The organism is Thermus sp., assembly GCF_037444525.1.
Lineage (GTDB): Bacteria > Deinococcota > Deinococci > Deinococcales > Thermaceae > Thermus.
Genome location: NZ_JBBIMD010000003.1, coordinates 1 through 54,207 on the forward strand (window position 1 = coordinate 1; position 54,207 = coordinate 54,207).

A 54,207-nucleotide genomic window follows, 5' to 3' on the forward strand; every position below is an offset into this window, starting at 1 on the left:
GCCAGCCGGGCTCCCTTCCACATCTCCTGGCCGATGGTGGTAAGCTGCATTCGTGGGGACCTCCTTCATGTTGGAGTGGTCCCCACATTTTAGTTGGGGCAGTCTCACATGTGTTTGTCCGAGCACAGTCCCCTTCCTTAAGCCGCACCTCCACCCGGCCCTTCTTGTCCTTGACGGAAAGCCGGGCCTTGGCCTTCCCCTTGCGGTACTCCGCCTTCCACTCCCCCTTCTTCACCTCGTACTTCACCCTTACCCAGCCCCGGCGCCTCAGGTCCTCGTCGTGGTAGCGGAAGACCGCCTCCGCCCCCCCGGGCCTGGTAAACCACCACCACCCCTTGGGGCTCGAGGACGCGCTCCACCACCACCGCCTGGGGGAAGAGGGTGAAGCCCAAGGAGGCGGAGAGCTGGACCTCGAGGGCCAAGGCCAGGGCCAGAAACGGCAAGAGGAAAAGGGTCTTGCCCATACCCATACCCAAACCCTACCCCAAACCCCCTACCCCCTTTGTGAGAGAGCGCTGAAGTACACTTAACCTATGGACGAAGTCTGGCAGAAGCTTTCCGAGCCCTTCCCTCCTGAGGAGGTCCAGTGGCGCATTGAGGCCCTCTCCAAAGACCGAAAACGGGCCCTGGTGGTCCCCTACGTGGACGCCCGCACCGTCTTGGACCGGCTGGACCGGGTGGTGGGCCCTGAGGGCTGGCACGACGAGTACCAGGTCCTGGCCGATGCGGAAAGGACCCTAAAGGACGAGCGCGGGGAAAGGCAGGAACGGCTTGTGGAGGTGAAGTGCCGCCTCACCGTCCTCGGGGTCACCAAGGAGGACGTGGGGGAAGGGGACTCCCTGAAGGCCGCCTTCTCCGATGCCCTGAAGCGCGCCGCAGTGAAGTTCGGCGTGGGGCGCTACCTCTACCGGCTGGAGAAGCAGTGGGTGGACTACGATGCGGAAAAGGGGCGCTTCACCCCCCCTAGGCTCCCCACGCAGGAAGCGCCGGAAGAGGAGGAAAAGCCGGAGGCCCACCGGCTCATAGACCAGCTTTTGGAAAGGCTTAAGGAAAAGGGCCTGGGCAAGGAGGCGGCCCGCATCCTCACAAGGTACGGGGGCTACGGCAAGACCCCCGAGGAGACCAAAAGGCTTTACGGGGAGCTGAGGAGCCTGCTCAAGGGATGAGGCTCGTCGCGGTCGGGGACCTCCACGCCAACTTCCCCACCCTCTGGCGCGTCCTTAGGGCCGAGGGGCTCCTGGACCCCAGCTTCCGGCCCACGGAGGCCCTAAGGACCGGGGAGACCCGCCTCATCCTCCTGGGCGATCTGGTCCACCCCAAAACCCCCAAGGACTACGAGCGCCTCACGGGGCTTTCCCCCTTCAACCCCGAAGACCCCCTGCACCTGCGCCTGGCCGCGGGCGCCCAGATCCGGGAGCTCTTCCGCCTCAAGGCCCTCCAGGAGGCGGCCCCGGCGGGGGTGACCATCCTCCTCGGCAACCACGACGAGGCCGCCTTAAAGGGGGAGCCCGTCCTGGGCAACCGCCACCTCCTCCACCTGGAGTTCCACCCCGAACGCGGGGGCAAGGCCCTCCCCGAGCCCCTCAGGGCCTGGATGATGGGGTTTCCCCGGGAAGTGGTCCTGGAGGGCATCCACTTCGCCCACGTAGGCCCCGTGCCCTGGCTCCAGACCTACGATGAGCTCTTCTACGCCCAAAGCGAGCCCAAGACCTGGTGGTTCATGACCCCGGACTACGTGGAGAGAATGGGGTTCCGCTATGGGGTTTACGGGCACACCCCCATGCGAGAGGGCATCCTCCTTAGGGAGCGCTTTGCCCTCATAGACGCCCTGGACCTAGGGGAATACCTGGAGATCTGGCCCGAAGACCCCCTGCGGGTGCGGGTCCGCAAGGTCTAGCATGCCGAACCTACGCCAGGAAGTGCGCGTCCTCCTCCACCGCCGCGGCCTTAAGGCCGACAAGCGCTTCGGCCAGAACTTTTTGGTGGAGGAGGCGTACCTAAAGCGCATTGTGGAGGCGGCCCAGCCCTTTACCGGGCCCGTCTACGAGGTGGGGCCGGGCCTCGGGTTCTTGACCCGTGCCCTAGCCCAAGCGGGGGCCCGGGTGACGGCCATAGAGAAGGACCTGCGCCTTAAGCCCCTCCTAGAGGAGACCCTTGCGGGCCTCGCGGTGGAGCTGGTCTTCGCCGATGCCCTCCTCTTCCCCTGGAGGGAGGTGCCGGAGGGGAGCCTCCTCGTGGCCAACCTCCCTTACCACATCGCCACCCCCCTGGTGACGGAGCTCTTGAAGACGGGGCGCTTCGCCAAGCTGGTCTTCCTGGTGCAGAAGGAGGTGGCCGAGCGCATGGTGGCGGGGCCCAATACCCCGGCCTACGGCCTCCTCTCCCTCCGGGTGGCCCACCATGCCCGGGGGGAGAAGCTCTTTGACCTCCCCCCCGGGGCCTTCTTCCCACCCCCCAAGGTCCGTAGCAGCCTGGTGCGCCTCACCCCCACGGGCCAGGGGGATGAGCCCGGGCTTTTCCGGCTCATAGAGGCCGCCTTTGCCCACCGGCGCAAAACCCTAAAAAACGCCCTGGAACAGGCAGGCTACCCCCGGGAAGCAATCCTTACGGCCCTAAAGGCCCTGGGCCTCCCCGAGGAGGTCCGGGCCGAGGCCCTGGACCTCTCCACCTTCCGCGCCCTATGGGAAACCCTACACCAAAGTGTAGGAGTTGGAAACCGATAACCAGAAGGCTTACACCGATAGTCCGCCCCCTGGTGTACCCCGCCCGGCTTGCGCAAAAGGGAAGGTGATAAGATAGGCGGGAATCGGGCGGGGCCTCCGGGGGGCTTTAGGGGCTCCAGCTCGTGAAGGTAGGCACGAAAGGAGGGGACCTTGGCGCCCATAGCGGAGTACATCAACGTCCTGATCTACGTGGGGGTGGCCCTGTTCATCGGGGCGGCGGCCCTTTTGGTGGGGGCCCTTCTCGGCCCCAAGAAGCCCGGCCGGGCCAAGCTCATGCCCTATGAATCGGGCAACGACCCCGCAGGGGAGGTAAAGCGTTTTCCCGTCCACTTCTACGTGGTGGCCATGCTCTTCATCCTCTTTGACGTGGAGGTGGCCTTCCTCTGGCCCTACGCGGTGAGCGCGGGGGGGCTTGGGCTTTATGGGTTCCTGGGGGTTTTAACCTTCACCCTCCTCCTCCTGGTGGGCTTCCTCTACGAGTGGTGGAAGGGGGTGATGCGGTGGCACTGAAGGACCTCTTTGAGCGGGACGTTCAGGAGCTGGAGCGGGAGGGCATCCTCTTCACCACCCTGGAGAAGCTGGTGGCCTGGGGGCGGAGCAACTCCCTGTGGCCCGCCACCTTTGGCCTCGCCTGCTGCGCCATTGAGATGATGGCCTCCACCGACGCCCGCAACGACCTGGCCCGCTTTGGCAGCGAGGTCTTTAGGGCAAGCCCCAGGCAAGCGGATGTGATGATCGTGGCCGGGCGGCTTTCCAAGAAGATGGCCCCGGTGATGCGGCGGGTTTGGGAGCAGATGCCCGACCCCAAGTGGGTCATCTCCATGGGGGCCTGCGCCAGCTCCGGGGGGATGTTCAACAACTACGCCATCGTGCAGAACGTGGACTCCGTGGTGCCGGTGGACGTCTACGTGCCCGGCTGCCCACCGCGCCCCGAGGCCCTCATCTACGCGGTGATGCAGCTCCAAAAGAAGGTGCGCGGCCAGGCCTATAACGAAAGGGGGGAAAAGCTCCCCCCGGTGGCCGCCTGGAAGAGGGGGTGAGGCGTGCGGCTTAGGAAGGTTCTGGAAGAGGCGACAGCCCAGGGCTACCCCGTGGAGGAAAACGGCCTCGGCAACCTCTGGGTGGTCCTGCCCCGGGAAGCCTTCAAGGAGACCATGGCCCGCTACCAGGCCCTGGGCTTCAACTACCTGGCGGACATCGTGGGGATAGATTACCTCACCTACCCCGACCCCAGGCCGGAGCGCTTCGCCGTGGTCTACGAGCTGGTCTCCCTGCCGGGCTGGAAGGACGGGGACGGGAGCCGCTTCTTTGTGCGGGTCTACGTGCCGGAGAAGGACCCTCGGTTGCCCACGGTGACGGACCTTTGGGGGAGCGCCAACTTCCTGGAGCGGGAGGTTTACGATATGTTTGGCATCGTCTTTGAGGGGCACCCGGATCTGCGCAAGATCCTCACCCCGGAGGACCTCGAGGGCCACCCCTTGCGCAAGGACTTCCCCTTGGGGGAAACCCCCACCCTCTTCCGGGAGGGGCGCTACATCATCCCAGCGGAGTTCCGGGCGGCCCTCACGGGCAAGGACCCGGGCCTTACCGGCTACCGGGGCGGGAGCCGCAAGGGGTACCGGGCCCTTTGGGCTGACCTGGTGAAGGCGAAGGAGGCCAAATGAAGGACTACCTGGACCCGGTGGAAACCCTAGAGGAGCCCAAAGAGCTCCGCACCGAGGTCATGACCCTGAACGTGGGGCCCCAGCACCCCTCCACCCACGGGGTCTTGCGGGTGGTGGTGACCCTATCGGGCGAGGAGGTCCTGGACCTCGTCCCCCACATCGGCTACCTCCACACCGGTTTTGAGAAGAACATGGAAAACCGGACGTATACGCAGGTCATCACGTATACGCCCCGGATGGACTACCTCCACTCCTTCGCCCACGACCTGGCCTACGCCCTGGCGGTGGAGAAGCTGGTGGGGGCGGTCGTACCCCCTAGGGCGGAGACCATCCGCATCATCCTGAACGAGCTTTCCCGCCTAGCAAGCCACCTGGTCTTCCTGGGGACGGGGCTTTTGGACCTCGGGGCCCTCACCCCCTTCTTCTACGCCTTCCGGGAACGGGAAACCATCCTGGACCTCTTTGAGTGGGTCACGGGCCAGCGCTTCCACCACAACTACATCCGCATCGGGGGGGTCAAGGAGGACCTCCCCGAGGAGTTTGTCCCCGAGCTCAAGAAGCTTCTGGAGGTCCTTCCCCACCGCATAGACGAGTACGAGGCCCTCTTTGCGGAAAGCCCCATTTTCTACGAGCGGGCCCGGGGCGTGGGGGTGATCCCCCCCGAGGTGGCCATCCACCTGGGCCTCACCGGAGGGTCCCTTAGGGCCAGCGGGGTGAACTACGACGTGCGCAAGGCCTACCCCTACGCGGGCTACGAGACCTACACCTTTGACGTGCCCTTGGGGGAGCACGGGGACGTCTTTGACCGGATGATCGTCCGCATCCGGGAGATGCGGGAGTCGGTGAAGATCATCCGGCAGGCCCTGGAAAGACTGGAGCCGGGACCGGTGCGGGACCCCAACCCCCAGATCACCCCGCCCCCGAGGCCCCTTCTGGAGACCTCCATGGAAGCGGTCATCTACCACTTCAAGCACTACACCGAGGGCTTCCACCCTCCAAAGGGCGAGGTCTACGTGCCCACGGAGTCCGCCCGGGGGGAGCTCGGCTACTACATCGTCTCCGACGGGGGGAGCATGCCCTACCGCGTGAAGGTGCGGGCCCCAAGCTTCGTCAACCTGCAAAGCCTCCCCTACGCCTCTAAGGGGGAACAGGTGCCGGACATGGTGGCCATCATCGCCAGCCTGGACCCCGTGATGGGGGACGTGGACCGCTAGGAGGAAAGATGGGCTTCTTTGACGACAAGGAAGACTTCCTGAAGGAGACCTTCGCCAAGTACCCCGAGGAGGGGCGGCGGGCAGCCATCATGCCACTCCTAAGGCGGGTGCAGCAGGAGGAAGGCTGGATCCGCCCCGAGCGGGTGGAGGAGATCGCCCGCCTGGTGGGCACCACCCCCACGGAGGTCATGGGGGTGGCGAGCTTTTACTCCTACTACCAGTTCGTGCCCACGGGGAAGTACCACCTCCAGGTGTGCGCCACCTTAAGCTGCAAGCTGGCCGGGGCGGACGAGCTTTGGGACCACCTCGTGGAGGAGCTCGGCATCGGCCCCGGAGAGGTGACCCCGGATGGGCTTTTCAGCCTGCAGAAGGTGGAGTGCCTGGGAAGCTGCCACACCGCCCCCGTAATCCAAGTGAACGACGAACCCTACGTGGAGTGCGTGACGCGCGCCCGGCTTAAGGCCCTCCTGGAAGGCCTAAGGGCGGGCAAAAGGCTAGAGGAGATTGAGCTTCCCGGCCGCTGCGGCCACCACGTGCACGAGGTGGAGGTATGACGGGGCCCATCGTTTCCGGAAAAGACCCCCGGTTTGAAAGGACCCTCTACACCCACGTGGGCCAGGAGGGGAGCTGGACCCTGGACTACTACCTCCGCCACGGGGGGTACGAGACCGCCCGCAGAGTCTTAAAGGAAAAGACCCCCGAGGAGGTGATTGAGGAGGCCAAGCGCGCGGGGCTCAGGGGCCGGGGCGGGGCGGGCTTCCCCACCGGGGTCAAGTGGAGCTTCATGCCCAAGGACGGGCGGCAACACTACCTCATCTGCAACGCCGACGAGTCCGAGCCGGGGAGCTTCAAGGACCGCTACATCCTGGAGGACGTCCCCCACCTCCTCATTGAGGGGATGATCCTGGCGGGCTACGCCATCCGGGCCACCGTGGGCTACATCTACGTGCGGGGGGAGTACAGGAGGGCGGCGGACCGCCTCGAGGCGGCCATAGGGGAGGCCCTGGCGCGGGGGTATCTCGGGGACAACCTCTTTGGCACCGACTTCAGCTTCCGCCTCTACGTGCACCGGGGGGCCGGGGCTTATATCTGCGGGGAGGAGACCGCCCTCATGAACTCCCTGGAGGGCCTAAGGGCCAACCCCCGCCTCAAGCCCCCCTTCCCCGCCCAGTCCGGGCTTTGGGGCAAGCCCACCACCATCAACAACGTGGAGACCCTGGCCTCGGTGGTGCCCATCCTGGAGCGGGGCGCGGACTGGTTCGCCAGCATGGGCACGGAGGGCTCCAAGGGGATGAAGCTCTACCAGGTCTCGGGGCCCGTGCGGCGCCCCGGGGTCTACGAGCTCCCCATGGGGACCACCTTCCGCGAGCTCATCTACGAGTGGGCGGGAGGGCCTTTGGAGCCCATCCAGGCCCTCATCCCCGGGGGGTCCTCCACCCCACCCCTCCCCTTTACCGACGAGGTCCTGGACACCCCCATGAGCTACGAGCACCTGCAGGCCAAGGGCTCCCTCCTCGGCACCGGGGGGGTCATCCTCATCCCCGAGCGGGTGAGCATGGTGGACGCCATGTGGAACGTCACCCGCTTCTACGCCCACGAGTCCTGCGGCAAGTGCACCCCCTGCCGGGAAGGGGTAGCGGGGTTCATGGTGAACCTCTTCGCCAAGATCGGCTCCGGGGAGGGCGAGGAGAAGGACGTGGCCAACCTGGAGAACCTCCTGGACCTCATTGAGGGCCGCTCCTTCTGCCCCCTGGCGGACGCGGCCGTCTGGCCCGTTCGGGGGTCCTTGCGCCACTTCAAGGACCAGTACCTGGCCTTGGTGCGGGAAAAGCGCCCCGTGCCCAAAGTAAGCCTCTGGAGGTAGCATGGTAAGGGTCAAGGTCAACGACCGCTACGTGGAGGTGCCCCCGGGGACCAGCGTCATGGACGCGGTCTTCCACGCGGGGTACGACGTTCCCCTCTTCTGCTCCGAGCGCCACCTCTCCCCCATCGGGGCCTGCCGCATGTGCCTGGTGCGGATTGGCCTCCCCAAGCGGGGGCCGGATGGGAAGCCTCTCCTCAACGAAAGGGGGGAGCCCGAGATCCAGTGGCAACCGAAGCTGGCCGCAAGCTGCGTCACCGCGGTGGCCGAGGGGATGGTGGTGGACACCCAGTCCGACCTGGTGCGCCAGGCCCAGGCGGGGATGGTGGAGTTCACCCTCCTGAACCACCCCCTGGACTGCCCCACCTGCGACAAGGGCGGGGCCTGCGAGCTCCAGGACCGCACGGTGGAATACGGGCTCTATGAGAAGTACTACCAGGGAGACCCCCTGGCCCTTCCCGTCTACACCCGCTTTGAGTTCACCCGCCGCCATGTGGACAAGCACCACCCCCTCTCCCCCTACATCGTCCTGGACCGGGAGCGGTGCATCCACTGCAAGCGGTGCGTGCGCTACTTTGAGGAGATCCCGGGGGATGAGGTCCTGGACTTCATCGAGCGGGGGGTGCACACCTTCATCGGCACCATGGACTTCGGCCTCCCCTCGGGCTTCTCGGGGAACATTACGGACATCTGCCCTGTGGGGGCCCTTTTGGACCTCACCGCCCGCTTCCGGGCCAGGAACTGGGAGATGGAGGAGACCCCCACCCACTGCACCCTTTGCGCGGTGGGGTGCGGGATCACCGCGGACACCCGAAGCGGCGAGCTCCTTAGGGTCCGGGCCCGGGAGGTCCCCGAGGTCAACGAGATCTGGCTCTGCGACGCGGGCCGCTTCGGCCACGAGTGGGCGGACCAAAACCGGCTCAAGACCCCCCTGGTGCGCCGGGGAGGGCAACTGGTGGAGGCCACCTGGGAGGAGGCCTTCCAGGCCATCCGCGAGGGGCTTAGGGACATCCCCAAGGAAAAGGTGGGGCTCTACCTCTCGGGGGACGCCACGCTGGAGGAGGGCCTCATGGCCGCGGAGCTTGCCAAGGCCCTCGGCACCCCCCATCTGGACTTCCAAGGCCGCACCCCCGCTCCCCTGGGCCTTTTCACCACGGCTACCCTGGAGGAGCTCTTGGAGGCCGACCTCGCCCTGGTCCTCGGAGACCCCACGAAGGAGGCCCCCATCCTCCACCTGAGGCTTTCCGAATTCGTCCGAGGCCTCAAGCCCCCCTTCCGCTTCAACCACGGCACCCCCTTCGCCGACCTCGCCATCAAGGAGAGGATGCCGAGGCGGAAGGACAAGCTCGCGGTCTTCGCCCCCCATCCGGTGGAGGTCATGAAATGGGCGGAGGTGAAGGAGGTCCACGCCCCGGGGGCGGAGCGGGAGATCCTCCTCGCTCTCCTTGGGGAGAAGGGGGGAAGCGAGGCGGTGGAGAAGGCTAAGGCCATGTGGGAAAAGGCGGCGCGCCCCATCCTCATCCTGGGAGCCGGGGTGCTCCAGGACACGGTGGCTGCGGAGCGGGCCAGGATCCTGGCCGAGCAGAAGGGGGCCAAGGTCCTCCCCATGCCCCCCGCTCCCAACGCCCAGGGCCTCGAGGCCATAGGGGTCCTTCCCCAGGAGGGGGGTGCGGGCTGGGACGAGGCCGGGGCTCTTGCGGCCTACTACGGCTACCTGCCCCCCGAGGAGGCCCTTAAGGGCAAGCGCTTCCTCCTCTTCCACCTCTCCCACCTCCACCCCCTGGCGAAGCGCTACGCCCACGTGGTCCTCCCCGCCCCCACGCCTTACGAGAAGCGGGGGCACCTCCTGAACCTCGAGGGCCGCCTCCTCCTCCTAAGCCCCGCCCCCATAGAGAACGGTGAGGCGGAGGAGGCCCTACAGGTCCTGGCCCTCCTGGCGGAGGCCCTAGGGGTGCGGCCTCCCTTCAGGCTCCGGCTAGAGGCGGAAAAGGCCCTCAAGCGGAGGTTCCCCGAGCCCCTTCAGGTCTTCCCCCACCGCATCCACACCCTAAGGCCCAAGGAGCGGGCGGGCCGGCTCTACTTCCGGCCCACCATGTGGAAGGCCCACCAGCTCACGGGGCGGGTGGCCTTCCGGCCTAGGCTGGAGGCCCACCCCGAAACCGCCCGCCAGGAGGGGCTAAAGGATGGGATGCAGGTGGCGGTGGAAACCCCCTTCGGCCGGCTCGAGGCCCAGGTGGCCCTGGACGAGGCCCTGCCCCAGGGCTTCCTCTACCTGAGCGCCCTCGGCCCCTACGCGGGCCGCTTAAGCCCGGCCCAGGTCCTGGTGCCCACAGGAGGTGAGGCGTGAACCCCTACCCCCTGGACCCCTACTGGATGGTAGCCCTGAAGGCCCTTTTGGTGGTGGTGGGACTCCTCACCGCCTTCGCCTTCATGACCCTCATTGAGAGGCGGCTCCTCGCCCGCTTCCAGGTGCGCATGGGGCCCAACCGGGTGGGGCCTTCAGGCCTCTTCCAGCCCATCGCCGACGCCATCAAGAGCATCTTCAAGGAAGACCTGGTGGTGGAGCGGGCGGACAAGGTCCTGTTCGTCCTGGCCCCCCTCATCGGGGTGGTCTTCGCCCTTTTGGCCTTCGGGGCCATCCCCTTTGGCCCTCTGGGGAGCTTCTTCGGCTTCCAGCCCTGGGTGGTGAACCTGGACCTGGGCCTCCTCTACCTCTTCGCGGTGAGCGAGCTGGCCATCTACGGCATCTTCCTCTCGGGGTGGGCCTCGGGAAGCAAGTACAGCCTCCTAGGCTCCCTGCGCTCCTCCGCAAGCCTCATCTCCTACGAGCTCGGCCTGGGCATCGCCCTTCTTGCCCCGGTGCTCCTGGTGGGCAGCCTCAACCTGAACGACATCGTGAACTGGCAGAAGGAGCACGGCTGGCTGGCCCTCTACGCCTTCCCCGCCTTCCTGGTCTACCTCATCGCTGCCCTGGCCGAGGCCGCCCGCACGCCCTTTGACCTCCCTGAGGCGGAGCAGGAGCTGGTGGGCGGCTACCACACGGAGTACAGCTCCATCAAGTGGGCCCTCTTCCAGATGACGGAGTACATCCACTTCATCACCGCCAGCGCCCTCATCCCCACCCTCTTCCTCGGGGGCTGGACCATGCCCTTCCTGAACATCCCCTACCTCTGGATGTTCCTCAAGATCGTCTTCTTCCTCTTCGTCTTCATCTGGATCCGGGCCACCTGGTTCCGCCTGCGCTACGACCAGCTCCTCCGCTTCGGCTGGGGCTTCCTCTTCCCGGTGGCCCTCCTTTGGTTCCTGGCCACCGCCTTCGTGGTGGCCCTGGACCTGCCCCGGGTCTACCTCCAGTACCTCTCCCTCCTAAGCTTCCTGCTCCTTCTCGGCGGCGTGTTCTACACCCCAAGGAAAGCCCCTAAGGGAGGTGCCCTATGACCCTAAAGGCCTTGGCCCAAAGCCTTGGGATTACCCTGAAGTACTTCTTCTCCAAGCCGGTCACCATCCCCTACCCCGACGCCCCCGTGCCCCTGAAGCCCCGCTTCCACGGCCGCCACGTCCTCACCCGCCACCCCAACGGCCTGGAGAAGTGCATCGGCTGCTCCTTGTGCGCGGCCGCCTGCCCCGCCTACGCCATCTACGTGGAGCCCGCGGAGAACGACCCGGAAAACCCGGTGTCCGCCGGGGAGCGCTACGCCAAGGTCTACGAGATCAACATGCTCCGGTGCATCTTCTGCGGGCTCTGCGAGGAGGCCTGCCCCACGGGGGCCATCGTCTTGGGGTACGACTTTGAGATGGCGGACTACCAGTACTCCGATCTCATCTACGGCAAGGAGGACATGCTGGTGGACGTGATGGGCACCAGGCCCCAGCGCCGGGAGGCCAAGATGACGGGCAAGCCGGTGAAGCCGGGTTACACCGTGCCCTACGTGCGCCCGGAGCTGGAGGGCTTCAAAGCCCCCACAAAAGGAGGTGGGCGGTGAGCCCCTGGGAAGCCTTGGCCCTCCTCCTCCTGGCCGTCACGGGGGTCCTGGTGGTAACCCTCAGGAACGCCATCCACGCCGCCTTGGCCCTCATCCTGAACTTCCTGGTCCTGGCCGGGGTCTACGTGGCCCTGGACGCCCGCTTCCTGGCCTTCACCCAGGTGATCGTCTACGCGGGGGCCATCGTGGTCCTCTTCCTCTTCGTCATCATGCTCCTCTTCGCCGCCCAAGGGGAGATGGGCTTTGACCCCTTGGTGCGAAGCCGCCCCCTGGCGGCCCTCATCGCCCTTGGGGTCTTCCTCCTCCTCTCCAGCGGCTTAACGGGCCTTGGCCTCACCCTGGACAAGGACCTAAGCGGGGGCCTACCCCAGGCCCTGGGGCCCCTCCTCTTTGGGGACTGGCTCCTTGTGCTCCTCGCGGTGGGCTTCCTCCTCATGGCCGCCACGGTGGTGGCCGTGGTCCTGGTCCAGCCTGCCAAACCCCTGGATGCCCTTAAAGCGGAGGAGCGCAAGGAAAAGGAGGTGGTGCGGTGAGCTACCTCCTCGCCTCGGCCCTGCTCTTCTCCCTGGGGGTCTATGGGGTCCTGACCCGGAGGACGGCCATCCTCCTCTTCCTCTCCATTGAGCTCATGCTGAACGCAGCCAACCTGGCCTTTGTCACCCTGGCCAAGGCCCATGGGCTTGCGGGCCAGGTGGCCGCGCTCTTCGTCATCGCGGTGGCTGCCGCGGAGGTGGCGGTGGGCCTCGGCCTCATCGTGGCCGTGTTCCGCCACCGGGAAAGCACCGCGGTGGATGACCTGTCCCAGCTTAGGGGGTGAACATGGCGCTTCTAGGAACCATCCTCCTGCCCCTTGTGGGCTTTGCCCTCCTGGGGCTTTTCGGCCGCAGGATGAAAGAGCCCCTGCCCGGGGTGCTGGCCTCCCTCCTGGTCCTCGCCTCCTTCCTCCTGGGGGTGGGGCTCCTCCTCGGAGGGGGCGCCCGTTTCCACGCGGAATGGCTTCCCGGGATCTCCTTTAGCCTTCTTCTGGACAACCTCTCGGGCTTCATGCTCATCATCGTCACCGGGGTAGGCTTCCTCATCCACGTGTACGCCATCGGTTACATGGCGGGTGACCCCGGTTATAGCCGCTTCTTCGCCTACTTCAACTTCTTCATCGCCATGATGCTCACCCTGGTCCTGGCCGACAGCTACCCCGTGATGTTCATCGGCTGGGAAGGGGTGGGGCTAGCGAGCTTCCTCCTCATCGGCTTCTGGTACCAAAACGCCCAGTACGCGGACAGCGCCCGCAAGGCCTTCATCGTGAACCGCATCGGGGACCTGGGCTTCATGCTGGGCATGGCCATCCTCTGGGCCCTTTACGGCACCCTTTCCATCAGCGAGCTAAAGGAAGCCCTGGAAGGCCCCCTAAAGAACCCCGAGCTCCTGGCCCTGGCCGGGCTCCTCCTCTTCCTGGGGGCGGTGGGGAAGAGCGCCCAGGTGCCCCTCATGGTCTGGCTCCCGGATGCCATGGCGGGGCCTACCCCGGTTTCCGCCCTCATCCACGCGGCCACCATGGTGACCGCGGGGGTCTACCTCATCGCCCGGAGCTCCTTCCTCTATAGTGCCCTGCCGGATGTCTCCTACGCCATCGCGGTGGTGGGCCTCCTCACCGCGCTTTATGGGGCTCTTTCCGCCTTCGGCCAGACGGACATCAAGCGGATCGTCGCCTACTCCACCATCAGCCAGCTCGGGTACATGTTCCTGGCCGCAGGGGTAGGGGCCTACTGGGTGGCCCTCTTCCACGTCTTCACCCATGCCTTCTTTAAGGCTCTCCTCTTCCTGGCCTCCGGGAGCGTGATCCACGCTCTCGGAGGGGAGCAGGACGTGCGGAGGATGGGAGGGCTCTGGAGGCACCTCCCCAATACCCGCTGGCACGCCCTCATCGGGGCCTTGGCCCTAGGGGGGCTTCCCCTGCTTTCTGGCTTCTGGTCCAAGGACGCCATCCTCACCGCCACCCTCACCTATCCCTTCGGGGGCGTGGGTTTCTACGTGGGGGCCCTCCTGGTGGCCGTCCTCACCGCCATGTACGCCATGCGCTGGTTCGTCCTGGTCTTCCTGGGAGAGGAGCGGGGGCACCACCACCCCCACGAGGCCCCGCCGGTGATGCTCTGGCCCAACCACCTCTTGGCCTTAGGCTCGGTGCTGGTGGGGTATTTGGCCCTGCCCCATCCCCTGCCCAATGGCCTCGAGCCCTTCCTGAAGCCCGCCCTGGCGGAAGTGGAGACCCACCACCTCTCTTTGGGCGCGGAGTGGGGCCTCATCGGCCTCTCGGCCCTGGTGGCCCTCTTAGGCCTTTGGGCCGGGTACACCTTCTTTCAAAAGAAGGCCCTCCCCGGCTGGTACCTGGCCTTTGAGGCCTGGTCTCGGGAGGCCTTCTACGCAGACCGGATCTATAACGCCCTCATCGTGAACCCCTTAAAGGCCCTGGCGGAAGCCCTCTTCCTGGGAGATGGGGCCCTCCTTCGGGGCTTCTTCGGGCTTGGGGGCGCGGTTCGGGACCTGGGGCAGGGCCTGGCCCGGCTCCAGGCGGGCTACCTTAGGGTCTACGCTCTTGTCTTCGTACTGGGCGTGCTGGTCCTTCTGGGGGTGATGCGGTGGTAGTCTTGGCCATTCTCCTACCCCTCCTCTTCGGAGCCCTCCTTCTCCTGGGCCTCCCCCAGCGTCTTGGGGTCTTCGGGGCGGGGCTTGCCTTCCTCCTCAACCTGTACCTCTTCCTAGCCCACCCGGGTGGGGTGGCCTACGGCGTCCAGGCCCCCCTCCTCCCAGGGCTTGGAGTCTACTGGGCCTTCGGGCTGGACGGGCTTTCCGCCTTCTTCTTCCTCACCGTAGGCCTTACGGTCTTCCTAGGGGCGCTTTTGGCACGGGTGGAAGGGCGCTTCCTGGGGCTTGTCCTCCTCATGGAGGGGCTCCTTTTGGGGCTCTTTGCTGCCCGGGACCTGGTGGTCTTTTACCTCTTCTTTGAGGCGGCCCTCATCCCCGCCCTCCTCATGCTCCTCTTCTACGGCGGGACGGAAAGGGTGCGGGCTCTCTACACCTTCCTCCTCTTCACCCTGGCGGGGTCCTTGCCCATGCTGGCCGCCATCTTGGCGGTAAGGGTCCTCGGGGGAAGCCCGAGCTTCCTCCTGGAAGACCTCCTGGCCCACCCCGTGAGGGGCGGCGCCGCCTTCTGGGTCTTCCTGGGCTTCGCCCTGGCCTTCGCCATCAAGACCCCCCTCTTCCCCGTGCACGCCTGGCTTCCCCTCTTCCACCAGGAGAACCACCCCTCAGGGCTGGCGGACGCCTTGGGCACCCTCTACAAGGTGGGGGTCTATGCCTTCTTCCGCTTCGCCCTACCCTTGGCCCCCGAGGGGTTCATGGAGATGCAGGGCCTTCTCCTCTTCCTCGCAGCCCTCTCCGCCCTCTACGGGGCCTGGGTGGCCTTTAGCGCCACCGACTTCAAGACCCTCCTGGCCTACGCCGGGGTGTCCCACATGGGGGTGGCCGCCCTCGGAGTCTTCTCGGGCACGGAAGAAGGGGCCTTAGGAGGGCTTTTCCTCCTTGCAGCAAGCGGGGTATACACCGGGGCCCTTTTCGTCCTGGTGGGGCGGCTTTACGAGCGGACCGGCACCCTGGAGATCGGCCGCTTCCGCGGCCTCGCGAGGAGCGCTCCTGGGCTTGCCGCCCTCCTCCTCTTCCTCCTCCTTGCCATGATCGGTCTTCCCGGGCTTGCGGGCTTCCCGGGGGAGCTCCTCACCCTCCTCGGGGCCTACAAGGCGAGCCCCTGGCTTGCCGCCCTGGCCTTCCTCTCGGTGATCGCCGCCGCGGCCTACGCCCTCACCGCCTTCCAGAAAACCTTCTGGGAGGAGGAGGGCAAGGGGGTAGCGGACCTAAAGGGGGAGGAGTGGACCTTTGCGACCCTATCCGCCCTGGCCCTTCTCGCCCTGGGGCTTTTCCCGGGGTTCTTCCTGGAGGGGCTTAGGCCCCTGGCCGAGGCCCTGGCCCGCGCCTTAGGAGGTGGCGCATGACCCTTCTCATCCTGGGACTTTTCGCCGTGGCCCTGACCCTTTTGGGCTTCTTCGTGTCGGCGGCCGCCCTGAAGCGGCTGGTCATCCTGGGGCTTTCCCTGGGGGTGCTGAGCGTCCTCCTCACCTGGAACGCTCCCCTAGAGATGGGGCCCTACCGGGTGGACGGGGTAAGCCGGACCTTCACCCTCCTGGCCCTTCTGGGGGCGCTTTGGACGGTGGGGCTGGTGCGCTCTAGGCGGTTTGAGTTCCACCTCCTGGTCCTCTACGCCGCCCTGGGGATGCACCTCCTAGCCTCCACGAAAAACCTCATCCTCATGCTGGTGGCCCTGGAGGCCCTCTCCCTTCCCCTCTACGCCCTGGCTGCCTGGCGGCGGGGAGAGGGGCTGGAAGCTGCCCTCAAGTACTTCCTCCTGGGGGCCCTGGCCGCGGCCTTCTTCCTCTTCGGATCGGCCCTCCACTTTGGGGCCACGGGGAGCCTCGAGGCGGGCGCCCCCGGGGCGGGCCCCCTCTACACCCTGGCCCTGGGCCTCCTCCTGGTGGGCCTGGGCTTCAAGGTGGCCTTGGCCCCCTTCCACTTCTGGACCCCAGATGTCTACCAGGGAAGCCCCACCCCCGTGGTCCTCTTCATGGCCACCGGGGTCAAGGCCGCGGCCTTCGCCGCCCTTCTCCGGATCGCCGCCCCTGGGCCTGGGGACGCCCTGACCCTCCTCATCGCCCTCTCCGTCCTCCTAGGGAACCTAGCCGCATTGTCGCAAAAGGAGACCAAGCGCCTCCTCGCCTACAGCTCCATCGCCCATGCGGGCTACATGGCCCTGGCCCTCTACACCGGGAGCGCCGAGGCCTTAGGATTCTACCTCCTCACCTACGTCCTGGCCACGGGCCTGGCCTTCGCGGTGCTCTCCGAAATCTCCCCGGACCGGGTGCCCTTGGAGGGGCTCAAGGGGCTTTTCCAAAAGGACCCCTTCCTAGGCCTGGCCCTCTTCCTCGCCGCCCTCTCCCTCCTGGGCCTTCCCCCTTTGGCGGGGTTCTGGGGGAAGTACCTGGTCTTCAGCGAGGCGGCCAAGGCGGGGCAGTGGGGGCTTCTGGTCCTCGCCCTCCTCACCAGCGCGGTGAGCGCCTACTACTACCTGGCCCTGGCCCTGGCCCCCTTCCAGAAGGGGGAGGCGGAGGCCGCCCCCAGGCCTTTGGCCCGAAACGTGGCCCTCCTGGTGGGGCTTCTTCTCCTCCTCCTCGGGCTCTTCCCGGGGACCGTCCTCCCTGCCCTGGCGGCGGGGCACCCGTAAACCTCCTTTCTTCCCCGGGGCCTAAAGGCCCCGGGGGGCTTTATTCCTTGGCCAGGTCGTTGAAGCGCACGTGCTGGGCGTGGAACTGGAGCTCCACCGTGCCCGTGGGGCCATTTCTCTGCTTGCCCACGATGATCTCCGCGGTGCCCGCCTTTTCCGAGTGGGGGTTATAGTACTCGTCCCGATAGATGAACATCACCAGGTCCGCGTCCTGCTCAATGGAGCCCGATTCCCTTAGGTCGGAGAGCATGGGGCGCTTGTTGGGGCGGTTCTCCACCGCCCGGGAAAGCTGGCTTAGGGCCAAAACGGGTAGGTTCAGCTCCCGGGCCAAGGCCTTGAGCCCCCGGGAGATGGCGGCGATCTCCTGCTGGCGGTTCTCCCCGTTCTTACCCCCTCCGGGGCCGGACATGAGCTGGAGGTAGTCTATGACGATCAGGCCCACCCCGTACTGGTGCTTCAGGCGCCGCGCCCGGGCGCGGAGCTCCATGAGGGTGAGGTCGGAGGTGTCGTCAATGTAGATGGGGGCCTCGGAAAGGCGGCCCGCCACGTCCACCAGCCGGGAGAAATCCCGATCCGCAAGCTGGCCTAAGCGCACCCGGTTCATGTCTATGCGGGCCTCGGAGCACATCATGCGTAAGGCAAGCTGGGCCGCGGGCATCTCCAGGGAGTAGATCCCCACCCCCACCCCCTCCTTCAGGGCCACGTGTTGGGCGATGGTAAGGGCGAAGGCCGTCTTGCCCATGGCCGGGCGGGCGGCGATGATGTTCAGGGAACCGGGGGCCAGGGCCCCGATGAGCTCGTCCAGCTCCTTAAACCCCGTGCGCACCCCCGCCACCTGGCCCTTGCTCTGGTAGAGGGCTTCTATGTGCGCGAAGGTGTCGTGGACCAGCTCTCGCATGGGGCGGGCTTCCGCCTCCTGCTTGGCCAGGGCCACCTCCAGGATCTTCTTCCCCGCCTGGTCCAGGATCTCGTCCAGGCCCCCGGCCTCCTCGTAGGCCAGGCGCATGGCCTCCCCCGCCGCGTGGATGAGGCGCCTTAAGGCCCACTTCTCCGCCACGATGCGGGCGTAGTGCTCCGCGTAGGCTGCGGTGGGGGTGGCCTCGGAAAGCTCCAGGAGGTAGGAAAGCCCCCCCACCCCCTCCAGCTCCCCCCTCCGGCGAAGCTCCTCCTGCAGGGTCACCAAGTCCACGGGCTGGCCCTGGGCCCTTAGGGCCTGGATGGCGGCATAGATCCTGCGGTGGGCCTCGGCGTAGAAGGCCTCGGGGGAAGGGAGAAGGCCTTCTATATCGTCCAGAACGCTATGGTCCAGCATAATGGCCCCGAGAACGCTCTGCTCGGCCTCGAGGTTATGGGGGGGAACCCGGCCTTCCATAAGCCCTATCAGGCTAAGCCGCCCCCCCCACCCTCCGCCAGGGGGCCTTTCCCCGTGGTAAGGATTGGGCCCTTACCGTCCTCTTAGGAAAGGGGGCTAGGCTTGGGGCATGGGGCGCCTTGTCCTCTTCCTCCTTCTCCTTTCTGCCTGCCGGGGCCAGGAGCTCCCCCCGCCCTTCCACCTCCTGGAAGGAGGGGACCCCAGGGCCCTAAGGGACCTGGCCCTAAGGGGGGAAGGGTACCCCAGCCTCCTGGCGGGGGCGGCCCTCTTGGAAAGGGAAGGCCTCCCCCTCCCCGAGCGGGCAGAGTACGCCTGGCGCTACGCCCTTTTCCTGGAGGAGGTAGGGGCCCATGAACCAGGCTGGGAGGCGAGGCCCTTCTGGCGGAAGGCGGCCCTCCTCCTGGAGGAGGCCCAAGACCCCCGGGCCTTCTCCGCCTGGACCCGGCTTCTGCCCGAAGGGGAAGCGGTTTCTGCCCTCCTGCGCCTTGGGAGCGGGGAAAGCCTCTACGAGGCCCTCTTCCGAGGCCGGGCCTATCAGGCCCTCCTGGAGGTCCTGCCCCAAGGGGCGAGGCCCGACCTCAGGGCCCAGGCCCTCTACCGCCTGGGCCGCTACCGGGAGGCCCTCCCCCACTACCAGGCCTGGGCGTCGGAAGACCCCAGGGGGTTTTTGGGCCTAGGGTGGGCCCTTTTCCAGCTCGGGCGGCTGGAGGAGGCCGAAGCCGCCTTCCTCCGCTACCCCACTCCGGAAAGCCGCTACGCCCTGGGGCGCATCCGGGAGCGGCAAGGGCGCCCGGAGGAGGCGGTGGCCCTCTACGGGGAGAGCACCCCGGAGGGTCTCTGGCGGGCCACGGCCCTTTTGGAGCGGGGCGGGAAGGTGGAGGAAGCCCTTGCCCTCTACCTCAAGCTCGCCCAGCGGCAAAGCCCCTACCAGGACGACGCCGCCCTCAGGGCCCATGTCCTGGCGGGAAGGCTGGGCCTAGCGGAGGCAAAGGCCCAGGCCCTCGCCCTCCTCAAGGGGGGGCTTGGCCTCCTCGTGGGCAAGGCCAAGCCCCCTCCGCCCCCGCCCCCAGAGGCCCCGCCCTCACCGGAAGCCTCCCTCTTCCAGGCCCTCCTCGAGGCGGGCCGGGGGGAGTGGGCCCGGGGGGTGGTGCGCCACGCCCTCTGGGTCCGGCCCTGGGACTGGCCCGCCCTGGTCCCCCTCCTCTACCAGGGGGGAGCCTACCGGGAGGGCATCCGCGCCAGCTGGCCCAGCGCCCTGGCCTACCCCCGGGCCTACCGGGCCTGGGTGGAGGGGTACGCAGCGCGGGAGGGCCTGGAGCCAGACCTCCTCTTCGCCCTCCTCCACGTGGAAAGCCGCTTTGATCCCCTGGCGGTGAGCCCCACGGGGGCTAAGGGTCTTGGGCAGTTCATCGGGAGCACCTGGCGGGACGTGGCCCGGATGCTGGGGGAAGCCCCGGGGGACCCCTTTGACCCCGAGACCAGCATCCGCTACACCGCCCGCTACCTGCGCTGGCTTGTGGACCGGTGCCGCACCGCCCTGCCCGAGGAGGGGGCGGTGGCCTGCGCCGTCACAGCCTACAACGGCGGGATCGGCTACACCCTAAGGGGCCTCCAGAAGGAGGGGGACCTTTGGGCCTTCCTCCGCTTCCAGGAGCGGGACGAACCCCGGGAGTACCTGGCCCAGGTCCTCGAGGCCTACGCGGCCTACCGCCAGCTCCCCTAGGCCCTGCCCCGCTCCGCCCAGGCGATGATGGGCTTCAAGGCCAAGGGGGCAAAGAGGGTGGTGGCCACCACCATGAAGAGGACGATGGCGTACTCCTCCTCGTTCACCGCTCCCGCGGCCAGGCCCAAGGCGGCCACGATGAGGCCCACCTCCCCCCGGGGGGCCATGCCCACCCCCACCACCGTGGCCGCCCGGGGGCCCTGGGTAAGGGCCCCCAGGAAGCCGCCCAAGACCTTCCCCAGAATGGCGATGACGCTCACGATGGCCCCTGCGGCCAAGGTGGCAGGGTGGATGAGGGCCGAAAGCTCCAACCTCACCCCCACCATGGCGAAGAAGATGGGGGCCAGGAAGCCCTCTATGGCGAAGATGGGCTCTTCCAGCCTGTACTTTTCCCGAAGCTCCGCAAGGAGCATCCCCCCGAGGAAGGCCCCCACGATGGGGGCCAGGCCAATGGTGGCTGCCAGGGCGGCCATCCCCACCCCAAAGGCCAGGGCAAACCCCACGGGGCTCCCCACGGGAAGGCGGTCTAGGGGCAGGCGGGTGAAGAGGGGGGCCAGGGCCACGGCCACCCCCACGAAAGCCAGGGAGAGGAGGACGAGCTGGAGGATGGCCCCAAGCTCCACCGCCCCAGTCTTGGCCACGCCGTTCACCACCGCCAGGACGATGAGGCCCAGGACATCGTCAATCACCGCCGCCCCCAAGATGATGCGGGCGTAGGGGCGGGAAAGCACCCCCAGTTCCTGCAAGACCCGGGCGGTGATGCCCACGCTGGTGGCCACCAGGGCGGTGCCCAGGAAGAGGGCGGGAAGGGTTTGAAACCCGATCTGGACCCCGAAGAGGTACCCCCCCACGAGGGGGAAGGCCACCCCCAACACGGCCACCAAAAAGGCCTCCTTGCCCACCGCCAGGATGTCCCTTAGGCGGGTCTCGAGGCCCACCATGAAGAGGAGGAAGATGGCCCCAAGCTCCGCCAGAAACTCCAGGATCTCCCCTTCGTGCACCCATCCAAGAAGGGCCGGGCCCACCAGAATCCCAGCCAAGACCTCCCCGATGACCACCGGCTGGCTCAGCCTACGGAAAAGGTAGGCCATGACCTGGGCCGCCAAGAGGAGATAGAAGACCTCGAGGATGTGCCCCGCCCCGTGCATCACGCCCTCCGCAGAAAGAACTTGAGGAAGTCGCTCCGGGTGATGAGGCCCACCACCCTCCCCTCCCGGTCCACCACCGGCAGGTGGCGCACCCCCGTGGTCACCAGCACCCTAAGGGCCTCCCCCAAGGGGGCCTCCGGAAGGACGCGGGGGATCTCCCGCTCCATCACCGCCTCCACCGGGGTCTTCTGGTAGCGGCGGTAGATCTCCTCCAACACCCCCTCGTCCACCCACTCCCCAAAGAGCTGCCAAGCCTCCACATCGGAAAAGGGGATGTTCTCGGGGCGGGGTAGGAGGTCCTCCACCTGGAGAAGGCCGAGAAGCCGCCCCCCTTCGTCCACCACGGGAAGCCCCCCGTAGCGCTTTTCTAAGAGGATCTCCGCCGCTTTTTCCAAAGTTTCCTTGGGCCCTACGCAAACGGGATCCCGGGTCATCAGGTCGTAGACCTTCATGGCTAGGAGTCTACCAACGCCGCCACCTGGGGGCAAAGGCTCGCACGGAGAAGGCCCCGAAGAGGAACCCCCCCAGGTGGGCCCAAAAGGCGATGCCCGGAACCCCCGCAAGGCCCTGGAGAAGCTGCAAGAGGGCCCAGTAGCCCAGGTAAAACCCCGCAGGGAGAGCAAGGGTGAAGGGCAGGATGAACCAGACCAAGGCCACCACGTAGGCGTGGGGGAAGAGGACGTAGTAGCCGCCGAGCACGGCCGAGACGGCCCCGCTGGCGCCGATCATGGGCACCGTGGAGGCAGGGTCCATGGCCCCTTGGGCCAGGGCCGCCGTCACCCCCCCGAGGAGGTAGAAGAGGAAGAAGCGCCCGTGCCCCAGGCGGTCTTCCACGTTGTCCCCAAAGATCCAGAGGAACCACATGTTGGACAGGATGTGGAAGAGCCCCCCGTGGAGGAACATGCTGGTGAGGATGCGGTAGCCCTGCCCCAGGGGGTCCTGGAAGAAGAGGGCCGGGGCGAAGCCAAAGGCCTGGACCACCGCCTCGGGGCCTAGGGCGTACTCCACGAGAAAGGCAAGGGCATTGAGGAAGACCAGGGCCTTCACCACCAAGGCGGGGCGGCGGGCCCGGTTGACATCGTATAGGGGCAGCACCCCCTACCTCCCGCCAGGCCCTCCCCGGTAGGGTACGGGCACGTACTGGACGCTGGGCTTGCCCCCCTGGGGCTGGGGGTAGAGCTCCATGAGCTCGTAAACCTCCAGGGGCATCTCCGTGGACACCTTGAGCCCCATGGCCCGGGCCTGGGCCACGTCAATGGGGTAGTCGTGGGTCCAGGTGCCCTGGGAAAGGAGGTGGGCCACCTCCTCCGCCTTCTCCTCGGGCATGTGCTTGAGGAGGAGGTTCTTCACCGTGGCCTTCACCTGCTTGAGGGCCTTCTCCGCCACGTCGGCCAGGATCAGGGTCTGGTCGTCTATCTCGGCAATGGGCTTCTTCTCCAGCACCTTGAGGATGCTGGCCGCGGGGTATTGGCCAAGCTGGGGGTCCACGGGGCCTAAGACGGCGTTCTCGTCCATGACGATCTCGTCCGCGGCCAAGGCGATGAGGGTTCCCCCGGACATGGCGTAGTGGGGCACGAAGACCGTGACCTTGGCGGGGTGGCGGAGGAGGGCCTCGGCGATCTGCTCCGCTGCCAGGACCAGCCCCCCGGGGGTGTGGAGGATGAGGTCTATGGGCACGTTCTTGTCCGTGAGGCGGATGGCCCTAAGGACCTGTTCGGAATCGTCTATGTTGATGAAGCGGCTGATGGGGATGCCGAGAAAGCTCACCGCCTCCTGCCGGTGGATGAGGGTGATCACCCGGCTACCGCGTTTCCTCTCCAGTTCGGCCATCTTCCGCGCCCTGGCCCCCAGGAGCCACTGTTGCTGGAAGTAGGGGGAAAGGGCGGACAGGATGAAAAAGAACCAGAAAAGCTGGAAAAACACCTCCATAGGGCCTCCTTCGGGGTTTAGTTTAGAGCAAACCGCTGGCCCTCCGCCCCTTCTCGGGGTAAAGGCGTTTCCCCATCTCGGGGGCGAAGCGGATTAGAAGGGCCCCCAGGGGGATGGAGAGGAGGACCAAGAGCACGGCAAGCTGGGCCACCAGGGGGTACCCCTGGCCCAGGGCCAAGGCCCCCAGGACCAGGTTGAACTCCCCCCGGGGGACCAGGTAGAGCGCGGCGTAAAGCCTCCGACGGGGCCCCAGGCCCGCCAGGGCCGCCCCCTTTTGGTTTAGGGGGAGCTTCAGGAGGAGGGCCAGGAAAGCGAGAAGAAGGAGCCCCGGGGTAAAGCCCTCCAGGAGGCGCAGGGCCTGGGCCCCCACCACCAGGAAGAAGAGGGCCACCCCTAGGTCCCGCACCGGGCCGAAGAGGTGTTCCAGGCGTTCCCTAAGGCCTAGGCTTGCCGCCACCACCCCCACCAGGAAGGCCCCCACACCCTCCGAGGCCCCGGCGGCGTGGAAGAGGAGGGCGGTGCCGGTGGTGAAAGCTGCCCCGAGGAGGAGGACAAGCTCATCGGAAAAGGCCTCCACCACCCGCACCAGAAGGGGACCCAGATAACGGGCGAAGGCCAGGTAGGCCAAGGCCAGGAAGAGGCTTAGGAGAAACCCCAAAGGCCCCTCCCCGCCCAGAAGGGCCAGGAGAAGGGCCACCACGTCCTCCAGGACCAAGACCCCCAGGACCACCTCGCTTTCGGGGTTGGCCGCCCGGCGGAGGTCCACAATGAGCTTGACGATGACCGCGCTGGAGCTCACGTAGATGACCCCGGCCAGGAGGGCTGCCCCCCTCAGGTCCAGCCCCAAGAGGAGCCCCAGAAAAAACCCCAAAGGAAGAGCCAAGGCGTCCCATAACCCCGCCCTCAAGGCCTTTCCGGAAAGGGACCTTAGCCGGTCTGGGCCGAACCCCAGCCCCACGCTGAAAAGGAGGAGCAAAAGCCCCAAGGAGGGTAGGGGCTCGAGCTCCTCCACCTTAAGCCTTTCCCCCGCCAAAAGGCCGATGAGGAGATAAACGGGGAGGGGAGGAAAGCCCAAGCGGTGGACCAAAGCCGCCCCCAGGGCCAAAAGCCCCACGGCCAGGGCGAAGGCCTCGAGGGAAGGGTGCATCAGAACTGCCTCCTTAGGGCCTCCACCGCCTGCCGGCTCCCGGCCACCACCAGGGTGTCCCCCGGCTCCAAGACCACCTCGGGGCCAGGGTTGGGGATGAGGGGAGCCCCGGGCCGGTCCACCGCCAGGATGTGGGTCCCTGGGGGAAGGGCGATCTCCCCCAGGCGCCGCCCCGCCAGGGAGGAGCCGGGCAGGACCTTCACCCACTCAATGACCTTGCTCCCCAGCTTGCTCTCCCTGTCCCCCACCGCTTCCGGGTGGAAGAGCACCCCCGCCAGGATGGCCCCAAGCTCCCGGGCCTCCTCGTCGGTGAGGTCTAGGGCGGCGGTGGGCTCGTCCTCCTCTTCCGCCTCAAAGTACTGAAGCTCCCGCTTGCCCGAGTTGTGGACCACGATGACGATGCGGTCCCCGCTCCCCACGGTCACGGTGAACTTCCGGCCCACGCCGGGCAGGACCACCTCCTCTACCCTCATGCCTTCCTCCTTTCCGGGGAATAGTACACCGCAAGGGTGCGCCCCACCACCAGGGCGAGGATGCCCAAGGACCAGAGGAAGACGTCCAGGCCTCCAACCCGCTCGGCGAAGAGGAGGAGGAGCTCCCTCAAGGCCAGGGCCACCCCCACCTCCAGGAGGACCTCGAGGCGCACCCGCTCAAACTCAAAGTACTCCACGAAGGCCCGGACGAGCTCCAGGACCACCACCAGGCTGAGGACGTTGGTGATGAGCTCCTTGAGGCCGAGGCGCACCGTGGGCTCGGAGAGGGTGAGGCCGAGCTCCAAAAAGGTCCGCGCCACCCCCACGAAAAGCCCAAGGAGGAGGGCCAGGATGGCCAGATTAAAAACCGCCTGGACCCCCAGGCGGAAGAAGCGCACCAGCCTTTCCTGGCTCATAAGAGGAGGTCAAAGACCCGGCGGGCCCGCTCGTGGTGCTCCGAGGTGGGGTTCTTGACCCCAGGGTCCAGCTCCCGGATCACCCGGGCGTAGGCCACCACGAAGGCCCCCGCAAGCTCAGGGAGGAGCTTTTCCACGTCCTCCGAAACGGCAAGGTCCAAAGGGGGCAGGGCCGCCAAGGCCTCCAGGACGGGCTTGAGCTCCAGGGCCACCCCAAGCTGGCGAAACTCCTTTAGGGTCTCGGAAAGGCCCTTGGTGACGGGCAGGTCGGGTTCAAAGATGATGTCCCGGGCGTTGTACTTGGCGTTCCGCTCCGCCACCACAAGGAGGTCGTGGAGCTTGTCGCGGAGGGAGTCGGAAAGGACCTTGAGGTCGTTCTTGTCCACATCCAGCCCCGCGGCCTCCCGAAAAAGGCGCTCAAACTCGGCAATCTTCATCAACATGGTTCCACCTCCAGGAGGAGGCTACTTTTGCGCACAGTTTTGTCAAGTTTTTTGATTCTACTTACCCCTCCTGGACCGGGATCCTCACGGGGGGCTCCTCGGGGCGCTTCTCCCGGGGGATCCGGATCTCCAGCACCCCCTTGGAAAGCCGGGCCTCGAGGCCCTCCTTTCTCGCGTCCTTGGGCAGGAGGTAGGCCCGGTAAATCCGGCCGTAGACGATCTCGGCCAGGTGTTTGGTGCGCTTTTCCTCCCGCTTCTCCCCTTCAATCACCAGCTGGTCCCCCTCCAGGCGGACCTCGAGGTTCTCCGGGCCCAGCCCCGGCACCTCCACCCTAAGGAGGTAATGGTCCTCCGCCTCGGAGAGCTCGGAAAGGGGCTCCAGTGCCCCCCCTTCCTCCCTAAAGGCCTTTTCCAAGGCCTCCTCCACCACCTTACGGAACCGGGAACGACCAAAGGGCCAGATCTTCTCCAGCATGCTCCACCTCCTAGAGATAGGGCCTAAGCCTCTCCAAAAGCGCCCGCTTGGGCTGGGCCCCCACCCAGGTGGCCACCGGGTGCCCCTTTTGGAAAAGAACCATGGTAGGGATGCTCCGCACCCCGTAGCGGGCGGACAGGTCGGGGTTCTCGTCGGTGTTCACCTTCACCACCTTGAGCCTGCCCGCGTACTCCCGGGCCAGTTCTTCCAAAACCGGGGCCACCACGCGGCAGGGACCGCACCAAGGGGCCCAGAAGTCCACCAGCACCAAGGGCGCACCCCCACCTCCTCGGCGAAGGATTTCCCGTCCGCCTCCACCACCCAGGGGAGGGGGGCCTTGCAGGCCCCGCAGACGGGCACCTGGCCCGCCGGGGGCCGGCCGATGCGGTTCTTGGCGCCGCAATTGGGACAGACCACCACGCTCATGGGGAAAAAGGGCCCCCTACGGGGGCCCCAGCCTTTAGCGCACGTTCCCCGTCTCCAGCTTCCTGGAACGGAGGTCCAGGAGGCTATACTCCCCTTCGGAGAGATCCCCCGGCACCACCACCCAGGTGGCGCCCAGGGTCTCGTGCTTCTGCCCCCGGCCCGCCACGATGGCCAGGAGGGGGTTATGGGTTTTGATGAGGTGGGCCACCTCGTGGCTTCCCCCCTCCCCGAGGCCCTTGTGGTGGGGCATGGTGTGGAAGAGGAAGATCTTGGGGTAGTCCTTAAGGTCCCAGAGGGCCTTCAGGTGGTACTCGGCCACCCAGGCGGGGTAGCGGAGGGCCTCCTTCTCCTCGGGCTCCCCCTCGTCCAGGATCTCGCCCCCAAAGCCCGCCACCAGGTAGGGGCCTTTCCAGAAGGTGAAGGTCTCGTGGACGTTGCGCATCTCCGGGCGGACCAGCTCAATGTTGGCCGCCTCCCGCAGGTACTCCCAGATGGGGGCATCCAGGGGGCCTGGGATGTAGGCGGTGGGGAGGTGGGCCTCGGAGAGGATGCGGAAGAAGGCCGCGTAGTCCCGGCTTTTCGCCGTCTTGGGCATGAGGTTCCCCACCAGGGCCATGGCGTCCGCCCCCGTGTCCGGGGCCAGGCGGACCAGCCGCTCCAAGGCCTCCAGGTCCCCCATGGGGTTGGAAGTGGCCAGGATGTACCGCGTGGTGCGCCGCATACCTCACCTCCTCATTCCACCTGCACCTGGATCCTCTTGGGCCGGGTGGCCTCCGCCCGCGGGATCAAGAGGTGGAGCACCCCGTGGCGGAAGCGGGCCTGCACCTTGGAGAGGTCAAAGGTGGTGGGCACGTTGAAACCCCGGGCGAAGGTGCCGTAGGGGCCCTCGAGGCGGTGGTAGGTGGCATCTTCCCGCTTCTCAAAGGGCCGCTCCGCCTTCACGGAGAGCACGCCCTCCTCGGCCACCACCTCCACCTTCTCCGGGTCCACCCCCGGGAGGTAAACGAGGAGGTGAAGCCCCTCCCCGTCCTCCACGATGTCCACCGGGGGGGCGTAGGTCCTAGGCCCCTGCCCCTGGACCCCCAGGGCCCGGGCCAGCCGCTCCTGAAGCTCCTCCAGCTCCTTGAAGGGATCAAACCGGACCATCTTCCCTCACCTCCTTTACCACCGCAAGCGGGCGGCCATGCCGCCGCGCTCCAGGAGCTCCTTCTCCGCCTCGCCCCGCACGAACTCCACCTTGCTACCGTAGCCCGCAGAAAGCTCCAGCACCGAGGGGGCAAGGGGCTGCCTGGCCGGGGCCTCGCAGAAGGCCAAGGCCCTGGCCTCCTCCGCGAAGACCAGGCCGTCGCAAAGGTACACCTCCTGCTCCAGGCTAAAGGGGAGGACCCAAAGCTCCACCCGCCCCTCCTGGAGCCTCTCCAAGACCTCAGGACCGAAGATGGCCTTGGGGTAAGCCTCCTCCAACTCCTTAAGGAGCCTAAGCTCCGCCTCCCGCTCAATCCGCAGGAGCTCAGGCTCTAAGCGCTTCAAGACCTGGCCCGGGGTGGCCCCGGGGTGGGGCAGGGAGGGGAGCTCCGCCACCACCCGCTCCTGGATCCTTTTGGAGAGGTGGGCCTTGAAGAGGGCGGTGTGCTCCACGGGGCCCATGAGGACCAGTCGGGTGAAGCCCCGCTCCTCCAAAAGGCGCTCCAGCTCGTGGGCCAGGGCCTTGTAGAAACGGCCCTCCCAGGCCTCGAGGCGCTTAGCGAAAAGGTCCTGCCCCGCCCCACCCCGGGCGATGCCCCCGAGGTTGAAGCGCCGCCCAGGAGCGTCCAGGGAGAGGCGCCGCCAGGCCTCGGTGTCCAGGGCCAAGAAGGCATCCTGCACCTCCTCTATCTCGCCCAGGAAGACCTCAAAGACCCGCCACCTCTCCCCGTTCACGTAGACCACGCCGTAGCGCTCGTACTCGTCCAGGGCGTAGACCAGGGGGAGGGCGAAGGGCTCGCCCCAATAGGCCAGGACCCCGTCCACCAGGTAGCGGCCGGCCTTCTCGTCCAGGAAGGCGGTCTTGAGGCTATTCACCAGGGGGAGTTCCACCTGGAGGAGAAGGGTTTCAAAGAGGTCTTCCCCCGCAAAAATCACCGCGGTCTTGGCCTCCAGTACCTGGTTCTTCAAAACCTCCAAGACCCTTTCCATGATCCCCTCGGGCACCCCCAGGGCCTTCATGGCGTCCTTGCCCCGAAGGGCGTAGGCCCGGCCCGCGTTGTCGGGGCGGGCGGGGTTCACGTCCAGGTAGAGGGAAAGAACGGGAGCCTCTTTGGGCAGAAGGGTCTCCTTGATACGCCGGATTTCCTCTTTACGGATCATGCACCACCTCCCATGAGCGCCACCGCCTTGCGCACCGCCTCCTGGTTTAGGGCCTCCTCCTGGCCCAGCCGGGTGAAAAGGGCCTCCAAATCGGGGTCGGGAAGGCTGCTCTCCAGATAGTGGGCCCGGTCAAAGCCTTCCTCCGAGAGGAGGCGGAGGAGGGCCTCCGGGGCGAGCTCCTCCGCCTTAGGGCTTGGGGGAAGGGGGAGGGAACGGGCCCTTAGGGCCTCGGCGATGGCCTCGGCGTGGGCCCGCTCCCTCTTTGCCACCTCCAGGAGGAGGGCGCGGATGTGGGGGTAGGGCACCCCTTCCGCGGCCCGCTCCGCCCGGAGCGCGTCTAGGAGCTCGTCTTGGTAAGCCTTGGCGAGGAACTCCTCTAGCCGCATACCCACCCCCCTAGGCCTCCACCCGGGCGGCCACCTGGAAGCGGAGGCCTTCGGGCCCGGCATCCACCACCACCTTGTCCCCGTCCCTGATCTCGCCGGAGAGGATCTTTTCCGCCAGGGGCGTCTCCAGGGCCCGCTGGACGACCCGCTTCAGGGGCCTTGCCCCAAACACCGGGTCGTAGCCCCTTTCTGCCAGGAAGTCCTTGGCGGCCTCCGTGAGCACGAGGCTGATGCGGCGCTCTTGTAGGCGCACCCGGAGGTTGGAAAGCTGGATCTCCACGATCTGGCGGATCTGCGCCTTGCTGAGGGGCCGGAAGAGGACGATCTCGTCCAGCCGGTTTAGGAACTCGGGGCGGAAGTGGCGCTGGAGCTCCTGGAAGACCCGCTCGCGGATGGCCTCGTAGGAAAGACCTTTCTGCAGGCCCTCCAGGATGAGGGGGCTTCCCAGGTTGGAGGTGAGGATGATGACGGTGTTGCGGAAGTCCACCGTGCGCCCGTGGCTGTCGGTGAGGCGGCCATCGTCCAGGATCTGGAGGAGGAGGTTGAAGACGTCGGGGTGGGCCTTCTCAATCTCGTCAAAGAGGATGACGGTGTAGGGCCTGCGGCGCACGGCCTCCGTGAGCTGGCCGCCCTCTTCGTACCCCACGTACCCCGGCGGGGCCCCGATGAGCCGGGAGACCGCGTGCTTTTCCATGTACTCCGTCATGTCAATGCGCACCATGGCCTCCTCGGTGTCAAAGAGGGTGGCGGCCAGGGTCTTGGCGAGCTCCGTCTTCCCCACCCCCGTGGGCCCCAGGAAGAGGAAGCTCCCGATGGGGCGGTTCGGGTCCTTGAGGCCGGCCCGGGCCCGGCGGATGGCGTCGGCCACCGCCTTTATGGCCTCGTCCTGGCCCACCACCCGCTTGTGGAGCTCCTCCTCAAGCCTCAAAAGCTTCTCCCTCTCCCCTTCCAGGAGGCGGGACACGGGGATCCCCGTCCAGCGGGAGACGATCTCGGCGATGTCCTCCTCCGTGACCTCGAGGCGCACGAAACGGGCCCCCTTGAGCTTCTGGCTGAGGGCCTCCACCTCGGCCTCCAGCTTGGGCAGCTCCCCGTAGCGGAGCTCGGCGGCGCGGTTCAGGTCGTACTGCCTCTCCGCAAGCTCAATCTGCCGCCTCACCTCGTCCAAGCGTTGCTGGGCCTCCCGGAGGCGCCTTAGGACCTCCCGCTCCTTCTCCCACTCGGCCCTTAGGGCGGCGATCTCCTGGGCAAGCTTCCCGATCTCCTCCTCAATGGCCTTAAGCCGCTCCTGGGCCTCGGGGTCCCGCTCCTTTTTCAGGGCCTCCCGCTCAATCTCCAGCTGGAGCTTCCGGCGCTCCAGGGCATCAATCTCCTCGGGGGCGCTCTCCAAGGCCATGCGCAGGCGGGCCGCGGCCTCGTCAACGAGGTCAATGGCCTTGTCGGGCAGGCGCCTTTCGGTGATGTAGCGGTGGGAAAGGGTGGCCGCGGCGATGATGGCGCTATCCGAGATGCGCACCCCGTGGTGGACCTCGTACTTCTCCTTAAGGCCCCGGAGGATGGAGATGGTCTCCTCCACGCTGGGCTCGTCCACGAAGACGGGCTGGAAGCGCCTTTCCAGGGCAGGGTCCTTTTCAATCTCCCGGTACTCGTCCAGGGTGGTGGCCCCGATGAGCCTAAGCTCCCCCCGGGCCAGGGCGGGCTTCAGCATGTTGCCCGCGTCCACGGCCCCTTCCGCCTTGCCCGCCCCTACCACGGTGTGGAGCTCGTCTATGAAGAGGATGACCTCCCCTTGGCTGGCCACCACCTCCTGGATCACCGCCTTAAGCCTTTCCTCAAACTCGCCCCGGTACTTGGCCCCAGCGAGGAGGGAGCCCATCTGCAGGGAGGTGATGCGCTTCCCCTTTAGCCCCTCGGGAACGTCCCCCTTGACGATGCGCTGGGCCAAGCCCTCCACGATGGCCGTCTTCCCCACCCCGGGCTCGCCGATGAGCACGGGGTTGTTCTTGGTGCGGCGGAGGAGGATCTGGATCACCCGGCGGATCTCCTCGTCCCGGCCGATCACCGGGTCCAGCTTCCCCTCCGCGGCCATCTTGGTCAGGTCAATGCCGTACTGTTCCAGGGCGTTATAGGTGCCCTCTGCGTGTTCCGTTTGCACGGTTTTACCTCCCCTTAGTGCCTTAAGCGCAGCTTTAAAGGCCTCCACGGGTGGAAAGCCAGGGGTGGCCTCCGCTAAGGCCAAGACCAGGGTGTCCAGGGCCACGAAGCGGTCACCGAGTTCCCCCATGAGGGCCTCGACCCGGTCCAGGGTGGCGGCGAGCTCGCGGCTCAGGTACTGCCCCCCCTCGGCCCCCTCCACCTGGGGCAGGCGGGCCAGGGCGGCCTCCGCCTCCTTGCGCACCGAAGCCGGGTCAGCCCCGGCCTTGGCGAGGAGCCGTGCGGGTAGGCCCGTGGGGTCTTTCAGAAGCACGGCCCAGAGATGGGCCCGGTCCATGGCCTGGTGCTTCATCTCCCGAGCCAGGACCTGGGCCTGGGCCAGGGCCTCCCGCGCGGCTTGGGTCCAGCGTTCCAGGTTCATCCCTTACCTCCTACTAATGTTAGCATATCGCTTAACAAACTTGTTGTCAAGTTTTATGAGGAGGACGTATGGGAAAAGCCGGGGGCAACCGGGGAGGGCAACGCGCGAAGGAAAGGGGAGGTCTAAGAGAAATTGTAAAGGGAGAAGGCGGGAAAAATGTCCCTAGGAACGCTCCAGGATCTCCACCACCAAGGCCGCCCCAATGAGGTTGGCCCCGAGGTCGCGGCGGATGCGCTCCGCCCTCGCCATGCGGAGGAGGTCGGCCTCCCGGAAGTACCACCGGCCCTCCACCTCCACGGGCTCCACGAAGCCGATCTCCACGTAGGCCCGAACCGCCCCTAAGGAGAGGCCGTAGGCCTCCAGGGCCTCGAGGGAAAGAAAAGCGCTACGCGCGAGCATGGTGCACCTCCGCAAGCTTTCGCCAAAGGGCCTCCTCCTCGGGGGTGAGGCGCTCGGGGATGGTGATGCGCACCTCCAGGTAGAGGTCCCCCCGGCCCCCAGGCCCCGGCCAGCCCTTCCCCCTCAGCCGGAGCTTCCGCCCGGCCTGGGTCCTGGGGGGGATGGTCACCTCCACCGGCCCCTCCAGGGTTTCGGCCCGCACCTTCCCCCCCACCACGGCGATGGGGGCGGGAACGTCCAGGGTGGCGTAGAGGTCTTGGCCCTCGAGGCGGAAGCGGGGGTGGGGCAGGAGGCGCACCGTGAGGAGGAGGTCCCCTGGGGGCTCCCCGGGCCCCCCCATCCCCGGCACCCGGAGCAAGGCCCCGTCCTGGACCCCAGGGGGGATGGAGACGGAAACCCGCCTCCCCCCCACCTCCAAAACCCGTTCCCCGCCCCGGAAGGCCTCCTCCAGGGCGAGGGGGAGTTCGGCGCGGAGGTCCCGGCCCCGCCTAGGACCCCGCCGACGGCCAAAGCCGCCAAAAAGCCCGCCCCCGAAGAGCTCCTGGAAGAAGTCGGAGAAGTCTTCCACGTCAAAGCCCGAGAAGTCGTACCCCCCGGGGGGCGGAGGGGGTGGGGCCTGGGTGGTGCCGTAGGTATCGTAGATCTTCCGCTTCTCGGGGTCGGAAAGGACCGCGTAGGCCTCGTTGATCTCCTTGAACTTCTCCTCCGCCTCGGGGCTTTTGTTCACGTCGGGGTGGTACTGGCGGGCCAGGCGCTTGTAGGCCCGTTTGATCTCCTCTTGGGTGGCGTTTCTGGGCACGCCCAGGATGGCGTAGTAGTCCTTCATGGCCTACTCCACGCCCTCTTCCTCGGGGCTCTTCTCCTGGCCCACGGCCACCCGGGCTGGGCGGACCAGCTGGGCCCCTAGGCGGAAGCCCCGCTGGAAGACCTTGGCCACCTTGCCCGCCTCGCCCGGCAGGAGGCCGATGGCCTCGTGGTGCCGGGGGTCAAAGGCCTCCCCTTCCCCGGGCACCTCCTCCACCCCCAAGGAGGCGAGGATGCGGTAAAAGCCCTCCCGCACCGCCTTCACCCCCTGGAGGATGCTCTCGGGCTGAGCCTCGGCGAACTCCAATGCCCTTTCCAGATCGTCCAGTACGGGGAGAAGGGCCCGGAGGGCCTTCAGCACCCCCTCCTCCTCCCGCGCCTTAAGCTCCTCCGCCATGCGCTTGCGGTAGTTGTCAAAGTCGGCGAGGAGGCGGAGGTACTGGTCCTTCAGGGTCTTGAGCTCGGCCTCCGTCTGGGCCAGGCGCTCTTCCAAAAGGCGCGTCTCCTCTACCACCTTCTTCAGGTCTTCCTGCAGGGTTTCCTCCAGGTGGTTTTCCCGCTCCATGCTGGCCTCCTTGGGCCTAACCCCCGCCGCGAGAAGCCCCGCGGCGGGGGAAAAGGCGCCCTTAGTCTGCAGGCTTGTAGTCCGCGTCGATCACGTCGTCCGGCCCCTTGCCCCCAGCCTGCCCCTGGGCCCCGGCCTCGTAGGCTTGGACCGCCTGGAGGAGCTCCTCCGTGGCCCTCTTGAGCTCGGGGTCGGGGGCATCCCGCTCCACCAGCTCCTTGGCCTTGCGGATGGCCTCCTCCAGCTGGGCCCTCGCCTCGGGGGAGCCCTGCTTCTCCTGGAGGACCCGCTCGGCCTGGATGCGGGCGGTGTCCAAGGCGTTCTTGAGCTCCACGTGCTCCTTGCGGCGCCGGTCCTCCTCCGCGTGGCGCTGGGCCTCCTCAATGATGCGCTGGATCTCCTCCTCGGAAAGGGTGGTGGTGTTCTGGATGGTGATGGAGGCCTCCTTGCCCGTGGACTTCTCCTTGGCGGTCACGTGGAGGATGCCGTTGGCGTCGATGTCAAAGCAGACCTCAATCTGGGGCACCCCGGCGGGCATGGGGGGAATGCCCTCGAGGCGGAAGCGCCCAAGGCTCTTGTTGTCCTGGGCCAAGGGGCGCTCCCCCTGGAGGACATGGACCTCCACCGCGGTCTGGTTGTGCTCGGCGGTGGTGAAGATCTCGCACTTGCGGGTGGGGATGGTGGTGTTCCGGGGGATGAGGACGGTCATGACCCCGCCCTTGGTCTCCACGCCCAGGGAGAGGGGGGTGACGTCCAGGAGGACCACGTCCCGCACCTCGCCCATGAGCACCCCCGCCTGGATGGCGGCCCCCATGGCCACCACCTCGTCGGGGTTCACGGAGCGGTTGGGCTCCTTGCCGAGAAGCTCCTTCACCACCCGCTGCACCGCGGGCACCCGGGTGGCCCCGCCCACCAGGATGACCTCGTCAATCTGGGCGGGGGTGAGGCCCGCGTCCTTCAGAGCCTGTTCCACAGGGGCCCTAAGCCGCTTCAGGAGGGGTTCAATGAGCTCCTCAAACTTGGCCCGGGTAAGCTTCTTCTCCAGGTGGAGGGGGGTCTTGGTGGCGGGGTCCAGGGCGATGAAGGGGAGGCTGATGGTGGTCTCCACCGTGCTGGAGAGCTCTATCTTGGCCTTCTCCGCCGCCTCAATGAGACGCTGGAGGGCCTGGCGGTCGGCCTTGAGGTCCACCCCGTACTCCCGCTTGAACTCCTCGGCCAGCCAGTTCACGATGGCGTGGTCCATGTCGCTGCCGCCCAGGTGGGTGTCCCCGGAGGTGGACTTCACCTCAAAGACGCCCTCGCCGATCTCCAGCACGGTCACGTCAAAGGTTCCGCCCCCCAGGTCAAAGACCAGGACGGTCTCGTTCCCCTTCTTGTCCAGGCCGTAGGCCAGGGCGGCGGCGGTGGGCTCATTGATGATACGCAGGACCTCGAGGCCCGCAATCCGCCCCGCGTTGGCCGTGGCCTCCCGCTGGGCGTTGTTGAAGTAGGCGGGCACGGTGATCACCGCCTTGGTGATCCTTTCCCCCAGCTTCTTGGAAGCGTCCTCCACCAACTTGCGGAGGACCATGGCGCTGATCTCCTCGGGGGTGTAGAGCTTGCCCTTCACCTCAATGCGCACCCCCCCATCGGGCCCAGGGACCACCTTGTAGGGCACGCGCTTGGCCTCCTCCTGCACCTCCTCGTAGCGGCGGCCGATGAAGCGCTTCACCTCAAAGATGGTCCCCTCGGGGTTCAAGACCGCTTGGCGCTTGGCCATGCGGCCCACTAAGGTTTCCCCGTCCCGGAAAGCCACCACGCTGGGGGTGGTCCTCTCCCCCTCCGCGTTCTCCAAGACCACGGGCTTCCCGCCCTCCATGATGGCGATCACGCTGTTGGTGGTACCCAGGTCAATGCCCACTGCCTTGGCCATAGTTCACCTCAAAGCCCAGTGTAGGCTTCCGCTCGCTTATTTGTCAAGAGAGTTGAGTGCATTTATGTCATTTGTGCGGGCGGCTACCCCCGGACGGGGGCCAGGGTGTACCCTGAGGTGGGATGTCCCGCGTACCCTTAAACTTCCTGGTGCTCATCCTGGGGCTTCTCCTCCTGGCCTGGGCCATCAGCCTGGCGGGCACGGTGGGGGGGGGCACGGGCACGGTAAACTACACGACCTTCCTGGAGGACCTCAAGGCGGGCCGGGTGAGGGAGGTGGTGGTGCGCTCGGGGGAGACCCGCCTCCAGGGCACCCTCACCGACGGCTCCACCTTCACCACCTACGCCCCCACCCCGCCGGACACCCGCCTCTTGGAGGAATGGGGGCGGCTGGGGGTGGCGGTGCGGGTGGAGCCCCCCACCGGGCAGAACCCCTTGGGCCTCCTCTGGCCCCTTCTCCTGGTGGGGCTCCTTCTCGGAGCGCTCTTCTACTTCTCCCGCACGGGCCGAACCGGTCCCTCCGACGGGGCCTTCAGCTTCACCAAAAGCCGGGCCAAGGTCCTCACCGAGGCCCCCAAGGTGACCTTCAAGGACGTGGCCGGAGCGGAGGAGGCTAAGGAGGAGCTCAAGGAGATCGTGGAGTTCCTGAAAAACCCTGGTCGTTTCCACGAGATGGGCGCCCGCATCCCCAAGGGGGTCCTCCTGGTGGGCCCCCCAGGGGTGGGCAAGACCCACATCGCCCGCGCGGTAGCGGGGGAGGCCAAGGTCCCCTTCATCACCGCCTCGGGCTCAGACTTCGTGGAGATGTTCGTGGGGGTGGGGGCGGCCCGGGTGCGGGACCTCTTTGAGACCGCCAAACGCCACGCCCCCTGCATCGTGTTCATAGACGAGATCGACGCGGTGGGCCGGAGGAGGGGAAGCGGCGTGGGGGGTGGGAACGACGAGCGGGAGCAGACCCTAAACCAGCTCCTGGTGGAGATGGACGGCTTTGAAAAGGACTCCACCATCATCGTCATGGCCGCCACCAACCGCCCCGACGTCCTGGACCCGGCCCTCCTCCGCCCCGGCCGCTTTGACCGGCAGGTGGTCATAGATGCCCCCGACGTGAAGGGCAGGGAGCAGATCCTGAGGATCCACGCCCGGGGCAAGCCCTTGGCGGAGGACGTGGACCTGGCCCTCCTGGCCAAGCGCACCCCCGGCTTTGTGGGGGCTGACCTGGAAAACCTCCTCAACGAGGCCGCCCTCCTCGCCGCCCGGGAGGGGCGGAAGAAGATCACCATGAAGGACCTGGAGGAGGCCGCGGACCGGGTGATGATGGGCCCCGCCAAGAAGAGCATGGTCCTCACCCCAAGGGACCGCCGCATCACCGCCTACCACGAGGCGGGGCACGCCCTGGCGGCCCACTTCCTGGAGTACGCGGACGGGGTGCACAAGGTGACCATCGTGCCTCGAGGCCGCGCCCTAGGCTTCATGATGCCAAGGCGGGAGGATATGCTCCACTGGACCAAAAAGCGCCTCCTGGACCAGATCGCCGTGGCCCTGGCGGGAAGGGCAGCGGAGGAACTGGTCTTTGAGGACATCACCACGGGGGCGGAGAACGATTTCCGCCAGGCCACGGAGCTGGCCCGGCGCATGATCACCGAGTGGGGCATGCACCCCGAGTTCGGCCCCGTGGCCTACGCCCTCCGGGAGGACACCTACCTGGGCGGGTACGACGTGCGCCAGTACTCCGAAGAGACCGCGCGGCGCATAGACGAGGCGGTGCGCCACTTGATAGAGGAGCAGTACGCCCGGGTGAAGGCCCTTCTGGAGGAAAAGCGAGGGGTTTTGGAAAGGGTGGCGGAAACCCTCCTAGAGCGGGAAACCCTCACCGCGGAGGAGTTCCAGAAGGTGGTGGAGGGCCTGCCCTTGGAGGAACCCACGCCCCCAGAGGCCAAGGAGGAACGGGAAGCCCCCCGGGTGGTCCCCAAGGTGAAGCCCGGGGGGGCCTTGGGCGGGGCCTGAGCGCCCTTGGGGCGAAAGCCCCCCACGCCCTAAGGGAATGAGGCCCGAGCGCTTTAAAGGGGGTCGTCCTGGAGGATAAGGGTCTTCAGGTAGAGGCTTTCCGGGATGTGCAGGCTCCAGGGGTGGTCCTCGGGCTGGTAGGCCACCTGGTGGACCCTAAGGCGCCGCCCCACGTCCGCCGCGGCCCGGCGGGCCACCTCCAGGAGGTCTTCCAGCCGGAGGTAGTAGCTGCAAGCGGAAAGCCAAAGGTACCCCTGGGGGGCGAGGAGCCTTAGGCCCTGGCGCACCAGGTCCACCAGGTGGCGCTTCATGGGGGGAAGCTCCTCGGGCCGCTTCACCAGGGTGGGGGGGTCCAGGAGGACGTGGTGGAAGGGCCCCTCGAGGCCCCTTAAGACCTCCAGGGCCTCCCCGTGGCGGAGGTCCACGGGGAGGCCCGCCCTTAAAGCGGCCCGGTCCAAAACGGAAAGGGCCTCCAGGTCCTTGTCCACCGCGAGGGCGTAGGCCCCCTTGCGGGCGGCCCTCAAGGCGAAGCCCCCCACGTAGCTGTACACGTCCAAGACCCGCTCCCCGGGGCGCACCATGGCCTCAAAGAGGCGGCGGTTTTCCCTTTGGTCCAGGTAAAACCCCGTCTTCTGGGCCAGGGCCAGGGGAATGGGGAAAAGAAGCCCGTCCTCCTCCACCTCCAACACCTCCGGCACCTCCCCGAAAAGGGGCCCGGTGCGGTCCGGAAGGCCCTCCTGGCGGCGGGCCTCGAGGTCGCTCCGCTCGTAGACCCCTTGGGGGCGGACGGCCTCCAGGAGGGCCGGGAACCAGACCTCCCTTAAGGCCTCCGTGGCCCGGGCCCGCACCTGCAGGACCAGGACCTCCCCGAAGCGGTCCACCACGAGGCCAGGAAGCCCGTCCGCCTCCCCGTGGACCAGGCGGTAAGCGGAACCCAGCCCCGCCCGCCGGGCCAGGGCCCTTTGGAAGCGGGCGAGGAAGAAGGCCCGGTTCAAGGGTCCCCGGTCAAAGCGGAAGGCCCGGAAGGGGATGCGGCTTTGGGGGTCGTAGTAGCCCACGGCCAAAAACTCCCCTTCCGCCCCGTAGGCCTCCGCCACCCCCGCCCCTTTCGGGGCCTCGGCGATCTCGTCCCGGTAGAGGTGGGGGTAGAAGTTCTGCACCTTGCGCCCTTTACCCGGTTTGGCCACCACCCTCAGCACCCCTTCACCATACGCCAGGCCACCTTGGAGCTATAGTAAACTCATGAACCGCAAGCGCTGGCTGGCCCTCCTCCTCTTCCTCCTCATCCTGGTGGGGGTGGTGCTCCTGGAGCGGGCCCTTCCAGGGGGTGAGAAAGGGCCTTGGCGGGAGGCCACGGTCTACGGGACGGGGGAAAAGGTGGCCCTTTTGGAGCTCAAAGGGAGCATCCCCACGGGGAAGGCCTTGGAAGACCTCCTTGCCCAGATCCGCCAGGCCCGGGAGGACGGGAGTGTGCGGGCTGCGGTCCTCTTCGTGGAAAGCCCGGGGGGCGGGGTGACGGAAACGGAGGCCATTTACCGTGCCCTCAAGGCCCTCGAGGCGGAAAAGCCCCTGGTGGCCGCCTTGGGCAGCGTGGCCGCCAGTGGGGGCTACTACGCCGCCCTGGCCGCCCGGGAGATCTACACCCCCCCCACCGCGGTCACCGGCTCCATCGGGGTCATCTCCGTGATGCCCGAGGTTGGGGGGCTTTTGGAGAAGCTTGGGGTGCGGGTGGAGGTGCTGAAGGAGGGGGACCTGAAGGACATGGCCTCGGGGCTCAAACCCCTTAGCCCGGAGGAACGGGCGGTGCTCGAGGGCTTTCTGAAGGAAGCCTACGAGCTCTTCCTGAGCCGGGTAGCCGAGGGGCGGAAGCTTCCCCCGGAGGAGGTGCGGCGCCTGGCGGACGGGCGGGTCTACTCGGGCAAGCAGGCGGTGGCCCTGGGCCTGGCCGACCGGGAGGGCTACCTGGAGGACGCGGCCAGGAGGGCAGCGGAGCTTGCTGGGCTGGATCGCTTCCGCCTGGTGCGCTACAAGAAACCTCAGGGCCTTCTGGAAGGACTTTTGGGGGAGGAGGGGTTGGGGTTTAGGGCCAAGGGCGAGGTGGAGGCCTTGCTGGAGACCCTCCGGAGCCAAGGCCTCCGCCTGGAGTACCGCTACCTGGGGGGCGGGCTATGGTAGCAAGCCCCTGGCGCCGCCTGCTGGCCTACGTGGTGGACAGCTTCCTCCTTGCCCCCCTCTCCTTCCTCCTGGCCTACCTGGCCGGGGCCAATCCCCTGGAGGACGCCCCCCTCCTCCAGAACCTCCTCTTCAACTGGCTCCCCGCCTGGGCCTACTTCACCCTCTTCACCGCCTACCTCGGGGCCACGCCGGGGAAGATGCTCCTCGGGCTTAAGGTGGTGCGAGTGGACGGCAAACCCATGGACCTCCTCACCGCTTTCCTACGGGAGGTGGTGGGCAAGACCCTCTCCACCCTACCCCTTGGCCTCGGCTACCTCTGGGCCTTCTTCCACCCGAGGCGCCAGGCCTGGCACGACCTCATCGCGGACACCCTGGTGGTCAGGGCGGGGGAAGGCGGAGCCGCACCACCTTCCACCGAAGGCCCTGGCGCTCCATGACAAGCCCCGTGGAGGGGTCCTCAGGGGAATGGACGAAGACCCGCCCTAAGCCCTCCCACCTGAGCCGCCACCTCCGGGCCTCTTCCAGCGAGGCCTCCCCTGGCTCCAGCCCCGTGCCCAGGGCAGCCAGGCCCTCGGGGGTGAGGAAGGCCTCCACCATCCCCGCGGCGAAGAGGAGGCCGAGGCCGGCGAAGGGGTCCTGGGTGCCCTGCATTTCCTTAAGGAGGGCCGCGTTGAGGTCCGCCTTCAGGGCCTCCCGTACCCGGGGAAAGTCTATGTAGCGCTCCAGGGCCTGGGCGTCCTGCCGTACCACCGCCTCCCCAAGGCCCCTCAGGGCTAGGTAGGGGGAGGCGAAGAAGGCCCCCACCAGCACCAAGACCAGGGCCGCCGCCCACCCTGCAACGCGCCTCATCGGGAACCAGGATACCCGCCCTCCCAAAACCCCTCCCCCAAGTTTGCACCGGTGACTAAGCGCCTCGGCATTGAAAAATCCTCAATGGGGCTCGGAGACAAGGCGGTCTAGGCCTTCCTTCTGGAGCCCCCACCGAAGCGAAAGCTTCGGTGGGGTACTTAGAGGATCCGCTTGCCGAGGAGGCTTAGGGCCAGACCCACCATCATCTCCGCGGTGCGGTTTCGCTCGTCCAAAACGGGGTTCACCTCCACCAGGTCCAGGCTCCGCACCCGGCCCGATTCCGCTAGGATCTCCATGAGGAGATGGGCCTCCCGGTAGGAAAGCCCTCCAGGCACGGGGGTGCCCACCCCAGGGGCCAGGGTGGGGTCCAGGACATCCGCGTCTAAGGAGACATGGAGGGGGAGCCCTTCCAGGTGGGCCAGGGCCTCCTCGGCGATCCGGGCAATCCCCATGCGGTCCACCTCGTGCATGGTGTAGACCCTCACCCCCCCCTCCCGAAGGAGGCGGGCCTCCCCGGGGTCCACGCTCCGCACCCCGATGAGGACGATGTCCTTTGGGTCCACCGTGCGAAAGACCTCCACCAGCCTAGGGTGGCCCAGGCCCGCAAGGGCCGCCAGGGGCATGCCGTGGATGTTTCCGGAAGGGCTCGTTTCGGGGGTGTTGAAATCTGCGTGTGCGTCCACCCAAAGCACGCCCACCCGCCCCCGGGCCACTCCGGCCACGGAACCCATGCTCAAGGAGTGGTCGCCACCGAGGACGATGGGGAAGACCCCTTCAGGCAGGGCCTGAAGCCGCTCTTTAAGGTCCAAAGCCGCCTGGCGGATCTCCTCCAGGTAGGCCATCCCCCCCGCCCTTCGGCGCAGGGTCTCCGCCAGGGGGACCCGGATATCCCCCAGGTCCTCCACCTCCAGCCCCAGGGCCTCGAGGCCCTCCAGAAGCCTCGCGTACCGCAGGGCGGAAGGCCCCATGTCCACCCCGCGCCGACCCGCCCCCAGGTCCATGGGCACGCCCAAGATGGCCACCCGGTCCATGCGGGCCATGGTAGCAGAAACCCCTTTGCACCGCTTGGGAAGTTTATGCCTCTAGGAAAACCCGCCCCTTCGCGCTACACTTATAAGGATGGAGTACCGCGAGGTGGCAAGCATCAACCTGGCCCGCCTCCTTCGGGAGGGGGGAACGGTCCGCGCCTCGGGGGTGGTGAGGGAAGCCTTTCTGGTGGGCGATGAGCGCTTTCCCCTGGAAGGGGAGGCCACCTGGCAGGTTTCCGTCTCCTCCGTGGGCGGGGACGAGTACTGGCTTTCTGGGGAAGTGAAGGGCATGGCCCTCATGGAGTGCCGCCGTTGCCTTAAGCCCACCCCCACCCCCATCCACGCCTACTTCCAGCACCTGCTCCGCTACCAGCAGGGCCTCGAGGCCGTGGCCTTCCACGAGGAGGACGAGGACGAGTACTACGCCTTCGGCCAGCCGGACCTGGACCTCCTCCCCTTCCTCACCGAGGCCTTCGTCACCGAGATGCCCTACACCGTCTTGTGCCAGGAGGGGTGCAAGGGGCTTTGCCCGGTGTGCGGGGTGGACCGCAACCTGGTGGACTGCGGGCACGCGGAGGAGGGCTTCCACCCCCTCACCGCCCTCAAAGACCTCCTTCCCGAACTCTAGGGGGTCTGCTATACTGCTTGGGGTTTAGGGGCCCCAAAGCCCCTTTTGGAGGATAGGAGATGGCCAAGCACCCTGTACCCAAGAAGAAGACCTCTAAAGCGCGGCGCGATGCCCGCCGGAGCCACCACGCCCTCACCCCCCCGACCCTGGTCCCCTGCCCCGAGTGCAAGGCCATGAAGCCCCCGCACACGGTCTGCCCCGAATGCGGGTACTACGCCGGGCGCAAGGTCCTGGAGGTCTAGACCCAAAGCCCCTCCTGGCGCCCCACCCCGGGTGGGGCGCTTTTTATCTCCAAGCCGCCCCCATGGGCCTCTCCTTCCCAAACTTGGACGGTCCGGTATAGTAATCCCCATGACGGGAGGGAGAGGATGAGCGGCATCCTGGCCCTGGGGGCCTACACCCCCGAGAGGGTCATGCGCAACCAGGACTTTGAGGCCTACCTGGACACCTCCGACGAGTGGATCGTGACCCGCACGGGCATCCGGGAGCGCCGCATCGCCGGGGAGGACGAGTACACCTCGGACCTGGCCTTTAAGGCGGTGGAGGACCTCCTAAGGCGCCACCCAGGCACCCTGGAAGGGGTGAACGGGGTCATCGTGGCCACCAACACCCCAGATGCCCTCTTCCCCGACACCGCCGCCTTGGTCCAGGCCCGCTTCGGCCTGAACGCCTTCGCCTACGACCTCTTGGCGGGTTGCCCGGGGTGGGTCTACGCCCTGGCCCAGGCCCACGCCCTGGTGGAGGCGGGCCTGGCACGGAAGGTCCTGGTGGTGGGGGCGGAGGCCCTTTCCAAAATCCTGGACTGGAACGACCGCGCCACCGCGGTGCTCTTCGGGGACGGGGGAGGCGCAGCGGTGGTGGGGCCCGTGCGGGAGGGGTTTGGCTTCCGCTCCTTCGTCCTGGGGGCGGACGGGAGCGGGGCCAAGGAGCTCTACCACGCCTGCGTGGCCCCTAGGCTTCCCGACGGCACCAGCATGAAAAACCGCCTCTACATGAACGGCCGGGAGGTCTTCAAGTTCGCCGTGCGGGTGATGAACACCGCCACCCTCGAGGCCATAGAGAAGGCCGGCCTCACCCCTGAGGACATCAAGGCCTTCATCCCCCACCAGGCCAACCTGCGCATCATAGACGCCGCCCGGGAGCGGCTTGGCCTCCCCTGGGAGCGGGTGGTGGTGAACGTGGACCGCTACGGCAACACCTCCACCGCCTCCATCCCCATCGCCCTCAAGGAGGCGGTGGACGACGGGCGCATCCGGGAGGGGGACCACGTGCTTCTCGTCTCCTTCGGAGCTGGGCTCACCTGGGCCGCGGCGGTGCTCACCTGGGGAGGGGCCTGATGTACGCTGCGCTTTTCCCCGGCCAGGGTTCGCAGCGGGTGGGGATGGGCCAGGGCCTCTACCGGGCCTCCCCCGCGGCCCGGGAGGTGCTGGATCGGGCCGAGGCCACCCTCCCTGGCCTCCTCAAGCTGATGTGGGAAGGCCCCGAGGAAACCCTGCGCCTTACGGAAAACCAGCAACCCGCCCTCCTCGCCGCCGGCTACGCTGCCTACCGGGCCTTTCTGGAAAAAGGGGGACCCCTGCCCCACCTAGCCGCCGGGCACTCCCTAGGGGAGTGGGCGGCCCTGGTGGCGGCGGAGGCCCTGGAGCTAGAAGACGCCCTAAGGCTCGTGCGCCTGCGGGGGCGGTACATGCAAGAAGCCGTGCCCCCAGGCCGTGGGGCCATGGCCGCCGTTCTGAAGCTTTCCGTAGAGGAGGTGCGGAAAGCCTTGGAAGGCCTAGAAGGCGTGGAGATCGCCAACCTGAACGCCCCCGAGCAGACGGTGATCTCCGGGTTCAAGGAGGCCGTGGAGAGGGCGGCGGAGCATCTTAAGGCCCTGAGGGCCCGGGTGGTGTTCCTGCCCGTCTCCGCCCCCTTCCACTCCTCCCTCATGGAACCCGCTAGGGCTAGGCTTGCGGAGGACCTGAAAGGGGTGCCCTTTAGGAGGCCCCGCTTCCCCGTGTACTCCAACGTCACCGCCAGGCCTGAGGAGGACCCCGAGCGCATCAAGGCCCTCCTCCTGGAGCAGATCACCCACCCTGTGCGCTGGGTGGAGATCCTGAAGGACATGGAAAAGAGGGGCGTGAGGCGGTTTTTGGAGTTCGGCCCCGGAGAGGTGTTGAAGGGCCTGGTGGTCCGGACCCTGGAAGGGGCAGAAGCCCTGAGCGTGGGGGAGCCTGAAGACCTGGAAAAGGCTAAGGAGGTGGCGGATGCGTAAAGCCCTCATCACGGGGGCCAGCCGGGGCATCGGGCGGGCCATCGCCTTTAGGCTCGCCCGGGAAGGCTTTGCCCTGGCGGTCCACTACGGCAAGAACCGGGAAAAGGCGGAGGAGGTGGCGGAGGAGGCCCGGAGGCTCGGAAGCCCCCTGGTGGCGGTCCTGGGGGCCAACCTCCTGGAGGCGGAGGCGGCCAGCGCCCTGGTCCACCAGGCGGCGGAGGCCCTGGGGGGCCTGGACACCCTGGTGAACAACGCCGGCATCACCCGGGACACCCTCCTCGTGCGCATGAAGGACGAGGACTGGGAGGCGGTCCTACAGGCCAACCTCTCCGCCGCCTTCCGCACCACCCGGGAGGCGGTCAAGCTCATGATGAAGGCCCGCTTTGGCCGCATCGTGAACATCGCCAGCGTGGTGGGCCTCCTCGGCAACCCGGGCCAGGCCAACTACGTGGCCTCCAAAGCCGGGCTCATCGGCTTCACCCGGGCGGTGGCCAAGGAGTACGCCGCCCGGGGTATCACGGTGAACGCGGTGGCCCCGGGCTTCATAGAAACGGAGATGACGGAAACCCTGCCCGAGGAGGTGAAGAAGGCCTACCTGGCCCAGATCCCCGCGGGCCGCTTCGGCAAGCCCGAGGAGGTGGCGGAGGTGGTGGCCTTTTTGGCCTCCGAGACCGCGGGCTACATCACGGGGCAAACGGTCTGCGTGGACGGGGGGCTTACCCCCCACTAGGCGCATGATAGAATCCCCCCGGGAGGTTTTGGGATGACGGAGCAGGAGATCTTTGAAAAGGTGAAGGCGGTTATCGCGGACAAGCTTTCCGTGGAGCCGGAGAAGGTGACCCTCGAGGCCCGCTTCATTGAGGACCTGGGCGCGGACAGCCTGGACACGGTGGAGCTCATCATGGGCCTGGAGGACGAGTTCGGCCTGGAGATCTCCGACGAGGAGGCGGAAAAGATCCGCACCGTGAAGGACGCGGTGGAGTACATCAAAGCCAAGCTGGGCTAGGCGGCCAAAGAGGAGCGGGCCTCCTTAGCGAGGGGGCCCGCTTTGGCTTCCTGGGGTTGGTATACTACCCCCATGCGCCGCGCGGTCATCACCGGGCTTGGCCCCCTTACCCCCATCGGGCTTGGGGCCGAGGCCTTCCATAGGGCCCAGCTGGAAGGGCGAAGCGGGGTGCGCCGCATCACCCGCTTTGACGCCTCCACCCTACCGGTCCAGATCGCCGCTGAGGTGGACGTAAACCCCGAAGTCTACCTGGACAAGAAGGAGCTAAGACGCCTGGACCGCTTCGTCCAGTACGCCCTCATCGTCGCGGAGCTCGCCCTTAAGGACGCGGGGCTCGAGCCGGAGAGGCTGGACCCTACCCGGGTGGGCACCCTGGTGGGCACGGGAATCGGGGGGATGGAGACCTGGGAGGCCCAGAGCAAGGTCTTCCTGGAAAAAGGACCCCATCGCATCAGCCCCTTCTTCATCCCCATGATGATCGCCAACATGGCCTCGGCCCACATCGCCATGCGCTACGGCTTCCACGGGCCCTCCTCCACCGTGGTCACCGCCTGCGCCACCGGCTCGGATGCCCTGGGCAACGCCCTCAGGATGATCCAGCTGGGGGAGGCGGACGTGGTGCTGGCGGGGGGGACGGAGGCCGCCATCACCCCCATGGCCATCGGGGCCTTTGGGGTGATGCGGGCCCTTTCCACCCGGAACGAGGAACCCGAGAAGGCCAGCCGCCCCTTTACCCGTTCCCGGGATGGGTTCGTCATGGGGGAAGGGGCTGGGGTCTTGGTGGTGGAGGAGTACGAGCACGCAAGGCGTAGGGGGGCCCGGATCTACGCCGAACTCATCGGCTTCGGCCGCAGCGCCGACGCCCACCACATCACCGAGCCCCACCCCGAGGGCCTGGGGGCCGCCTTGGCCATGGAGCGAGCCCTAAGGAACGCGGGGGTGGCCCCGGAGGAGGTGGGCTACATCAACGCCCACGGCACCTCCACCCCCGTGGGGGACCGGGCCGAGGTCTTGGCCATCAAGCGGGTCTTCGGGGAGCACGCCAAAAAGCTCATGGTCTCCAGCACCAAGAGCATGATCGGCCACCTCCTGGGAGCGGCGGGGGCGGTGGAGGCCATTGCCACGGTGCAGGCCCTTTACCATGGGGTCATCCCCCCCACCCTGAACCTCGAGGACCCCGACCCCGAGCTGGACCTGGACTTCGTCCCCTTCACCCCGAGGGAAGCCAAGGTGGACTACGCCCTTTCCAACTCCTTCGCCTTCGGCGGGCAGAACGCGGTCCTCCTCTTCAAGAGGGTCTGATGCTCTTTCCCCGGGAAAGGCTTCTGGAGCTGGAAGACCGCCTTGCCCCCTACGCCCAAAAGGCCAAGGACACCCGGGGGCGGGCCCATCCGGAGCCCGAATCCCCCTACCGCACCCCCTACCAGAAGGACCGGGACCGCATCCTCCACACCACCGCCTTCCGCCGCCTGGAGTACAAGACCCAGGTCTTCCCCAACTGGGCTGGGGACTATTACCGCACCCGCCTCACCCACACCCTAGAGGTGGTGCAGGTGGCCCGGTCCATCGCCCGGGCCCTAGGCCTCAACGAGGACCTCACCGAGGCCATCGCCCTTTCCCACGACCTGGGCCACCCCCCCTTCGGCCACACGGGGGAAAAGGTCCTGGACGAGCTCATGAAGGACCATGGGGGGTTTGAGCACAACGCCCAGGCCCTTCGCATCCTCACCCACCTGGAGGTCCGCTACCCCGGCTTCCGGGGGCTGAACCTCACCCACGAGGTCCTGGAGGGGATCGCCACCCACGAAACCGCCTACGCCCCCGGCTTCAAGCCCGCCTACGAAGGGCAGGGGACCCTCGAGGCCCAGGTGGTGGACCTCTCGGACGCCATCGCTTACGCCGCCCACGACCTGGACGACGGCCTAAGAAGCGGCCTTCTAAGCCCAGGGGAGCTTAAGGAGGTGCCCTTCCTCAAGGACCTGGCCCAGGAGGTGGGGGTAAGGCTGGAAGGGATGGGGGAACTTGCCCGGCGGATCCTCATCCGGGAGCTCCTGGGGTTTCTCATCACCGACGCCACCTTGGCCACCCACCGGCGGGTGGAGGTCGCAAGGGTGGGGAGCGCCGAGGAGGTCCGCCGCCACCCCCAAAGGCTCGCTGGGCTTTCCGAGGAGGTGGAAGGGCACCACAAGGCCCTCAAGGCCTTCCTCATGGAACAGCTCTACCGTCACCCCGAGGTCCTAAGGGAAAGGCGGAAGGCCGAGGCTGTGCTGGAGGGGCTTTTTGAGGCCTACACCCGCTTTCCCGAGCTCTTACCCCGCCATATCCAGGAGCGGATTGGGGAGGAGGGCTTGCATCGGGCGGTGTGCGACTACCTGGCGGGTATGACGGATCGCTTCGCCCTGGAAGAATACCGTAGGCTCTCCCCCTAAAAGGCGTAAACTGGTAAGGTGAAATCCCTAGCGTGGTCTAGCCTGTTCGGCCAAGGCGCGGAGAGGATCCAGGCCTCCACCATCCGGGAGCTCCTGAAGCTCACCCAAAGGCCAGGGGTCATCAGCTTCGCCGGGGGGCTACCTGCCCCGGAGCTCTTCCCCAAGGAGGAGGCGGCGGAGGCCACGGCCCGGATCCTCAAGGAGAAGGGGGAGGTGGCCCTGCAGTACGGCCCCACGGAGGGGTACGCCCCCTTAAGGGCCTTCGTGGGGGCGTGGCTCGGGGTGGACCCGGAGGAGGTCCTCATCACCACGGGAAGCCAGCAGGCCCTGGACCTCTTGGGCAAGGTCTTCCTGGACGAGGGTAGCCCCGTTCTCCTGGAGGCCCCCAGCTACCTGGGGGCCATCCAGGCCTTCCGGGCCTATGGGCCCAGGTTCCTCACCGTGCCCACGGAGGCGGAGGGGCCGGACCTGGCGGCCTTGGAGGACGTCCTGAAGCGGGAGCGGCCCCGCTTCCTCTACCTCATCCCCTCCTTCCAAAACCCCGCCTCGGGCCTCATGCCCCTCTCCAAGCGGGAACGGCTCCTGGAAATGGCCATGGAAAAGGGTCTTCTGGTGGTGGAGGACGACGCCTACCGGGAGCTCTATTTTGGGGAAAAGCGCCTCCCAAGCCTCTTTGAGCTGGCCCGGGGCGCGGGGTACGAGGGGGTCATCTACCTCTCCAGCTTCTCCAAGATTCTGGCCCCAGGCCTTAGGGTGGCCTTCGCCGTAGCCCCCAAGGAGGCCCTTCAGAAGCTGGTCCAGGCCAAGCAGGGGGTGGACCTGCACACCCCCGTGCTCAACCAGATGTTGGTGCTGGAGCTCCTCAAGGAGGGCCTTCCCGCCCGCCTGGAAAGGGTGCGCCGGGTCTACCGGGAGAAGGCGAGGGCCATGCTGGAGGCCCTGGACGAGGCCATGCCCCAGGGGGTGCGCTACACCCGGCCCAAAGGGGGGATGTTCGTGTGGATGGAGCTCCCGGAAGGGCTTTCCGCGGAGGCCCTTTTCCAAAGGGCCATCGCCGAGAACGTGGCCTTCGTGCCGGGGGGGCCCTTCTTCGCGGGTGGGGGCGGGGAGAACACCCTAAGGCTCTCCTACGCCACCATGGACCGGGAAAGGATCCGGGAGGGGGTTAGGCGGCTCGCCCGGGCCCTGGAGAGCCTCCTGCCCCTAGGGACCCGGTGAGAAGAGAAGGGGTTCCCGCCCTCTTAGGCCATCTACCAAGGCATCAAAGAACCTTTCCCCGGCCTGAAGCAGAGCCTCCCGGTCCAGGAAAAGGTGGAGGTGCCGGACCGCAGGGAGCTGCCCGGGGGGTGGAACCTGGGGAATCGCCATGTGGGCCGATTATACCGTCTCCAACGCCAAGCTCTCCGGCCACACCCCGCCCAGAGCCTCCCAGGCCCGGACCATATCCTTAGGCACAGGAGCCCGGAACTCCAGGATGCGCCCCGTGCGGGGGTGGGGCAGGCGGAGCTCGTAGGCGTGGAGGGCCTGGCGGGGAATGTGGGGGCTTTTCCGGCCATAGAGCTCATCGCCCAGGATAGGGGCGCGGAGGTGCTTGAGGTGCACCCGGATCTGGTGGGTGCGCCCCGTGTGGGGCCGGGCTTCCACCAGGGCATAGGGCCCAATGGTGGCGAGAAGGGCGAAGTCCGTCTCCGCGTAGCGGGCGGCGATCCCCCCCACGTGCATCCGGTGCCGCTCCACCGGGTGGCGGCCGATGGGGGCGATGAGGGTCCCCTCCCTGGGGTGGCCCTCGGTGAGGGCCAGGTAGCGCTTGAAGACCAGGCGGTCGCGGAAGGCCCCGGCCAGGGCCTCGAGGGCCCCCCCATGCTTGGCCACCACCAGGACCCCGCTGGTGTCCTTGTCCAGGCGGTGGACGATGCCGGGGCGCACCAGCTCGGGGCGGGGGGCCTCCTCCACCTCAAAGTAGCGGCCCAATAGGGCGTTCACCACCGTGCCCGTGTAGACCCCGGGGGCAGGGTGGGTAAGGAGGCCCGGGGGCTTGTTCAGAACCAGCATGTCCTCGTCCTCGTAGAGGATAGGGAGGGCGAGGTCCTCCGGCACCACCATGGGCCTCTCCTCTGGGGGCTCCACCAGGACCTCCTCCCCCCTAAGCCGGTAGGCGGGCTTTTCCACCACCTTCTCCCCCACCCGCACCCGGCCCTCGGCGATCCAGGCCTGGGCCCGGGCCCGGCTTACCCCTAGGGCCTCGGCCACGGCCTGGTCCAGGCGGACGCCCTCCTTGCGAAAGCGCACCACAAAAACCTATTTTAGCCAGGGCTTTCTCGCCCTATGGGCCCCCACCGCGGCGCAAGCCGCGGTGGGGTGTTAAAAGCTGTGCTCCTCCCCCGGGAACACCCCCTCCCTCACCTCCTCCGCGTAGCGCTGGAGGGCCTCCCGGATGAGCCTTCCCCCCTCCAGGTAGCGCTTGACGAAGCGGGGCTTGAACTCGCCGTAAAGCCCCACCACATCGTGGAAGACCAATACCTGGGCGTCCGTGTGGGGCCCGGCCCCTATACCTACGGTGTGTACGGAAAGCCTTTCCGTGATCTCCTTGGCGAGAAGGGCCGGCACCATCTCCAAGACCACCCCGTAGGCCCCGGCGGCCTCGAGGGCCAAGGCCCCCTCGAGGATGCGCTCCGCCTCCTCGGGGCGCTTACCCTGGAGCTTAAACCCCCCAAGCTGGCTTGCCGTCTGGGGCGTGAGGCCCACGTGGCCCATCACCGGCACCCCAGCCCGGGTGAGCCCCTGGACGATCTCCGCCACCTCCTCTCCCCCCTCGAGCTTCACCGCGTCCGCCCCGCCCTCCTTGAGAAGCCGTTCCGCTGCGGAAAGGGCCCGGTCCAGGGTGGCGTAGGAGAGGTAGGGGAGGTCGGCCACCAAAAAGGTGTCCGGGGCCCCCCGGCGGGCGGCCTTGGTGTGGTGGAGGATCTCCTCCAGGGTCACGGGGACCGTGGAGGGGTAGCCCAGGACCACCATCCCCAGGGAGTCCCCCACCAGGATGGCGTCCACCCCCGCCTCCTCCGCCAGGCGGGCCGTGGGGTAATCGTAGGCCGTGAGGTAGACCAGGCGCTTTCCCTTGGCGTGGCGGAACTCCTTCACCGTCTTCCGCACGGGTCTATCATAAGGGGGCGTGGACGACCTCACCCTCAGGCCCAAAACCCTGGACGAGTACGTGGGGCAAAGGCGGCTTAAGGAGAAGCTTCGGGTCTACCTCGAGGCCGCCAAGGCCCGCGGCGAGCCCCTAGAGCACCTCCTCCTCTTTGGCCCGCCGGGCCTAGGGAAGACCACCCTGGCCCACGTCATCGCCCACGAGCTTGGGGTCAAGCTCCACATCACCTCGGGGCCGGCCATTGAAAAGCCCGGGGACCTGGCCGCCATCCTGGCCAACACCCTGGAGGAGGGGGACATCCTTTTCATCGACGAGATCCACCGCCTAAGCCGCCAGGCGGAGGAACACCTCTACCCCGCCATGGAGGAGTTCCGCATGGACATCGTCATCGGCCAGGGGCCGGCGGCGAGGAGCATAAGGCTGGACCTCCCCCGCTTCACCCTCATCGGGGCCACCACCCGCCCCGGGCTCATCACCGCACCCCTTAGGAGCCGCTTCGGCATCGTGGAGCACCTGGAGTACTACAGCCTGGAGGAGCTTGCGGAAGGGATCCGGCGGGATGCCCGGCTCCTTGGGGTGGGCATCACGGAGGAAGCCGCCTTGGAGATCGCCCGCCGTAGCCGCGGCACCATGCGCATCGCCAAAAGGCTTTTCCGCCGGGTGCGGGACTTTGCCCAGGTGGCGGGGGAGGAGGTGGTCACCCGGGAAAGGGCCCTGATGGCCCTGGAGGCCCTGGGCCTGGACGAGCTCGGCCTGGAGAAGCGGGACCGGGAGATCCTGGAGGTCCTCATCCTCCGCTTTGGCGGGGGGCCGGTGGGGCTTTCCACCCTGGCCACCGCCCTCTCGGAAGACCCCGGTACCCTGGAGGAGGTCTACGAGCCCTACCTCATCCAGCAGGGGCTCCTGAAGCGCACCCCCCGGGGCCGGCTGGCCACAGAGAAGGCCTACCGCCACCTGGGCTTCCCCCCACCGGTGGAGCCCCTCTTAGAGCCATGATCCGGGCCAGTCTGGAAGAGCTGGACCTAGGGGAACTCTTAAAGGCCCTGGAGGCGAACCGGAAAAGCGCGGTGGTCACCTTCCAGGGGCGGATTTACGGCCGGGTCCACCTGCTTTCGGGGCGAATCCTCTACGCCCGCACGGAACCCGGGCCCCATCTGGGGGAGTACCTGGTGCGGCTTGGCCACCTCAGCCTGGAGGAGGTACAGGAGCTGGTGGAGCGCCAAGGGCGGGAGAACCCGGGCACCCCCTTGGGGGCCTTGGCCCTGGAGCTTGGGCTCATCGGGGAGGAGGAGCTTAGGGAGGCGCTTTGGGCCCAGGTCCTCGAGGCCCTGGCCACCCTCTTGGGGGAAAAGGAGGGGGAGATCCTGGCCGAACCCTTCAGCGAGGGCAGCCAGGTGGCCCTGCCCGAGACCCTGGACACGGGCGCGGCCCTCATGGAAGCGGCCCGCAGGCTGGACGAGTGGCGCCGGGGCCAGGTGGACCCGGACGCGGTCTTCCAGCTCGTGGGCGACCCCACCCGCCATCCCCTCACCCCCGAGGCCTGGGCGGTGCTGGAGCAGCTGGACGGGGTGCGGCGGGCCCGGAGCGTGGCCCTCCTCTCGGGCCTTCCCGAGGAGGAGGTCTACCACCTCCTCTACGAGCTCCTGGCCCGGGGGCTCATCCGTCCCTCCGCCCTGGCCCCGGAGGACCCCTTGGTCCTGGTCCTGGCGGAAAGCGGGGTGGTGCGAAGGCTCCTCCTTTACCTCCTAGAGGCCCACCGCTTCCGCGTGCAGCTCGCCAAGGACCTGGAAATGGCCCTCCGCCTCCTCAAGGAAAGGCCCAAGGGGGTCATCCTTCAGGGGGAAAAGGCCTTGGAGGCCGCCCGCCGCATCCGGGCCCTGCCCGAGGGGCGGCTGGCCTCCCTCTATCTGGTGAGCGAGACCCCTCCGGGCCTCCTCTTCCGGCCCCTCAGGGTCCTGCACCTGCCCAGGCCCTTAAGGGCCCAGGAGGTCCTAAAGGCCCTGGCCCCTCTTAGAGGGAAGGCCTAAAGGCCAGCGAGGACGAGGATTTCTTCCAGCGCGTCCTTTAGAGAGACCACCCGCACCCCCTTTACCGTCTGACCCATAAGAGGGCCGAAGTGGCGCCGGTCGCCCGTAACCAGAAGGGTGACCCCCGCCATCCAAGCGGCGGCCAGGATGGGCGCATCCTTCAGGGGAAGACCCCAAGCCTGGGCCCGCCGGACCAGGGCAGGCGGGGGCTCGGCCACCAGGACCCAGGCTTCCCGAAGGCCTTCGAGAACCGGAAGGACCTCCGGCCGCTTGGCCTCCAGGTTACGCCGAGCCTGCTCCAGAGCGTGGAAGGACGTGAGAAGGTCAGAGCCCACCCTAGGGGCCAGGGTAAAGAGGGCCCGCGCCCGGCCGTCCTGCCAGGCCGCGGCAAAAAGCACGTTGGCCTCCAGGAAAAGGTGCACCCTTAACGGGGAAGGGCCTCCAACCTACGCCGCTCCTCCTCCGTGAGGGCATCCTCTAGAAACGCCCACACCCGCTCTTCGGCGTACATCTCCACAGGGTAGACCCCTGCCGGACGCAGGAGAATGGCCCCTTCCGGAAGGAGCTCCACCAGTAAGTACCCCTCCCCCTCCAGGCCCAAGGCCCGAAGGATGCGCTTGGGAATAGACACCTGGCCCTTCCGGCTCAGCTTGGCCACTTCTATTCCTTTAGATTAAGTGCCCGGGCATTGAAAAATCCTCATGAGGCTCGGAGGAAGGGCATGCTGGACCCTCTTTCTGGGGTCCCCACCGAAGCGAAAGCTTCGGTGGGGCACTTAGCAGGAAACCGGGTTTCTTGGCCACAGGGCTTTCGCTCTCCCTCAGGAACCCCACGAGAGGAACGTTTCGGCGAGATGCCTAGTTCAACCGCCTTCCCCCCTGGAGCAGGGCCCGGGCCCGCTCCAAATAGGTGGAAAGGGCCACGTGCCACTCGTCCGTGGGGTGGAGGTAGGGGAGCACGGCCTCCGCCCGGGCCACCATCTCCTCGGGGTGGCGGTAGCCCAGCTGGGCCAGGGTGTCCACCACCATCTCCTGGGCCGCGGCCCAGTCCCGGCTCCCCTCCTCCGCGGCCTCCGCCGCCTGCCGATAGTGCTCCAGGGCCTCCTCCAGGTGCATGAGGTCGTAGGCGATGTGCCCGAGGACCAGGGCCCCCTGGGCCAAGGCCCCTTCCTCCATGGCCCTTTTCGCCTCCTCCTCCGCCTCCTGGTAGCGGCCTTGGCGGTAGAGGGCTTCGGCCAGGTCCGCCCGGGCCGAGGCCCGGTAGGGATAGCCCTCCTCCTTCAGGAGGACCCAGAGATGCTCCTCGGCCTCGAGGTAAGCCCCCTGGTCCAGGGCGGCCACCCCCATCTCGTGG

Annotated in this window: 58 protein-coding genes and 3 pseudogenes; 32 read left to right on the forward strand and 29 right to left on the reverse strand. The window is 67.3% G+C overall.

Annotated features, from left to right (window positions below; all coding sequences use genetic code 11):
• Positions 1-127: 127 nt before the first annotated feature.
• Positions 128-464, reverse strand: a pseudogene (locus tag WKI94_RS00630) (hypothetical protein); the annotation flags it as partial.
• Positions 465-533: 69 nt separating this feature from the next.
• Here WKI94_RS00630 and WKI94_RS00635 point away from each other — a divergent pair.
• The 17 genes from WKI94_RS00635 (at position 534) to WKI94_RS00715 (ending at position 16,771) form a co-directional block, all read left to right on the forward strand.
• Positions 534-1,166 (forward strand): Rad52/Rad22 family DNA repair protein, encoded by a 633-nt coding sequence (locus tag WKI94_RS00635; RefSeq protein ID WP_337843843.1) that lies wholly within the window; start codon positions 534-536, stop codon positions 1,164-1,166.
• Positions 1,163-1,897: a metallophosphoesterase gene (locus WKI94_RS00640; protein ID WP_337843844.1), complete on the forward strand. Its 735-nt coding sequence runs from the start codon at positions 1,163-1,165 to the stop codon at positions 1,895-1,897. Before WKI94_RS00635 ends, WKI94_RS00640 begins: the two co-directional genes overlap by 4 nt.
• A 1-nt stretch (position 1,898) precedes the next feature.
• Positions 1,899-2,723: a 16S rRNA (adenine(1518)-N(6)/adenine(1519)-N(6))-dimethyltransferase RsmA gene (rsmA, locus tag WKI94_RS00645; RefSeq protein ID WP_337843845.1), complete on the forward strand. Its 825-nt coding sequence runs from the start codon at positions 1,899-1,901 to the stop codon at positions 2,721-2,723.
• Positions 2,724-2,873: 150 nt separating this feature from the next.
• Positions 2,874-3,233 (forward strand): NADH-quinone oxidoreductase subunit A, encoded by a 360-nt coding sequence (locus WKI94_RS00650; RefSeq protein WP_337843846.1) that lies wholly within the window; start codon positions 2,874-2,876, stop codon positions 3,231-3,233.
• The gene (locus tag WKI94_RS00655) at positions 3,224-3,763 is read left to right on the forward strand and encodes an NADH-quinone oxidoreductase subunit B family protein (protein WP_337843847.1); all 540 of its coding nucleotides are present in this window, start codon (positions 3,224-3,226) and stop codon (positions 3,761-3,763) included. The genes WKI94_RS00650 and WKI94_RS00655 overlap by 10 nt, the downstream gene beginning before the upstream one ends.
• Before the next feature lie 3 nt (positions 3,764-3,766).
• Positions 3,767-4,387, forward strand: a complete 621-nt coding sequence (locus WKI94_RS00660) for an NADH-quinone oxidoreductase subunit C (protein WP_337843848.1) — start codon at positions 3,767-3,769, stop codon at positions 4,385-4,387.
• The gene (gene nuoD / locus WKI94_RS00665; protein WP_337843849.1) at positions 4,384-5,601 is read left to right on the forward strand and encodes an NADH dehydrogenase (quinone) subunit D; all 1,218 of its coding nucleotides are present in this window, start codon (positions 4,384-4,386) and stop codon (positions 5,599-5,601) included. The genes WKI94_RS00660 and nuoD overlap by 4 nt, the downstream gene beginning before the upstream one ends.
• Before the next feature lie 8 nt (positions 5,602-5,609).
• Positions 5,610-6,155: an NADH-quinone oxidoreductase subunit NuoE gene (gene nuoE / locus WKI94_RS00670; protein WP_337843850.1), complete on the forward strand. Its 546-nt coding sequence runs from the start codon at positions 5,610-5,612 to the stop codon at positions 6,153-6,155.
• Positions 6,152-7,465, forward strand: coding sequence for an NADH-quinone oxidoreductase subunit NuoF (gene nuoF, locus WKI94_RS00675; RefSeq protein WP_337843851.1), 1,314 nt, complete (start codon positions 6,152-6,154; stop codon positions 7,463-7,465). The genes nuoE and nuoF overlap by 4 nt, the downstream gene beginning before the upstream one ends.
• A 1-nt stretch (position 7,466) precedes the next feature.
• Positions 7,467-9,809 (forward strand): NADH-quinone oxidoreductase subunit NuoG, encoded by a 2,343-nt coding sequence (gene nuoG / locus WKI94_RS00680; RefSeq protein ID WP_337843852.1) that lies wholly within the window; start codon positions 7,467-7,469, stop codon positions 9,807-9,809.
• 26 nt (positions 9,810-9,835) lie between these two features.
• Positions 9,836-10,900, forward strand: coding sequence for an NADH-quinone oxidoreductase subunit NuoH (gene nuoH, locus WKI94_RS00685; RefSeq protein ID WP_337843900.1), 1,065 nt, complete (start codon positions 9,836-9,838; stop codon positions 10,898-10,900).
• A complete protein-coding gene (gene nuoI / locus WKI94_RS00690; RefSeq protein WP_337843853.1) occupies positions 10,897-11,445 on the forward strand; it encodes an NADH-quinone oxidoreductase subunit NuoI in 549 nt (182 codons plus the stop codon). Before nuoH ends, nuoI begins: the two co-directional genes overlap by 4 nt.
• Positions 11,442-11,978: an NADH-quinone oxidoreductase subunit J gene (locus WKI94_RS00695; protein ID WP_337843854.1), complete on the forward strand. Its 537-nt coding sequence runs from the start codon at positions 11,442-11,444 to the stop codon at positions 11,976-11,978. The genes nuoI and WKI94_RS00695 overlap by 4 nt, the downstream gene beginning before the upstream one ends.
• Positions 11,975-12,262, forward strand: a complete 288-nt coding sequence (gene nuoK / locus WKI94_RS00700) for an NADH-quinone oxidoreductase subunit NuoK (protein WP_337843855.1) — start codon at positions 11,975-11,977, stop codon at positions 12,260-12,262. Before WKI94_RS00695 ends, nuoK begins: the two co-directional genes overlap by 4 nt.
• 2 nt (positions 12,263-12,264) lie before the next feature.
• Positions 12,265-14,085: an NADH-quinone oxidoreductase subunit L gene (nuoL, locus tag WKI94_RS00705; protein ID WP_337843856.1), complete on the forward strand. Its 1,821-nt coding sequence runs from the start codon at positions 12,265-12,267 to the stop codon at positions 14,083-14,085.
• Positions 14,079-15,488 carry an NADH-quinone oxidoreductase subunit M gene (locus WKI94_RS00710; protein ID WP_337843857.1) on the forward strand — a complete coding sequence of 470 codons (1,410 nt, stop codon included), beginning with the start codon at positions 14,079-14,081 and terminating at the stop codon, positions 15,486-15,488. Before nuoL ends, WKI94_RS00710 begins: the two co-directional genes overlap by 7 nt.
• Entirely contained in the window at positions 15,485-16,771 is a 1,287-nt protein-coding gene (locus tag WKI94_RS00715; protein WP_337843859.1) for an NADH-quinone oxidoreductase subunit N, read from the forward strand. The genes WKI94_RS00710 and WKI94_RS00715 overlap by 4 nt, the downstream gene beginning before the upstream one ends.
• A 40-nt stretch (positions 16,772-16,811) precedes the next feature.
• Here WKI94_RS00715 and dnaB read toward each other — a convergent pair whose 3' ends face one another.
• Positions 16,812-18,143: a replicative DNA helicase gene (gene dnaB, locus WKI94_RS00720; RefSeq protein WP_337843860.1), complete on the reverse strand. Its 1,332-nt coding sequence runs from the start codon at positions 18,141-18,143 to the stop codon at positions 16,812-16,814.
• Between the two features lie 109 nt (positions 18,144-18,252).
• On the opposite strand from dnaB, the gene WKI94_RS00725 reads away from it, so the two are divergent.
• On the forward strand, positions 18,253-19,866 hold the full coding sequence (locus tag WKI94_RS00725) for a transglycosylase SLT domain-containing protein (RefSeq protein ID WP_337843861.1): 1,614 nt from the start codon (positions 18,253-18,255) through the stop codon (positions 19,864-19,866).
• Here WKI94_RS00725 and WKI94_RS00730 read toward each other — a convergent pair.
• The 19 genes and pseudogenes from WKI94_RS00730 to dnaK all read right to left on the reverse strand — a co-directional run bounded on the left by WKI94_RS00730 (position 19,863) and on the right by dnaK (position 35,310).
• Entirely contained in the window at positions 19,863-21,014 is a 1,152-nt protein-coding gene (locus WKI94_RS00730) for a cation:proton antiporter (protein WP_337843862.1), read from the reverse strand. The genes WKI94_RS00725 and WKI94_RS00730 overlap by 4 nt on opposite strands.
• Entirely contained in the window at positions 21,014-21,466 is a 453-nt protein-coding gene (locus WKI94_RS00735) for a CBS domain-containing protein (RefSeq protein WP_337843863.1), read from the reverse strand. The genes WKI94_RS00730 and WKI94_RS00735 overlap by 1 nt, the downstream gene beginning before the upstream one ends.
• A gap of 10 nt (positions 21,467-21,476) precedes the next feature.
• Positions 21,477-22,109 (reverse strand): rhomboid family intramembrane serine protease, encoded by a 633-nt coding sequence (locus WKI94_RS00740; protein ID WP_337843864.1) that lies wholly within the window; start codon positions 22,107-22,109, stop codon positions 21,477-21,479.
• 3 nt (positions 22,110-22,112) lie between these two features.
• Positions 22,113-22,943 (reverse strand): ATP-dependent Clp protease proteolytic subunit, encoded by an 831-nt coding sequence (locus tag WKI94_RS00745; protein ID WP_337843865.1) that lies wholly within the window; start codon positions 22,941-22,943, stop codon positions 22,113-22,115.
• Positions 22,944-22,965: 22 nt separating this feature from the next.
• Complete coding sequence (locus WKI94_RS00750; RefSeq protein ID WP_337843866.1) at positions 22,966-24,090, reverse strand: cation:proton antiporter; 1,125 nt, start codon at positions 24,088-24,090, stop codon at positions 22,966-22,968.
• Positions 24,090-24,563: a TrkA C-terminal domain-containing protein gene (locus WKI94_RS00755; RefSeq protein ID WP_337843867.1), complete on the reverse strand. Its 474-nt coding sequence runs from the start codon at positions 24,561-24,563 to the stop codon at positions 24,090-24,092. Before WKI94_RS00755 ends, WKI94_RS00750 begins: the two co-directional genes overlap by 1 nt.
• On the reverse strand, positions 24,560-24,979 hold the full coding sequence (locus tag WKI94_RS00760; RefSeq protein WP_337843868.1) for a phosphate-starvation-inducible PsiE family protein: 420 nt from the start codon (positions 24,977-24,979) through the stop codon (positions 24,560-24,562). Before WKI94_RS00760 ends, WKI94_RS00755 begins: the two co-directional genes overlap by 4 nt.
• Entirely contained in the window at positions 24,976-25,422 is a 447-nt protein-coding gene (locus WKI94_RS00765; RefSeq protein WP_337843869.1) for a DUF1931 family protein, read from the reverse strand. Before WKI94_RS00765 ends, WKI94_RS00760 begins: the two co-directional genes overlap by 4 nt.
• Positions 25,423-25,483: 61 nt before the next feature.
• The gene (locus WKI94_RS00770) at positions 25,484-25,897 is read right to left on the reverse strand and encodes an Hsp20/alpha crystallin family protein (protein ID WP_337843870.1); all 414 of its coding nucleotides are present in this window, start codon (positions 25,895-25,897) and stop codon (positions 25,484-25,486) included.
• 10 nt (positions 25,898-25,907) lie between these two features.
• Positions 25,908-26,323, reverse strand: a pseudogene (gene trxA, locus WKI94_RS00775) (thioredoxin).
• 34 nt (positions 26,324-26,357) lie between these two features.
• The gene (locus WKI94_RS00780) at positions 26,358-27,044 is read right to left on the reverse strand and encodes a heat-stable protein (protein WP_337843871.1); all 687 of its coding nucleotides are present in this window, start codon (positions 27,042-27,044) and stop codon (positions 26,358-26,360) included.
• A gap of 11 nt (positions 27,045-27,055) precedes the next feature.
• A complete protein-coding gene (locus WKI94_RS00785) occupies positions 27,056-27,469 on the reverse strand; it encodes an Hsp20/alpha crystallin family protein (protein WP_337843872.1) in 414 nt (137 codons plus the stop codon).
• A gap of 15 nt (positions 27,470-27,484) precedes the next feature.
• Positions 27,485-28,669 (reverse strand): VLRF1 family aeRF1-type release factor, encoded by a 1,185-nt coding sequence (locus WKI94_RS00790; RefSeq protein ID WP_337843873.1) that lies wholly within the window; start codon positions 28,667-28,669, stop codon positions 27,485-27,487.
• A complete protein-coding gene (locus tag WKI94_RS00795) occupies positions 28,666-29,055 on the reverse strand; it encodes a ferritin family protein (protein WP_337843874.1) in 390 nt (129 codons plus the stop codon). Before WKI94_RS00795 ends, WKI94_RS00790 begins: the two co-directional genes overlap by 4 nt.
• A gap of 10 nt (positions 29,056-29,065) precedes the next feature.
• Complete coding sequence (gene clpB / locus WKI94_RS00800; RefSeq protein ID WP_337843875.1) at positions 29,066-31,630, reverse strand: ATP-dependent chaperone ClpB; 2,565 nt, start codon at positions 31,628-31,630, stop codon at positions 29,066-29,068.
• Between the two features lie 162 nt (positions 31,631-31,792).
• Positions 31,793-32,029, reverse strand: a complete 237-nt coding sequence (locus WKI94_RS00805; RefSeq protein ID WP_337843876.1) for a chaperone modulator CbpM — start codon at positions 32,027-32,029, stop codon at positions 31,793-31,795.
• Complete coding sequence (locus tag WKI94_RS00810; RefSeq protein WP_337843877.1) at positions 32,016-32,855, reverse strand: DnaJ C-terminal domain-containing protein; 840 nt, start codon at positions 32,853-32,855, stop codon at positions 32,016-32,018. Before WKI94_RS00810 ends, WKI94_RS00805 begins: the two co-directional genes overlap by 14 nt.
• A 3-nt stretch (positions 32,856-32,858) precedes the next feature.
• Complete coding sequence (locus tag WKI94_RS00815; RefSeq protein WP_337843878.1) at positions 32,859-33,398, reverse strand: nucleotide exchange factor GrpE; 540 nt, start codon at positions 33,396-33,398, stop codon at positions 32,859-32,861.
• A 61-nt stretch (positions 33,399-33,459) separates the two neighbouring features.
• Positions 33,460-35,310 (reverse strand): molecular chaperone DnaK, encoded by a 1,851-nt coding sequence (dnaK, locus tag WKI94_RS00820; RefSeq protein ID WP_337843879.1) that lies wholly within the window; start codon positions 35,308-35,310, stop codon positions 33,460-33,462.
• Between the two features lie 122 nt (positions 35,311-35,432).
• On the opposite strand from dnaK, the gene ftsH reads away from it, so the two are divergent.
• Positions 35,433-37,313, forward strand: coding sequence for an ATP-dependent zinc metalloprotease FtsH (gene ftsH / locus WKI94_RS00825; RefSeq protein ID WP_337843880.1), 1,881 nt, complete (start codon positions 35,433-35,435; stop codon positions 37,311-37,313).
• A gap of 53 nt (positions 37,314-37,366) precedes the next feature.
• On the opposite strand, the gene WKI94_RS00830 is transcribed toward ftsH, so the two are convergent.
• On the reverse strand, positions 37,367-38,512 hold the full coding sequence (locus tag WKI94_RS00830) for a class I SAM-dependent rRNA methyltransferase (protein ID WP_337843881.1): 1,146 nt from the start codon (positions 38,510-38,512) through the stop codon (positions 37,367-37,369).
• A 43-nt stretch (positions 38,513-38,555) separates the two neighbouring features.
• Here WKI94_RS00830 and sppA point away from each other — a divergent pair, with 43 nt between their 5' ends.
• Both sppA and WKI94_RS00840 read left to right on the forward strand, forming a co-directional pair.
• A complete protein-coding gene (gene sppA, locus WKI94_RS00835; RefSeq protein WP_337843882.1) occupies positions 38,556-39,488 on the forward strand; it encodes a signal peptide peptidase SppA in 933 nt (310 codons plus the stop codon).
• The gene (locus WKI94_RS00840) at positions 39,482-39,925 is read left to right on the forward strand and encodes an RDD family protein (RefSeq protein WP_337843883.1); all 444 of its coding nucleotides are present in this window, start codon (positions 39,482-39,484) and stop codon (positions 39,923-39,925) included. The genes sppA and WKI94_RS00840 overlap by 7 nt, the downstream gene beginning before the upstream one ends.
• Here WKI94_RS00840 and WKI94_RS00845 read toward each other — a convergent pair.
• Together WKI94_RS00845 and rocF are read right to left on the reverse strand one after the other, a co-directional pair.
• Positions 39,867-40,337: a DUF2939 domain-containing protein gene (locus WKI94_RS00845; protein ID WP_337843884.1), complete on the reverse strand. Its 471-nt coding sequence runs from the start codon at positions 40,335-40,337 to the stop codon at positions 39,867-39,869. The genes WKI94_RS00840 and WKI94_RS00845 overlap by 59 nt on opposite strands.
• 158 nt (positions 40,338-40,495) lie before the next feature.
• Positions 40,496-41,377, reverse strand: a complete 882-nt coding sequence (gene rocF / locus WKI94_RS00850) for an arginase (RefSeq protein ID WP_337843885.1) — start codon at positions 41,375-41,377, stop codon at positions 40,496-40,498.
• A 79-nt stretch (positions 41,378-41,456) separates the two neighbouring features.
• Between rocF and WKI94_RS00855 the strand changes: the two genes are divergently transcribed.
• The 9 genes from WKI94_RS00855 to lysN all read left to right on the forward strand — a co-directional run bounded on the left by WKI94_RS00855 (position 41,457) and on the right by lysN (position 48,900).
• Complete coding sequence (locus tag WKI94_RS00855; protein ID WP_337843886.1) at positions 41,457-41,993, forward strand: DUF177 domain-containing protein; 537 nt, start codon at positions 41,457-41,459, stop codon at positions 41,991-41,993.
• 59 nt (positions 41,994-42,052) lie between these two features.
• Complete coding sequence (gene rpmF / locus WKI94_RS00860; protein WP_008631660.1) at positions 42,053-42,235, forward strand: 50S ribosomal protein L32; 183 nt, start codon at positions 42,053-42,055, stop codon at positions 42,233-42,235.
• A 126-nt stretch (positions 42,236-42,361) separates the two neighbouring features.
• Positions 42,362-43,330 (forward strand): beta-ketoacyl-ACP synthase III, encoded by a 969-nt coding sequence (locus WKI94_RS00865; protein WP_337843887.1) that lies wholly within the window; start codon positions 42,362-42,364, stop codon positions 43,328-43,330.
• Positions 43,330-44,247, forward strand: a complete 918-nt coding sequence (gene fabD, locus WKI94_RS00870) for an ACP S-malonyltransferase (protein ID WP_337843888.1) — start codon at positions 43,330-43,332, stop codon at positions 44,245-44,247. Before WKI94_RS00865 ends, fabD begins: the two co-directional genes overlap by 1 nt.
• On the forward strand, positions 44,240-44,977 hold the full coding sequence (fabG, locus tag WKI94_RS00875) for a 3-oxoacyl-[acyl-carrier-protein] reductase (RefSeq protein ID WP_337843889.1): 738 nt from the start codon (positions 44,240-44,242) through the stop codon (positions 44,975-44,977). Before fabD ends, fabG begins: the two co-directional genes overlap by 8 nt.
• A gap of 33 nt (positions 44,978-45,010) precedes the next feature.
• Complete coding sequence (acpP, locus tag WKI94_RS00880) at positions 45,011-45,253, forward strand: acyl carrier protein (protein ID WP_337843890.1); 243 nt, start codon at positions 45,011-45,013, stop codon at positions 45,251-45,253.
• Positions 45,254-45,325: 72 nt separating this feature from the next.
• Positions 45,326-46,555, forward strand: coding sequence for a beta-ketoacyl-ACP synthase II (gene fabF / locus WKI94_RS00885; RefSeq protein WP_337843891.1), 1,230 nt, complete (start codon positions 45,326-45,328; stop codon positions 46,553-46,555).
• Positions 46,555-47,682, forward strand: coding sequence for a deoxyguanosinetriphosphate triphosphohydrolase (locus WKI94_RS00890; protein ID WP_337843892.1), 1,128 nt, complete (start codon positions 46,555-46,557; stop codon positions 47,680-47,682). Before fabF ends, WKI94_RS00890 begins: the two co-directional genes overlap by 1 nt.
• Before the next feature lie 18 nt (positions 47,683-47,700).
• Positions 47,701-48,900 (forward strand): 2-aminoadipate transaminase, encoded by a 1,200-nt coding sequence (lysN, locus tag WKI94_RS00895; protein WP_337843893.1) that lies wholly within the window; start codon positions 47,701-47,703, stop codon positions 48,898-48,900.
• 159 nt (positions 48,901-49,059) lie between these two features.
• On the opposite strand, the gene WKI94_RS00900 is transcribed toward lysN, so the two are convergent.
• Together WKI94_RS00900 and panB are read right to left on the reverse strand one after the other, a co-directional pair.
• Positions 49,060-49,974 carry an RluA family pseudouridine synthase gene (locus WKI94_RS00900; RefSeq protein WP_337843894.1) on the reverse strand — a complete coding sequence of 305 codons (915 nt, stop codon included), beginning with the start codon at positions 49,972-49,974 and terminating at the stop codon, positions 49,060-49,062.
• 69 nt (positions 49,975-50,043) lie between these two features.
• On the reverse strand, positions 50,044-50,829 hold the full coding sequence (panB, locus tag WKI94_RS00905; RefSeq protein ID WP_337843895.1) for a 3-methyl-2-oxobutanoate hydroxymethyltransferase: 786 nt from the start codon (positions 50,827-50,829) through the stop codon (positions 50,044-50,046).
• A gap of 19 nt (positions 50,830-50,848) precedes the next feature.
• Between panB and ruvB the strand changes: the two genes are divergently transcribed.
• Both ruvB and WKI94_RS00915 read left to right on the forward strand, forming a co-directional pair.
• On the forward strand, positions 50,849-51,823 hold the full coding sequence (gene ruvB / locus WKI94_RS00910) for a Holliday junction branch migration DNA helicase RuvB (RefSeq protein WP_337843896.1): 975 nt from the start codon (positions 50,849-50,851) through the stop codon (positions 51,821-51,823).
• Positions 51,820-52,854 carry a DUF4388 domain-containing protein gene (locus WKI94_RS00915; RefSeq protein ID WP_337843897.1) on the forward strand — a complete coding sequence of 345 codons (1,035 nt, stop codon included), beginning with the start codon at positions 51,820-51,822 and terminating at the stop codon, positions 52,852-52,854. Before ruvB ends, WKI94_RS00915 begins: the two co-directional genes overlap by 4 nt.
• Here the strand turns inward: WKI94_RS00915 and WKI94_RS00920 are convergent.
• The 3 genes and pseudogenes from WKI94_RS00920 to WKI94_RS00930 form a co-directional block, all read right to left on the reverse strand.
• Positions 52,851-53,276: a DNA-binding protein gene (locus WKI94_RS00920; protein WP_337843898.1), complete on the reverse strand. Its 426-nt coding sequence runs from the start codon at positions 53,274-53,276 to the stop codon at positions 52,851-52,853. The two genes, WKI94_RS00915 and WKI94_RS00920, sit on opposite strands and share 4 nt — an antisense overlap.
• A gap of 2 nt (positions 53,277-53,278) precedes the next feature.
• Positions 53,279-53,512 (reverse strand): AbrB/MazE/SpoVT family DNA-binding domain-containing protein, encoded by a 234-nt coding sequence (locus WKI94_RS00925; RefSeq protein WP_337843899.1) that lies wholly within the window; start codon positions 53,510-53,512, stop codon positions 53,279-53,281.
• 199 nt (positions 53,513-53,711) lie between these two features.
• Positions 53,712-54,207, reverse strand: a pseudogene (locus tag WKI94_RS00930) (Tfp pilus assembly protein PilF); the annotation flags it as partial.

Coding starts and splice junctions, on each gene's coding strand:
- WKI94_RS00635 (WP_337843843.1), top strand. CDS start 534: ATGGACGAAGTCTGGCAGAAGCTTTCCGAGCCCTTCCCTCCTGAGGAG.
- WKI94_RS00640 (WP_337843844.1), top strand. CDS start 1,163: ATGAGGCTCGTCGCGGTCGGGGACCTCCACGCCAACTTCCCCACCCTC.
- rsmA (WP_337843845.1), top strand. CDS start 1,899: ATGCCGAACCTACGCCAGGAAGTGCGCGTCCTCCTCCACCGCCGCGGC.
- nuoD (WP_337843849.1), top strand. CDS start 4,384: ATGAAGGACTACCTGGACCCGGTGGAAACCCTAGAGGAGCCCAAAGAG.
- nuoE (WP_337843850.1), top strand. CDS start 5,610: ATGGGCTTCTTTGACGACAAGGAAGACTTCCTGAAGGAGACCTTCGCC.
- nuoF (WP_337843851.1), top strand. CDS start 6,152: ATGACGGGGCCCATCGTTTCCGGAAAAGACCCCCGGTTTGAAAGGACC.
- nuoG (WP_337843852.1), top strand. CDS start 7,467: ATGGTAAGGGTCAAGGTCAACGACCGCTACGTGGAGGTGCCCCCGGGG.
- nuoH (WP_337843900.1), top strand. CDS start 9,836: ATGGTAGCCCTGAAGGCCCTTTTGGTGGTGGTGGGACTCCTCACCGCC.
- nuoI (WP_337843853.1), top strand. CDS start 10,897: ATGACCCTAAAGGCCTTGGCCCAAAGCCTTGGGATTACCCTGAAGTAC.
- nuoL (WP_337843856.1), top strand. CDS start 12,265: ATGGCGCTTCTAGGAACCATCCTCCTGCCCCTTGTGGGCTTTGCCCTC.
- WKI94_RS00715 (WP_337843859.1), top strand. CDS start 15,485: ATGACCCTTCTCATCCTGGGACTTTTCGCCGTGGCCCTGACCCTTTTG.
- dnaB (WP_337843860.1), bottom strand. CDS start 18,143: ATGGAAGGCCGGGTTCCCCCCCATAACCTCGAGGCCGAGCAGAGCGTT.
- WKI94_RS00725 (WP_337843861.1), top strand. CDS start 18,253: ATGGGGCGCCTTGTCCTCTTCCTCCTTCTCCTTTCTGCCTGCCGGGGC.
- WKI94_RS00730 (WP_337843862.1), bottom strand. CDS start 21,014: ATGCACGGGGCGGGGCACATCCTCGAGGTCTTCTATCTCCTCTTGGCG.
- WKI94_RS00735 (WP_337843863.1), bottom strand. CDS start 21,466: ATGAAGGTCTACGACCTGATGACCCGGGATCCCGTTTGCGTAGGGCCC.
- WKI94_RS00745 (WP_337843865.1), bottom strand. CDS start 22,943: ATGGAGGTGTTTTTCCAGCTTTTCTGGTTCTTTTTCATCCTGTCCGCC.
- WKI94_RS00750 (WP_337843866.1), bottom strand. CDS start 24,090: ATGCACCCTTCCCTCGAGGCCTTCGCCCTGGCCGTGGGGCTTTTGGCC.
- WKI94_RS00755 (WP_337843867.1), bottom strand. CDS start 24,563: ATGAGGGTAGAGGAGGTGGTCCTGCCCGGCGTGGGCCGGAAGTTCACC.
- WKI94_RS00760 (WP_337843868.1), bottom strand. CDS start 24,979: ATGAGCCAGGAAAGGCTGGTGCGCTTCTTCCGCCTGGGGGTCCAGGCG.
- WKI94_RS00765 (WP_337843869.1), bottom strand. CDS start 25,422: ATGTTGATGAAGATTGCCGAGTTTGAGCGCCTTTTTCGGGAGGCCGCG.
- WKI94_RS00770 (WP_337843870.1), bottom strand. CDS start 25,897: ATGCTGGAGAAGATCTGGCCCTTTGGTCGTTCCCGGTTCCGTAAGGTG.
- WKI94_RS00780 (WP_337843871.1), bottom strand. CDS start 27,044: ATGCGGCGCACCACGCGGTACATCCTGGCCACTTCCAACCCCATGGGG.
- WKI94_RS00785 (WP_337843872.1), bottom strand. CDS start 27,469: ATGGTCCGGTTTGATCCCTTCAAGGAGCTGGAGGAGCTTCAGGAGCGG.
- WKI94_RS00790 (WP_337843873.1), bottom strand. CDS start 28,669: ATGATCCGTAAAGAGGAAATCCGGCGTATCAAGGAGACCCTTCTGCCC.
- WKI94_RS00795 (WP_337843874.1), bottom strand. CDS start 29,055: ATGCGGCTAGAGGAGTTCCTCGCCAAGGCTTACCAAGACGAGCTCCTA.
- clpB (WP_337843875.1), bottom strand. CDS start 31,630: ATGAACCTGGAACGCTGGACCCAAGCCGCGCGGGAGGCCCTGGCCCAG.
- WKI94_RS00805 (WP_337843876.1), bottom strand. CDS start 32,029: ATGCTCGCGCGTAGCGCTTTTCTTTCCCTCGAGGCCCTGGAGGCCTAC.
- WKI94_RS00810 (WP_337843877.1), bottom strand. CDS start 32,855: ATGAAGGACTACTACGCCATCCTGGGCGTGCCCAGAAACGCCACCCAA.
- WKI94_RS00815 (WP_337843878.1), bottom strand. CDS start 33,398: ATGGAGCGGGAAAACCACCTGGAGGAAACCCTGCAGGAAGACCTGAAG.
- dnaK (WP_337843879.1), bottom strand. CDS start 35,310: ATGGCCAAGGCAGTGGGCATTGACCTGGGTACCACCAACAGCGTGATC.
- ftsH (WP_337843880.1), top strand. CDS start 35,433: ATGTCCCGCGTACCCTTAAACTTCCTGGTGCTCATCCTGGGGCTTCTC.
- sppA (WP_337843882.1), top strand. CDS start 38,556: ATGAACCGCAAGCGCTGGCTGGCCCTCCTCCTCTTCCTCCTCATCCTG.
- WKI94_RS00840 (WP_337843883.1), top strand. CDS start 39,482: ATGGTAGCAAGCCCCTGGCGCCGCCTGCTGGCCTACGTGGTGGACAGC.
- WKI94_RS00845 (WP_337843884.1), bottom strand. CDS start 40,337: ATGAGGCGCGTTGCAGGGTGGGCGGCGGCCCTGGTCTTGGTGCTGGTG.
- rocF (WP_337843885.1), bottom strand. CDS start 41,377: ATGGCCCGCATGGACCGGGTGGCCATCTTGGGCGTGCCCATGGACCTG.
- WKI94_RS00855 (WP_337843886.1), top strand. CDS start 41,457: ATGGAGTACCGCGAGGTGGCAAGCATCAACCTGGCCCGCCTCCTTCGG.
- rpmF (WP_008631660.1), top strand. CDS start 42,053: ATGGCCAAGCACCCTGTACCCAAGAAGAAGACCTCTAAAGCGCGGCGC.
- WKI94_RS00865 (WP_337843887.1), top strand. CDS start 42,362: ATGAGCGGCATCCTGGCCCTGGGGGCCTACACCCCCGAGAGGGTCATG.
- fabD (WP_337843888.1), top strand. CDS start 43,330: ATGTACGCTGCGCTTTTCCCCGGCCAGGGTTCGCAGCGGGTGGGGATG.
- fabG (WP_337843889.1), top strand. CDS start 44,240: ATGCGTAAAGCCCTCATCACGGGGGCCAGCCGGGGCATCGGGCGGGCC.
- acpP (WP_337843890.1), top strand. CDS start 45,011: ATGACGGAGCAGGAGATCTTTGAAAAGGTGAAGGCGGTTATCGCGGAC.
- fabF (WP_337843891.1), top strand. CDS start 45,326: ATGCGCCGCGCGGTCATCACCGGGCTTGGCCCCCTTACCCCCATCGGG.
- WKI94_RS00890 (WP_337843892.1), top strand. CDS start 46,555: ATGCTCTTTCCCCGGGAAAGGCTTCTGGAGCTGGAAGACCGCCTTGCC.
- WKI94_RS00915 (WP_337843897.1), top strand. CDS start 51,820: ATGATCCGGGCCAGTCTGGAAGAGCTGGACCTAGGGGAACTCTTAAAG.